50 protein-coding genes (2 of these 50 only partly in view) are annotated in these 57,270 nt (G+C 64.6%); 28 read left to right on the top strand and 22 right to left on the bottom strand.

The window, feature by feature from the left end:
* Positions 1–1,136, bottom strand: partial view of a hypothetical protein gene (locus tag DCG74_RS15860; RefSeq protein ID WP_172783899.1) — the 5' portion only. The gene continues 493 nt to the left of window position 1, outside the view; the window shows 1,136 of its 1,629 coding nt (coding positions 1–1,136); the start codon lies at positions 1,134–1,136; the stop codon falls past the left edge of the window.
* Between the two features lie 966 nt (positions 1,137–2,102).
* A complete protein-coding gene (locus DCG74_RS15855; RefSeq protein ID WP_172783898.1) occupies positions 2,103–2,414 on the bottom strand; it encodes a hypothetical protein in 312 nt (103 codons plus the stop codon).
* A 169-nt stretch (positions 2,415–2,583) separates the two neighbouring features.
* Between DCG74_RS15855 and DCG74_RS15850 the strand changes: the two genes are divergently transcribed.
* Complete coding sequence (locus DCG74_RS15850) at positions 2,584–3,627, top strand: medium chain dehydrogenase/reductase family protein (RefSeq protein ID WP_172783897.1); 1,044 nt, start codon at positions 2,584–2,586, stop codon at positions 3,625–3,627.
* 88 nt (positions 3,628–3,715) lie between these two features.
* Here the strand turns inward: DCG74_RS15850 and DCG74_RS15845 are convergent, their stop codons facing one another.
* Positions 3,716–4,717, bottom strand: coding sequence for an ABC transporter substrate-binding protein (locus DCG74_RS15845; RefSeq protein ID WP_172783896.1), 1,002 nt, complete (start codon positions 4,715–4,717; stop codon positions 3,716–3,718).
* Positions 4,718–5,139: 422 nt separating this feature from the next.
* Entirely contained in the window at positions 5,140–6,243 is a 1,104-nt protein-coding gene (cax, locus tag DCG74_RS15840; RefSeq protein WP_172783895.1) for a calcium/proton exchanger, read from the bottom strand.
* Between the two features lie 429 nt (positions 6,244–6,672).
* Between cax and DCG74_RS15835 the strand changes: the two genes are divergently transcribed.
* From DCG74_RS15835 to DCG74_RS15825, 3 genes are all read left to right on the top strand, one after another.
* Positions 6,673–7,104, top strand: a complete 432-nt coding sequence (locus tag DCG74_RS15835; protein ID WP_172783894.1) for a pyridoxamine 5'-phosphate oxidase family protein — start codon at positions 6,673–6,675, stop codon at positions 7,102–7,104.
* 11 nt (positions 7,105–7,115) lie between these two features.
* On the top strand, positions 7,116–7,391 hold the full coding sequence (locus DCG74_RS15830) for a hypothetical protein (RefSeq protein ID WP_172783893.1): 276 nt from the start codon (positions 7,116–7,118) through the stop codon (positions 7,389–7,391).
* 314 nt (positions 7,392–7,705) lie between these two features.
* Positions 7,706–9,094 carry an MFS transporter gene (locus tag DCG74_RS15825; protein ID WP_172783892.1) on the top strand — a complete coding sequence of 463 codons (1,389 nt, stop codon included), beginning with the start codon at positions 7,706–7,708 and terminating at the stop codon, positions 9,092–9,094.
* Positions 9,095–9,099: 5 nt separating this feature from the next.
* Here the strand turns inward: DCG74_RS15825 and DCG74_RS15820 are convergent, their stop codons facing one another.
* Positions 9,100–10,704, bottom strand: a complete 1,605-nt coding sequence (locus tag DCG74_RS15820) for a B12-binding domain-containing radical SAM protein (protein ID WP_172783891.1) — start codon at positions 10,702–10,704, stop codon at positions 9,100–9,102.
* 340 nt (positions 10,705–11,044) lie between these two features.
* On the opposite strand from DCG74_RS15820, the gene DCG74_RS15815 reads away from it, so the two are divergent.
* The 10 genes from DCG74_RS15815 (at position 11,045) to DCG74_RS15770 (ending at position 20,333) form a co-directional block, all read left to right on the top strand.
* Positions 11,045–11,494, top strand: a complete 450-nt coding sequence (locus DCG74_RS15815; RefSeq protein ID WP_172783890.1) for a (2Fe-2S)-binding protein — start codon at positions 11,045–11,047, stop codon at positions 11,492–11,494.
* Positions 11,495–11,506: 12 nt separating this feature from the next.
* Entirely contained in the window at positions 11,507–13,693 is a 2,187-nt protein-coding gene (locus tag DCG74_RS15810) for a xanthine dehydrogenase family protein molybdopterin-binding subunit (protein WP_172783889.1), read from the top strand.
* A gap of 104 nt (positions 13,694–13,797) precedes the next feature.
* Positions 13,798–15,066: an NAD(P)/FAD-dependent oxidoreductase gene (locus DCG74_RS15805; RefSeq protein ID WP_172783888.1), complete on the top strand. Its 1,269-nt coding sequence runs from the start codon at positions 13,798–13,800 to the stop codon at positions 15,064–15,066.
* Positions 15,067–15,190: 124 nt separating this feature from the next.
* Positions 15,191–15,607, top strand: coding sequence for a sulfur oxidation c-type cytochrome SoxX (soxX, locus tag DCG74_RS15800; protein ID WP_257187578.1), 417 nt, complete (start codon positions 15,191–15,193; stop codon positions 15,605–15,607).
* A gap of 4 nt (positions 15,608–15,611) precedes the next feature.
* Positions 15,612–16,079, top strand: a complete 468-nt coding sequence (locus tag DCG74_RS15795; RefSeq protein WP_172783887.1) for a SoxY-related AACIE arm protein — start codon at positions 15,612–15,614, stop codon at positions 16,077–16,079.
* Complete coding sequence (soxZ, locus tag DCG74_RS15790) at positions 16,079–16,396, top strand: thiosulfate oxidation carrier complex protein SoxZ (RefSeq protein WP_172783886.1); 318 nt, start codon at positions 16,079–16,081, stop codon at positions 16,394–16,396. The genes DCG74_RS15795 and soxZ overlap by 1 nt, the downstream gene beginning before the upstream one ends.
* Positions 16,393–17,172: a sulfur oxidation c-type cytochrome SoxA gene (gene soxA / locus DCG74_RS15785; RefSeq protein WP_172783885.1), complete on the top strand. Its 780-nt coding sequence runs from the start codon at positions 16,393–16,395 to the stop codon at positions 17,170–17,172. Before soxZ ends, soxA begins: the two co-directional genes overlap by 4 nt.
* Positions 17,173–17,251: 79 nt before the next feature.
* Positions 17,252–18,577, top strand: coding sequence for an ABC transporter substrate-binding protein (locus DCG74_RS15780; protein ID WP_172783884.1), 1,326 nt, complete (start codon positions 17,252–17,254; stop codon positions 18,575–18,577).
* Positions 18,574–19,512 carry a carbohydrate ABC transporter permease gene (locus DCG74_RS15775; protein WP_172783883.1) on the top strand — a complete coding sequence of 313 codons (939 nt, stop codon included), beginning with the start codon at positions 18,574–18,576 and terminating at the stop codon, positions 19,510–19,512. Before DCG74_RS15780 ends, DCG74_RS15775 begins: the two co-directional genes overlap by 4 nt.
* Positions 19,509–20,333: a carbohydrate ABC transporter permease gene (locus DCG74_RS15770; protein ID WP_172783882.1), complete on the top strand. Its 825-nt coding sequence runs from the start codon at positions 19,509–19,511 to the stop codon at positions 20,331–20,333. The genes DCG74_RS15775 and DCG74_RS15770 overlap by 4 nt, the downstream gene beginning before the upstream one ends.
* Positions 20,334–20,390: 57 nt before the next feature.
* Here DCG74_RS15770 and DCG74_RS15765 read toward each other — a convergent pair whose 3' ends face one another.
* The 3 genes from DCG74_RS15765 to DCG74_RS15755 form a co-directional block, all read right to left on the bottom strand.
* Positions 20,391–22,043: a regulator gene (locus DCG74_RS15765; RefSeq protein ID WP_172783881.1), complete on the bottom strand. Its 1,653-nt coding sequence runs from the start codon at positions 22,041–22,043 to the stop codon at positions 20,391–20,393.
* An 11-nt stretch (positions 22,044–22,054) separates the two neighbouring features.
* Positions 22,055–22,753 (bottom strand): cysteine hydrolase family protein, encoded by a 699-nt coding sequence (locus tag DCG74_RS15760; RefSeq protein WP_172783880.1) that lies wholly within the window; start codon positions 22,751–22,753, stop codon positions 22,055–22,057.
* A 317-nt stretch (positions 22,754–23,070) separates the two neighbouring features.
* Entirely contained in the window at positions 23,071–24,012 is a 942-nt protein-coding gene (locus DCG74_RS15755; protein WP_172783879.1) for a hypothetical protein, read from the bottom strand.
* Between the two features lie 165 nt (positions 24,013–24,177).
* Here DCG74_RS15755 and DCG74_RS15750 point away from each other — a divergent pair, with 165 nt between their 5' ends.
* Positions 24,178–27,654: an indolepyruvate ferredoxin oxidoreductase family protein gene (locus tag DCG74_RS15750; RefSeq protein ID WP_172783878.1), complete on the top strand. Its 3,477-nt coding sequence runs from the start codon at positions 24,178–24,180 to the stop codon at positions 27,652–27,654.
* Between the two features lie 178 nt (positions 27,655–27,832).
* On the opposite strand, the gene DCG74_RS15745 is transcribed toward DCG74_RS15750, so the two are convergent.
* The 3 genes from DCG74_RS15745 to DCG74_RS15735 all read right to left on the bottom strand — a co-directional run bounded on the left by DCG74_RS15745 (position 27,833) and on the right by DCG74_RS15735 (position 30,996).
* On the bottom strand, positions 27,833–28,852 hold the full coding sequence (locus DCG74_RS15745; protein WP_172783877.1) for a S1C family serine protease: 1,020 nt from the start codon (positions 28,850–28,852) through the stop codon (positions 27,833–27,835).
* 91 nt (positions 28,853–28,943) lie between these two features.
* The gene (locus DCG74_RS15740) at positions 28,944–29,390 is read right to left on the bottom strand and encodes a hypothetical protein (protein ID WP_172783876.1); all 447 of its coding nucleotides are present in this window, start codon (positions 29,388–29,390) and stop codon (positions 28,944–28,946) included.
* A 7-nt stretch (positions 29,391–29,397) separates the two neighbouring features.
* Entirely contained in the window at positions 29,398–30,996 is a 1,599-nt protein-coding gene (locus DCG74_RS15735; protein ID WP_172783875.1) for a GMC family oxidoreductase, read from the bottom strand.
* Positions 30,997–31,198: 202 nt separating this feature from the next.
* On the opposite strand from DCG74_RS15735, the gene DCG74_RS15730 reads away from it, so the two are divergent.
* A complete protein-coding gene (locus tag DCG74_RS15730) occupies positions 31,199–31,987 on the top strand; it encodes a thermonuclease family protein (RefSeq protein WP_172783874.1) in 789 nt (262 codons plus the stop codon).
* 229 nt (positions 31,988–32,216) lie between these two features.
* On the opposite strand, the gene cyoD is transcribed toward DCG74_RS15730, so the two are convergent.
* From cyoD to DCG74_RS15710, 4 genes are read right to left on the bottom strand one after another with little or no spacing between them, the layout of a single operon-like run.
* Positions 32,217–32,603 carry a cytochrome o ubiquinol oxidase subunit IV gene (cyoD, locus tag DCG74_RS15725; protein WP_172783873.1) on the bottom strand — a complete coding sequence of 129 codons (387 nt, stop codon included), beginning with the start codon at positions 32,601–32,603 and terminating at the stop codon, positions 32,217–32,219.
* Positions 32,600–33,241: a cytochrome (ubi)quinol oxidase subunit III gene (locus DCG74_RS15720; protein ID WP_172783872.1), complete on the bottom strand. Its 642-nt coding sequence runs from the start codon at positions 33,239–33,241 to the stop codon at positions 32,600–32,602. Before DCG74_RS15720 ends, cyoD begins: the two co-directional genes overlap by 4 nt.
* Positions 33,241–35,241, bottom strand: coding sequence for a cytochrome o ubiquinol oxidase subunit I (gene cyoB, locus DCG74_RS15715; RefSeq protein WP_172783871.1), 2,001 nt, complete (start codon positions 35,239–35,241; stop codon positions 33,241–33,243). Before cyoB ends, DCG74_RS15720 begins: the two co-directional genes overlap by 1 nt.
* Positions 35,231–36,037 (bottom strand): cytochrome ubiquinol oxidase subunit II, encoded by an 807-nt coding sequence (locus tag DCG74_RS15710; protein WP_257187577.1) that lies wholly within the window; start codon positions 36,035–36,037, stop codon positions 35,231–35,233. Before DCG74_RS15710 ends, cyoB begins: the two co-directional genes overlap by 11 nt.
* A gap of 270 nt (positions 36,038–36,307) precedes the next feature.
* Between DCG74_RS15710 and DCG74_RS15705 the strand changes: the two genes are divergently transcribed.
* A complete protein-coding gene (locus DCG74_RS15705) occupies positions 36,308–37,108 on the top strand; it encodes an SDR family NAD(P)-dependent oxidoreductase (RefSeq protein WP_172783869.1) in 801 nt (266 codons plus the stop codon).
* Positions 37,109–37,159: 51 nt separating this feature from the next.
* Here the strand turns inward: DCG74_RS15705 and DCG74_RS15700 are convergent, their stop codons facing one another.
* A complete protein-coding gene (locus DCG74_RS15700; protein WP_210268175.1) occupies positions 37,160–38,464 on the bottom strand; it encodes a sorbosone dehydrogenase family protein in 1,305 nt (434 codons plus the stop codon).
* 259 nt (positions 38,465–38,723) lie between these two features.
* On the opposite strand from DCG74_RS15700, the gene DCG74_RS15695 reads away from it, so the two are divergent.
* The 3 genes from DCG74_RS15695 (at position 38,724) to DCG74_RS15685 (ending at position 41,270) form a co-directional block, all read left to right on the top strand.
* Positions 38,724–39,914, top strand: coding sequence for a urate hydroxylase PuuD (locus tag DCG74_RS15695; protein ID WP_172783867.1), 1,191 nt, complete (start codon positions 38,724–38,726; stop codon positions 39,912–39,914).
* A gap of 145 nt (positions 39,915–40,059) precedes the next feature.
* On the top strand, positions 40,060–40,917 hold the full coding sequence (locus DCG74_RS15690; RefSeq protein WP_172783866.1) for a VOC family protein: 858 nt from the start codon (positions 40,060–40,062) through the stop codon (positions 40,915–40,917).
* Positions 40,918–40,994: 77 nt separating this feature from the next.
* Positions 40,995–41,270: a hypothetical protein gene (locus DCG74_RS15685; protein WP_172783865.1), complete on the top strand. Its 276-nt coding sequence runs from the start codon at positions 40,995–40,997 to the stop codon at positions 41,268–41,270.
* Here the strand turns inward: DCG74_RS15685 and DCG74_RS15680 are convergent.
* Positions 41,267–42,304: a L,D-transpeptidase family protein gene (locus tag DCG74_RS15680; RefSeq protein ID WP_246708739.1), complete on the bottom strand. Its 1,038-nt coding sequence runs from the start codon at positions 42,302–42,304 to the stop codon at positions 41,267–41,269. The two genes, DCG74_RS15685 and DCG74_RS15680, sit on opposite strands and share 4 nt — an antisense overlap.
* A gap of 177 nt (positions 42,305–42,481) precedes the next feature.
* On the opposite strand from DCG74_RS15680, the gene DCG74_RS15675 reads away from it, so the two are divergent.
* Complete coding sequence (locus tag DCG74_RS15675) at positions 42,482–43,444, top strand: lytic transglycosylase domain-containing protein (protein WP_172783864.1); 963 nt, start codon at positions 42,482–42,484, stop codon at positions 43,442–43,444.
* 42 nt (positions 43,445–43,486) lie between these two features.
* On the opposite strand, the gene DCG74_RS15670 is transcribed toward DCG74_RS15675, so the two are convergent.
* The gene (locus DCG74_RS15670; RefSeq protein ID WP_172783863.1) at positions 43,487–44,554 is read right to left on the bottom strand and encodes a DUF1236 domain-containing protein; all 1,068 of its coding nucleotides are present in this window, start codon (positions 44,552–44,554) and stop codon (positions 43,487–43,489) included.
* Between the two features lie 106 nt (positions 44,555–44,660).
* Between DCG74_RS15670 and DCG74_RS15665 the strand changes: the two genes are divergently transcribed.
* A complete protein-coding gene (locus DCG74_RS15665; protein WP_172783862.1) occupies positions 44,661–45,119 on the top strand; it encodes an NUDIX domain-containing protein in 459 nt (152 codons plus the stop codon).
* A 9-nt stretch (positions 45,120–45,128) separates the two neighbouring features.
* On the opposite strand, the gene DCG74_RS15660 is transcribed toward DCG74_RS15665, so the two are convergent.
* Complete coding sequence (locus DCG74_RS15660; protein ID WP_172783861.1) at positions 45,129–46,112, bottom strand: tripartite tricarboxylate transporter substrate binding protein; 984 nt, start codon at positions 46,110–46,112, stop codon at positions 45,129–45,131.
* Positions 46,113–46,538: 426 nt separating this feature from the next.
* On the opposite strand from DCG74_RS15660, the gene DCG74_RS15655 reads away from it, so the two are divergent.
* From DCG74_RS15655 to DCG74_RS15640, 4 genes are all read left to right on the top strand, one after another.
* Positions 46,539–47,144: a hypothetical protein gene (locus DCG74_RS15655; protein WP_172783860.1), complete on the top strand. Its 606-nt coding sequence runs from the start codon at positions 46,539–46,541 to the stop codon at positions 47,142–47,144.
* 640 nt (positions 47,145–47,784) lie between these two features.
* Positions 47,785–50,643, top strand: a complete 2,859-nt coding sequence (locus tag DCG74_RS15650) for a patatin-like phospholipase family protein (RefSeq protein WP_246708738.1) — start codon at positions 47,785–47,787, stop codon at positions 50,641–50,643.
* A 172-nt stretch (positions 50,644–50,815) separates the two neighbouring features.
* On the top strand, positions 50,816–52,330 hold the full coding sequence (locus DCG74_RS15645; RefSeq protein ID WP_172783858.1) for a CYTH and CHAD domain-containing protein: 1,515 nt from the start codon (positions 50,816–50,818) through the stop codon (positions 52,328–52,330).
* Positions 52,331–52,347: 17 nt separating this feature from the next.
* On the top strand, positions 52,348–52,716 hold the full coding sequence (locus DCG74_RS15640) for an avidin/streptavidin family protein (protein WP_172783857.1): 369 nt from the start codon (positions 52,348–52,350) through the stop codon (positions 52,714–52,716).
* Between the two features lie 319 nt (positions 52,717–53,035).
* Here the strand turns inward: DCG74_RS15640 and DCG74_RS15635 are convergent, their stop codons facing one another.
* The 3 genes from DCG74_RS15635 to DCG74_RS15625 all read right to left on the bottom strand — a co-directional run bounded on the left by DCG74_RS15635 (position 53,036) and on the right by DCG74_RS15625 (position 55,185).
* A complete protein-coding gene (locus tag DCG74_RS15635; protein ID WP_172783856.1) occupies positions 53,036–53,218 on the bottom strand; it encodes a hypothetical protein in 183 nt (60 codons plus the stop codon).
* Between the two features lie 170 nt (positions 53,219–53,388).
* Complete coding sequence (locus tag DCG74_RS15630) at positions 53,389–53,613, bottom strand: hypothetical protein (RefSeq protein WP_172783855.1); 225 nt, start codon at positions 53,611–53,613, stop codon at positions 53,389–53,391.
* Positions 53,614–53,754: 141 nt separating this feature from the next.
* Positions 53,755–55,185 (bottom strand): TAXI family TRAP transporter solute-binding subunit, encoded by a 1,431-nt coding sequence (locus tag DCG74_RS15625; RefSeq protein WP_172783854.1) that lies wholly within the window; start codon positions 55,183–55,185, stop codon positions 53,755–53,757.
* 236 nt (positions 55,186–55,421) lie between these two features.
* Between DCG74_RS15625 and DCG74_RS15620 the strand changes: the two genes are divergently transcribed.
* Entirely contained in the window at positions 55,422–56,663 is a 1,242-nt protein-coding gene (locus DCG74_RS15620; protein ID WP_172783853.1) for an MFS transporter, read from the top strand.
* Between the two features lie 67 nt (positions 56,664–56,730).
* On the top strand, positions 56,731–57,270 hold the beginning of the coding sequence (locus tag DCG74_RS15615) for a M20/M25/M40 family metallo-hydrolase (RefSeq protein ID WP_172783852.1). Its footprint extends 654 nt past the window's final position; only the first 540 of its 1,194 coding nucleotides appear in the window; the start codon lies at positions 56,731–56,733; the stop codon falls past the right edge of the window.

The raw sequence follows: 57,270 nt of genomic DNA, 5'->3' as shown, positions 1-57,270 counted from the left end.
TCGTTCGCCTCGCGCAGATGCTCGTTCAGGGTTTCGATGTCTCCGCGCATTTGCGCAAGTTTGCCCTCCAGCGCGGCAACGTGAGCCTGGGCCTCTTCGAAGGCACGGCGTTGGTGCTCGGCGTTCTCCGTTGCCGACCGCGCAGCGTCCTCCTGTTGTGCGAGGGCTGCGTTCTTGTCGCGCTCCCGCTGCAGGGACTGCCGCAATTCCGCGATCTCCCGTCCCGCCGCCTCGCTTTGCTCCGCCGCCGCATTGTCGGCCTGAGCCGATCCGCGAGCCATGCCGGCCAGCTCGCTCGCGAGCGCCGCGGCGCGTGACTGCGCCTCGTAGCGTTCTTGCTCGGCGCTTGCCGCTAGCGCCTGCGCGGCGCTCACTCGCTTCGCCTGGACAGCGCTCTTCTCCCGCTCCTGCTGCAGGGACTGCCGAAGTTCAGCGATCTCCCACGCCGCCGCATCCCTCTGCTGCGTGGCCGCCTCGTCCGCGTCGCGCGCCTGCGCGATACGGGCCTCGATTTCGCGGCGGGTTCCGGCAAGTTCGTCCGCGAAGGCGGCGCCGCGGGCCTGCTCCTGTTGAAGCGACTGCCGCAGCTCCTCCGCGGCAATTTCCGCCGCGTGCGTGCGCTGGACCGCCTCGTCAAGCTCGCTGCGCGCGCCGGCCAGCTCACCGGAGAGCGCGTCACTGCGCGGAGCGTCGGCGTCGAGCCGTTGTCGAGGTCCCGCCGTGCTTGCCGAGACCGCCTGCACCAGGACCTCGGACGTTTCGCTCTGAAGGAGTGCTAGCGATCCGGTCCCGATGTCCGGCCGCTGGTCGAGGCCGGCGGCGCTCCCGCCGTCAATGCGTGTCATTTCGAGAGTCGTTTGTGCCTTGAACGGGTCGAAAGCACCGAGCAGGGTCACCCCAATGAAGATGAGGGGGACCAGAACGACAGCCGCAACGAGCGAACTGCCCGATGTTGCCTCCTCCGGATCGACATCCTGGGTCTCAGGATCCAATGGGGTCGGTGAAAAGCCGATCGGCGAGCCGTCCTTGGCTACCCATCTGCCCGTCTCGAGCGACTCGTGACCGAGCTCCCCCGCCGCGTCTTCTATCCGGGTGTTTTCTCGATCCCTGGGTCCAGTATCGATTGATCGGCGCATGCATTACGCCTCTCTTGCGGCGCGGGGGACGTCCAAATTAAATATAATAATTAACTGAAATACATATAATTTCCACGATATTCAAGAGTCAAATTAAATATGCTCGCCGATGCCGCTACACGGCTCAATACATCGCATGGAATATAGGGCTGGCGCCCCGAATCTGCGTATCTGACCATGTTCTCGTCGCGTCTCGGCATCGAGGAGTGACCATGCGCATTGCATTGCCGTATTTGGGAATTGGCGTCTGTTTGTCTGTTGCTACCTGGTTGGCGCTTGGGCTTGTGCTCTAGCAGCGGTTTACCGCAAACGAGTTCGGAATCGACTTGGGACGGTCCCCCGAAATCACCGCTCCAACGGCGGTTTGACCTTTGGCTTGTCCGACCGCGTCGGCCACGTCTCCTCCCGCGCGTTGTCGACCCAATTCACACCTTGTGAATGAACCTGTGTTATAGTCATTAAGACTATAGGTTTGAGCCATTCTGTTTTGTCTGTTTTGTCGCCCAAGTCGGTCATTTCTTAAAGGTCACAGTTTGGGGCGCGTCATGAGTACTCATGGTCAGTGCGACCGTATTGCGATTCTGCGTCAACGTGTTTCGTCTCTCAGCTCTCAACTGGCAGAGCTTCAGAACCTTCGTATCCGCCTGGAAAAAGCTCAGGAAAGACGAATCCGCAGACGTTCAAAGGTCACAGCTACCTCGGCGAGGCGACGCCGATCTTGGCAGTAGGGGCGCCTCGACAGCCCAAGCCCGCGGGCGGCGGCGATCAGGCCGGCGAGAGCGAAGCGAACCCATCGACAACGTTCGCCGCCAAGCCTGATCGGCTTCGCAACGACTCTACCTATCCAACGCGCTGACCGAACTTCAACAAGGGGTCCGACTTCGGTGCCGGGCCAGCAGGTGACATCGGTCGTGCAGCAAGAGACCGCCCGAAGGCGGTCTCGTAGGCGCGAGCGAAGGCGCTCCTTCAAAGATCAACCTGGACGGCAATGTTGGAGCGCACCCAATCCGATTGCCCTGCCTTCAGCCGCTTGGCTTGAAATTCAACGAAAGCCGGATCGGCGCCCAGTGACGCCAAGGTGCGACCATAGGCTTCGACGCTATCAAAGCGGGCCACGAAGGCGTAGTTCCCGATCTCGCCACCGATCACCGACCAATAGCTGACATCGGCCCCGTGTTTCCTCCAGAGTGTCGCGCCCTCTTTTGCCAGCTGTAGGACCGTCGCAAGATCGCTACCGGGCCTTGGATGCGAAACGAACTGCATAATGACTGCAGGCATATTCCCCTCCAATGATGAATGATGGCGCCAGACAACCTGGTTTGGTCATTTGGCCCGAGGAGAATTCCAAGCGGTGCACGCTCAAGCTTGATCTGGATCAATCCACTGTTCAAGCCCGACTGCAGTCTGCCTCCCTTGCGCTGAATTGCGGCATTGCATGGAGATTGCCATGATGGAGCAGCGCAATCGAGTTGTTCAGGTCGGCAGCTTCGGTGATCCCGAGACGCTGGAGGTTGTCGACGGTCCCCTGCCGAACGCTGGCCGGGGCGAGGTGCGCGTTCGCGTGCTCGCATCGAGCCTCAACTACACCGAGGTGCTGATCAGGCGCCACCTATACCCGCAAACGATGCGCCTCCGGCCGCCGTTCGTGATGGGCTACGACGTCGTGGGAGCAATCGATCAGCTCGGCGAAAGCGTGCGCGACTTTCAGATCGGCGACCGCGTGGCCGACATGACGGTGGTAGGATCAAACGCCGAGTATCGCACGCTTCGGGCCAACGACCTGACCCGCGTGCCCTTGGGCGTGGACGCCGCTGAAGCGGCCGCTCTGATCTTGAGCTGGACCACCGCCTACCAGCTTCTGCACCGCGCGGCCAAGGTGCGGCGAGGCCAACGTGTGCTCGTTCATGGGGCCGCCGGCGCGGTCGGCCAGGCTCTGCTCGTGCTTGGGAGACTGGCCGGCCTCGAGCTGTGGGGCACCGTACGCGGCGAGCACATGGCGCTCGTCCGAAACCTGGGGGCAGCGCCGATCGACTACCAGCATGAGGACTTCACGCGGATTCTGCCGGGTGGATTCGATGTCATCGTCGACGGCGTCGGCGAAGACGGCTATCGCCGCTCATACGCGGCGCTCAAGCCCGGCGGCCTGCTCTGTGCCATCGGCTTTTCGGCGAGCGTGCAGGCACAGCGTCGGATGCTCCCTGTCATGATGGAGATCGCGCGACTGTACCTGTGGAGATTGTTGCCCGGTGGCAAGCGAGCCCGCTTCTACTCGGTCAATGCCATGCGGGCGCGACATCCCAGCTGGTTCAAGGAGGACCTGGAGCAACTGTTCGGGCTGCTGGCAAGTGGTGCCATTCGGCCGCGCATCGCCGAGCGGATCTCCTTCGAGGAGGTCGCCGATGCTCACCGTCGCCTCGAGGCTGGCGGTCTCGAAGGCAAGCTCGTGCTTTGCCCGGATCTCTCCTCGCGACGAAGCCAGCGCGCCGTCTGACACGACGGCACGGTGCACCCCACCGGCGCGACATCGAAGCCGCGCTCGCACGCGAACCCGCTTCGGTGCAGGAAGGCTGGTGGGCTGCTCATTCGATCACCTCGTCGGCGACCAGGAGAAAGTCTCGACCAATCGACAAGCCAAGCGTCCTGGCCGTTGCAAGATTTATGACCAGCTCGAACTTGGTCGGCTGCTGTATCGGCAATTCGGCCGGCTTTGCGCCTTTGAGAATTCTGGCCAGGTAGCTGGCGGTGGCACGCGACAAGTCAGGCAGGTTGACGCCGTAGGAAACCAGGCCCCCCAGGTCCACTGCCTCTCTGGCGGCGTAGATCGCCGGCAGGCGGTTCTTCTCGGCAAATGGCACAATCCGCGCGTACTGGCTGTACAGCATCGGGCTGGGAAACAGGACGAGGCCATCGGCGCGCGCCTTGGCCAAGTCCGCGAACGCGCCTTCGAGATCGGCAGGACCGTCCGCCGACACAAGCTGAAGCTTGGCTCCGAGAGATTGAGCGGCACTCTCGATTTCGTTCAGCATCCCCTTCATCGTGCGCTCACCGTATGCCCGGGGGTGCCACAGCACGACGACGCGCGAAAGACCTGGAACGATCACCTTGAGCAATTGAAGCCGTTTGGACAACAGCTCCGGGCCAAGAAATGTCGTCCCGGTAACATTGCCGCCCGGCCGCGCCAGGCTGGAAGCGAGTTCGTCCTCGACGGGATCGGCCATGCCGATGCCGACAATGGGAACGGTGGAAGTCGCTTTCCTGGCGGCGCGGACAGCCGGGGTAGCCAACGCAACGATTGCGTCGACCCGTTGCGCCACGAATTCCTGTGCGAGCTCGCTGAGCTTGTCGGCATCGCCGTCGGCGAATCTGCGGTGAAATGCGACATCCTTTCCTTCGGCATAGCCGAGCTCACGCAAGGCCGGGACAAACGCATCGAGCGTCTTCAGACTTGCGTCGGATTTGTCGCCACGGCCGAGCGAAAGGACGCCAATCTGGCGAAGCCTGGTCAATTGCTGAGCATGAGCTGCGAACGGCCACGTGGCAGCCACACCCCCGATGACAGTGATGAACTGGCGCCGTTTCATGGGGCCCTCGGCCAAAGCACGAAACATCGTACAGACAAAGGGCGACGCCATGGAAGTGCAATCGGGCCGGGGAAAGCCCGCTTCGGGCCCGGTGCCCAACACGATTGCCGTGCCGAAGAAGCGGCGCTTCGCCTCTGAATCCCACTTGCCCCTGTCAGGCGGACGCGTGCCTCGCCACGCCTCAAATGCTTGATCCAGATCAAGCCCGTCACGGCAGCGCCACACCGGAATAGGCCGGATGGCCGCGCAGTGGGGCTATCGCGGCTATGGCTATCGCGGCCTCGGTTATGGCTTGGCCGGCGCCGTCGGCGGCGGCGCGATCGCGCGAGGATTGAGAAGCGCTTTCGCTTCTTCGGAGAATGGCTCGCCGACAGCCGCCATTCTCCGGCCAACCAATTCAACCGGCGACGCGAAAGCCACCTTCATCCCTGGCCCGCCGGCGGGACCACGTACAGCGTCAGCGCGAACACCGCATAGATGAAGATCATCAGGGCGCCGACGAACCAGGCCGAGCGCCCGCTGGCCGTGATGAAGGCCGACGTCACCGTCGCGATCATCACCATGGTGACGGCCCCCGGCCAGAACTGCAGGTCCATCGGCTTCGGCCCCACCACATAGCTGAGCAGCACCAGCGCGGGTGCGACGAACAGCGCGATCTGGGAAGCGCTGCCGAGCGCGATGCTGACGGCCATGTCCAGCCGGTTCTTGCGCGCCGCGGCGAAGGCCACCGCAAATTCGGCGGCGGCGCCGACCAGCGAGACGACGATGAAGCCGACGAAGGCTGGGCTCATTCCGAAGGTTTCCGCCGCCTTCTGCACCGATTCCACGAAGATCTCGCTGACCAGCGCCACCAGCACGGTGACAACCAGCAGCGTGCCGACGGCTGTTCCGATCGGCCAGTGCGCCTCCTTGTCGTCCTCGCCATGATCGGCGCTGGCGAACAATTCCTTGTGGGTTCGAAGCGAGAACAACAGGCCGAGCCCGTAAGCGAGGATGAGCAGGATCGAAATGCCGAGGCTGAGCTTGTTGAGGATGCCCCCGCCCTGCGGCAGGTGGTCGAGTTCGGCAACCGCCGACGGCGCAAGCAGGGCAACGGTCGCCATCAGCAACAGGCCGGACGAAAGCCGCGCGCCGGCGCGGTTATACTCCTGCACGTGATAGCGCAGGCCGCCGAGCAGCAGGCAGGCGCCCAGCATGAACACCGCGTTGGTAACGATCGCACCCGCGATCGAGGCCTTCACCAGCATGTACTGGCCTGCGCGCAGCGCCGCGATGGCGATGATCAGCTCGGTCAAATTGCCGAGGGTTGCATTGAGCAATCCGCCCACGGCATCGCCTGTCTTCGCGGCGACCGCCTCGGTGGCGTGGCTGAGCAGCGCCGCCAGCGGCACGATGGCCAGCACCGACAGCACGAACAGCAGCGTGTGAGAATGCGGCGCCACCGCCTCGGCCACCAGCACGATGGGCACGAAGGCCAGCATCCAGAGCAAAGGGGTATTCCGGATTTCCCTGAGCAGGGTCTGCATGTGGGCCGCCCTTCCATCGATGCGCTGATAGGAGAGTCCGGCGCGTTCGCCGCACGAGTCTTGATCTGCCTCAACGAGAAGGGATTAGAGGCGCCACCGCATGGCCAGAGGCGATGCTCAGGCCCGAGGCACGACGAGGATCCGTCCCCAGGTCATCGGGCATCAGGATGGCAGGGCTCGCGCCAACTGCAGCGCGGATTGGACGCCGTCCTCCAGGATTTGCCGTGCCCTGGCGCGGTCGGACACCGCTCGCGCGAATTGCAGAATGCCCACCATGAGTCCGAAGATGGCCAATAGCGGTATCGCCGACACATGTTCGTGAGACCGGCTCGCGATTCACCAGCTGATATGTAGGCACGTACCCCATTCCATCCTTCTGGGAACACGGGCCTAATTCCGCAGTTGCTCCAGCTCACTGGAGAAAAATTCATGCCCAAGACATCGCTCGCCGAGATCGCCAAGGACATGGCCGGCATCGACATTGCCATTTTGTCGACCCACACCGAGAACGGCGAGATCGCCAACCGTCCCATGAGCAACAATGGCGACGTCGCCTATGACGGCACCTCGTACTACTTCACCTACGAACAGGCGCGGACGGTGTCGGATATCCAACGCAATCCGAAAGTGGCGCTCGGATTTTCGTCGGAAGCGGGCCTTTTCTCGAAGGGGACCTACGTGGCCGTCGAAGGGACTGCCGAACTGATCCGGGACAAGGCGGCCTTCCAGCAGCACTGGACGAGCGATCTCGACAGATGGTTCGAAGACGGGGTCGATACGCCGGGCATCGTCCTGATCAAGGTCAAGGCCAACCGCGTGACCTATTGGAAAGGTCGTGAAGAGGGTGAGGTCGAGCTCTGATCGACAGGATCGTGAGGCGGATTCTTGAGTGGTTCTTCCGGAGCCGCGAAACAGGCGCCATCACCATCGCTCAGTGGCCCAATCTCGTTCTATGGATCGTGATCGTTGCGGCCGTTCTGCTTTGGCTATGGCCGTCTGCCGGCAAGGCCAGCATCGGCTTGACGGTCGTCGTGAAAGGCGGACTCATCATGTGGGGCGCCGATGAGATCCTCCGCGGCGTGAACCCTTGGCGACGCTGCCTCGGCGCTGCCGTGGTGCTCTATGTGCTCGTGACGCTTTTGCCGTGAAGGCTGCTGTCCAGGCGCCGTCACGATAGCATCCTGCTAGTGTTTTGCCCGACGGGTCAACTTGATCGCGGCTGCGACCGCCGTTTGCGACACGGCGGGAAAATGCCTTGTCGATCAAAGGGCCTCCTACTGTGCATGGGGTTGTTTTTCGACTTTTTTGTTGTGGCCTCCCCCTGCGCACGCAGCGCGAGCCGCATCGCCTGACCTTCGCGCATACTCAGCATGCAAGCTTGCGCCTGTGGAAGCCGGCGCCTCCGTAGTACATGCCGAACATCCCACCATGGCTACGCCGCCGGAGCAGCGCGCCAACGAAAATGACGATCACGTTACCTGCCGCCGCGCGCGAGCCCGACCATCCCACCGCCGACGGCCTTCCGGCGACGCAGCGGCGCTGGGCGGTCGCGGCGATCTTCACTGCGCTCGCGATGGCCTCGCTCGACACCGCGATCGCCAACATCGCCCTGCCCTCCATCGCCGCCGACCTGCACGTCACGCCGGAGCAGTCGGTGTGGGTGGTCAACGTCTACCAGATCGCGCTGGTGGCGACGCTGCTGCCGCTGGGGGCGCTCGGCGAGATCGTCGGGCACCAGCGCATCTATCTCGGCGGCCTGATCCTGTTCACCATCGCCTCGCTGTTCTGCGCGGTGGCATGGTCGCTCGACAGCCTCCTGGTGGCGCGCACCCTGCAAGGCTTGGGGGCGAGCGGCATCATGAGCGTCAACACGGCGCTGGTGCGCTTCGTCTATCCCGGCCGCATGCTCGGCCGGGGTTTCGGTCACAACGCGCTCGTGGTCGCGACCGCCTTCACCTTCGGGCCCTCGATCGCCTCCGCCATCCTGGCGCTCGGACCGTGGCCGTGGCTGTTCGCCGTCAACATCCCGTTCGGCCTCGTCGCCATCGGCATAGGCTTTGCCATGCTGCCGAAGACCCCGCGCGCCGATCACGGCTTCGACTTGCTCGGCGCGATCCTGGCCACCGCCTGCCTCGGCCTGTTCATCACCGGCATCGGCAGCGCCGCGCACAATCTGTCGCCAATCGTTGTCGGCATCGAGTTGGTCACCGCCCTCGTGCTTGGCGTGATCCTGACCCGCCGCCATGCCGATCATCCCGCGCCGATGCTGCCGATCGACCTGTTCGCCAGGCCGATGTTCGCCCTGTCGGCGGCAACGGCCGTGTGCTCCTTCGCAGTCCAGGGCCTCGCCTTCGTCTCGCTGCCGTTCTATTTCGAGGACGTGCTCGGCCGCTCGCAGGTCGAGACCGGCTTCTTCATGACGCCGTGGCCGCTGGTGGTCGGCATCATGGCGCCGATCGCAGGCCGTCTCTCCGACCGCCATGCCGTCGGCCTGCTCGGCGGCATCGGTCTCGTGCTGCTCGGTCTCGGCATGGCGCTGCTGGCGGCACTGCCGGCCAATCCCGCGATCCCTGACATCATCTGGCGAATGGTGATCTGCGGCATGGGGTTCGGCTTCTTCCAGGCGCCAAACATGAAGGCGGTGATGGCAAGCGCGCCGGCTCACCGCAGCGGCAGCGCCTCCGGCATCGTCGCGACCGCGCGCCTGACGGGGCAGACGACCGGCGCGGCGCTTGCCGCCGCCTGCTTCGCGCTCGCAGGTCATGACGGCGCGACACTGGCGCTGGCGCTCGGCGCGGGCTTTGCCGCGCTCGGCAGCGTGATGAGCTTGCTGCGGCTCGCGGTGAAGTAAGCCGGTCAGGCCGCCGTCACGCCGACGGCCACGGGAGCGACGGTCTCGTTGTCCAGCGCGGCCAGGCGCTCGTCGATGGCCGCGACGACCTTGCGCGAGTACGGTCCGAGATGTGCATAGGCCGCGATCATCTGCACGGCGATGCGCGCCGACGACGTGTCGCGCTTGGCGCAGTTCATAAAGGTCTGCCAGAGCGGCGCCCGCGCCTCGGGAAGGGCGGAGACCACCTTGTGCACGGTCTCCATGGCGCCGAGCTTGGAGCGGATATCACCTTCGGCAAGCTCGGAACGCTGCCTGGACCGGTCGAGCAGCGTCATCAGGCGATCGACGCGTGCTGCGTAGGCGGCCGGGCTGTAGACGTGCTCCAGCACCCGCTTGTAGTCCGTCAGGATGTCGCGCAACGGGCGGACCGGATCGAAGTTGATGCCGGCCGTGCACTGATCGGCACCGATGGTCGGCGCCACGTCGTGGCCCGAATGCAGCCGGCCTTCGCGCTCCAGCCGGCGCGTGAGCTGCGTGTTCGGCAAGGCATAGAGCAGGCCGACCATGGCCACGGGGATAGCCGCCTCCTCGATGAACTCGATCATCGACTCCGCCATCGAGACCTTCTCGTTGTCGAAGCCGACGATGAAGCCCGCGGTGACGAGCATGCCAGCGGCGTAGATCTTGTGGATGCTCTCGGCGATGTTGCGCCGCGTGTTCTGCTTCTTGCGCATCGCGACCAGCGTCTCGGGGTCCGGACTTTCGATGCCGACGAAGATGCCGAAGAAATTGGCCGCACCCATCAGCTCCAGGAGCTCCGGATCGTCGGCGAGGTTGACGGAAGCTTCCGTGGAGAATTCGAACGGATAGCCGTGCGTGCGCTGCCATTCGGCGAGCTTCGGCAGGAATTGCCGCAGCGACTTCTTGTTGCCGATGAAATTGTCGTCGACGAAATCCAGATGGCCGCGATAGCCCATCTTGTAGATCGTCTCGAGCTCGACGAACATCTGCTCGATCGTCTTGGTCCGCGGCACGCGCCCGTAGAGCTCGATGATGTCGCAGAACTCGCAGGTGAAGGGACAGCCGCGCGAATATTGCACCCCGAGATAGAGATAGTCCTCGAACTTGAGCAGGTCGAAACGCGGCACCGGCGTCTTGGTGACGTCGGCCTGGAACTTCGGCGCAGTGAAGACGCCGGACCGCGCGCCGCTCTCCCAGGCCGCGATGAAATCGTCGATGACGCTCTCGGCCTCGCCGAGCACCCGGAAATCGGCCCGCTCGTAGATGTGGGGGCTCGAGGTCGGATCTGGTCCGCCGACCACGACCGGCTTGCCCACGGCGCGGCAGAGCTCGATCAGGCGCAACGTGTCGGCCTGCTGGGGCAACATACCGCCGGTGAACACGACGTCGGCCCAGGCGAGATCCTCCTCGCCGAAGGGCGCCGTGTTGCAATCGATCAGCCGGACCGTCCAGCTCTCGGGCAGCATCGCGGCAACGGTGATCAGGCCGAGGGGGGCGGCCGGGCGCTTGACACCCAGCACTTTGCAGGATTCGCCGAAGGTCCAGAAGGACTCTGCCGAGAACAGCGGGTAGAGCATCAGTACGTTGCAGGGACTCGGCACGTTCATGGAACTCCTTTTGCGTCGGCGCAGTGTACCAAAGCGCCCGCGACTTGCACCCCGGCAAAAGAGACAAACTGTCGCCGCTGCGCAAGCCGCGCAGGGCCCTGGAACCGGCCTTCGCAGCCGGACGTCGCCTCAAGCCACGGATTGACGCCCTCGGAATAAGGCGTCAACCCGAATCGATTGCGAAGGGATGAGCCAAAACGGCGTCCCGGTCCATACGCCAGAGCGACACGGCCATGCGTCCCCGCCACCCCTCGGACTGTTGATTTGAACCGTTCCAGTTTGCCGGACACATTGCGCCCCTGAGTTCAATCGGTGGATTGGGCCAATCAGGGGACTTGCGATGGCAAACCTAACAATCAACGGAAAAACCTTCACGCTCGACGTCGAGCCGGATACGCCGCTGCTCTGGGCGATCCGCGAGAATGCCGGCCTGACCGGCACTAAATATGGTTGCGGCATTGCACAATGCGGCGCCTGCACGGTTCACCTCGACGGCGTCGCGATGCGCTCCTGCGGGATCTCGGTCAGCGAGGCCGAGGGCAAGAAGATCACCACTATCGAGGGGCTCGCCTTGGGCAATGCGCTGCACAAGGTGCAGGAGGCCTGGATCGCCCAGGACGTGCCGCAATGCGGCTATTGCCAGAGCGGCATGATCATGGCGGTGGCCGCGCTCTTGAACGAGAAGCCGAAGCCGACCGACGCCGACATCGACGAGGCCATCACCAATATCTGCCGCTGCGGCACCTTCCAGCAGGTCCGCGAGGCGATCCACACGATCGCGAGCGCGTAAGGAAATCCTCACATGAACAAGCATATCTCGCCGCGGCTCAATCGCCGCGCCTTCGTCATTGGCACGGCCGCGGTCGGTGCGGGCCTCGCCATCGGCCTCGACCTCCCCTTCGGCGGCCCCGCCGTGGTCCGCGCGGCCGACGGCTCGCCCGAGATCGGCGCCTGGGTCGTGGTCAGGCCGGACGACACCGTGGTGATTCGCATCGCCCGCTCGGAGATGGGCCAGGGCTCGCTGACCGGCCTCGCCCAGTTGGTGGCCGAGGAGCTCGAATGCGACTGGACCAAGGTCACCACCGAATATCCGACGCCGGGCCAGAGCGTCGCCCGCAAGCGCGTGTGGGGTGATTTCTCCACCGGCGGCAGCCGCGGCATCCGCTCCTCGCAAGACTATGTCCGCAAGGGCGGCGCCACCGCGCGCGTGATGCTGATCCAGGCCGCAGCCGACGCCTGGAAAGTGCCGGCCTCCGAATGCAAGGCCGAGAACAGTGTCATCACCCATACGCCGTCGGGCCGGACCACGACCTACGGCAAGGTCGCCGAGGCTGCGGCGAAACTGACGCCGCCGGCGGACGTCAAGCTGAAGGATCCGAAAGACTGGAAGCTGATCGGCAAGGGCGTCAATCGGCTCGACACCGCCGACAAGACCACCGGCGCGATGGTCTACGGCATCGATGTCAAGCTGCCGGGCATGCTGAACGCCGCGATCAAGGATTGCCCCGTGTTCGGCGGCAAGCTGAAGAGCTTCGACGAAGCCAAGATCGCCGGCATGAAAGGCGTCAAGAAGGTCGTCAAGGTCGGCGACACCGCGGTCGCCGTCGTCGCCGACACCTGGTGGCACGCCAAGACCGCGCTCGAGGCGCTGCCGATCGTCTGGGACGAAGGCGACAACGCAAAGGTTTCCAGCGAGTCGATCGCGAAATGGCTGGCGGAGGGGCTCGACAATTCGCAGCCGGCCTATGTCGGCAACAAGAACGGCGACGCCAAGGCTGCGATTGCCGGTGCCGCCAAGAAGGTCGAGGCTGTCTACGCCTATCCCTACCAGAACCACGCCACCATGGAGCCGATGAACGCCACCGCGCTCTACACCGCGGACAAATGCGAGGTCTGGTGCGGCACGCAGAACGGCGAGGCGGCGTTTGCAGCGGTGCTGGAAGCGTCCGGCCTGCCGGCCGAAAAGTGTGACGTGCACAAGGTGATGCCAGGCGGCGGCTTCGGCCGGCGCGGCCAGACCGACTATGTCCGCCAGGCCGTCATGATCGCCAAGCAAATGCCGGGCACGCCGATCAAGCTGTTGTGGTCGCGCGAAGAGGACATGGCGCACGGCAGGTATCACCCCATCACCCAGTGCAAGATGACCGGCGCGTTCGATGCCAACAACAATTTGATCGCCCTACACTACCGCCTGTCCGGGCAATCTATCCTGTTCTCGCTCCGCCCCGAAGCGTTGCAGAACGGGATGGATCCCGCGGCATTCCAGGGCGTCGCCCAATCCGGCGAAGCCGCGATCGGCTATTCGGTGCCGAACCTTCTGGTCGAGCATGCGATGCGCAACCCGCACGTCCCGCCCGGCTTCTGGCGCGGCGTCAACGTCAATCACAACGCGATCTACATGGAATGCTTCATGGACGAGCTCGCCCAGGCCGCAGGCCAGGACCCGCTCGAATTCCGCCGCAAGCTGATGGGCAACCACCCCAAGCACCTTGCGGTGCTCAACGCGGTTGCCGAGAAGATCGGCTGGACCACGCCGGCGCCGCAAGGCGTCTATCGCGGCATCGCGCAGGTCATGGGCTACGGCAGCTATGTCGCCGGCGCCGCCGAGATCTCGGTGACCGACGGCAGCAAGATCAAGGTGCATCGCATCGTCGCCTCCACCGACCCCGGCTACGTCGTCAATCCGGCGCAGGTGGAGCGACAGGTCGCCGGCTCCTTCGTCTATGGCCTCTCCGCGCTGTTCTACGGCGGCTGCACGGTGAAGGACGGCAAGATCGAGCAGACCAACTTCGACACCTACAATTCGATGCGCATCAACGAGATGCCGAAGGTGGAGACGGTGATGGTGCCGAGCGGCGGATTCTGGGGCGGCGTCGGCGAGCCGACCATCGGCGTCGCGGCCCCGGCGGTGCTGAATGCGTACTTTGCCGCGACCGGCAAGCGCATCCGCCAGGTGCCGCTGCGCGACCAGAACATCACCTTCGCGTAAAGCATGATCAGGAAAAGTGTGGAGCGGTTTTCCGAAAAGGTCATGCTCAAACGACAAATCGCGGCGGCCATACCGGCCGCCGCAGCATTTTCCGGACAGGTCTCATGAATGCGCCGGTGACGCGGCGGAATGCCGTTCTCGGCATCGCCGTCGCGGCCACATCGCTCGCCGCACCTTCGATCCTGCGCGCGCAATCGGCGGGGCGCGTCGTCGTGGTCGGCGGCGGCTTTGGCGGCGCGGCTTGCGCCCGCGCGCTCAAGCGCGCCGATGCAAAATTGCAGGTCACCCTGATCGAGCTGAACAAGACCTACGTCTCCTGCCCCTTCAGCAACGAGGTGATCGCGGGCCTGCGCGAGATCGAGGCGCAGCAGTTCGGCTATGACAAGCTTGCCGCCGGGGGGATCAGCATCGTCACCCAGGCTGCGGCGGGCATCGACACGCAAACGAGCCGTGTGACGACGGGCGATGGCACCACGGTTGGCTATGATCGCCTCGTGCTCTCGCCCGGCATCGACTTCCATCTCGAAGCCCTGCCCGGCTACGACGAGGCCGCGTCGGAGACGATGCCGCACGCCTGGAAAGCGGGCGCTCAGACTCTTTTGCTGCGCCGGCAATTGGAAGCGATGGGGGACGGCGGCACGGTCGCCATTGCAATCCCGGCCAATCCTTCCCGGTGCCCGCCAGCGCCTTACGAGCGCGCGAGCCTGATCGCGCATTACCTGACGTCGAGAAAGCCGCGCTCGAAAGTTCTGATCCTCGACGCCAAGGACGCGTTCTCGCAGCAGCGGCTGTTCGAGAAGGCGTGGAAGGAGCTCTATGGCGACATGATCGAGCGCGTCGCACTGTCGCAAGGCGGCCGCGTCACCTCGGTCGATCCGACGACGCGAACCATCGTCACCGAGTTCGGCAACTACACCCCTGATGTCGCCAACGTCATCCCGCCGCAGCGCGCGGGGCGCATCGCCGGCGTCGCAGGCGTTGTGGACGCGACGGGCTGGTGCCCGATCGATCCCGTCACGTTCGAGTCAAAACTCGTTCCGAACGTCCACGTCGTTGGCGATGCCTGCCTCGGCGGCGGCATTCCCAAATCGGCGTCCGCTGCGAGCGCGCAAGGCAAGGCTTGCGCTAGCGCGATCGTGAATCTCCTCGCCGGCCGCGCGCCGGACACGCCACGCCTGACCGGCGTCTGTTACAACGTCGTCGCGCCAGGCTACGGCTTCTCGCTCGCCGGCCACTACCAGCCGCGCGGCGACATCTTTGCCGAGGTCGAGGGCGGCACCAGCCCGGTCGATGCACCGCGCGAATTGCGCGCCCGCGAGGCCACGGAAGCGGAGCGCTGGTTTGAGACCATCACGGCGGACACCTTTGGCTAGGGCCATGATGGAAAGAGCCCTCACCCGGCGCTGCGCGCCGATCTCTCCCGCAAGCGGGAGAGGTAAGTGGAGCTCGCGGCGACCTCAGCCATCCTATCCGGTAGCTGCGATCGCCGCGCTCATCGTGGCAAGCCTCGCCCTCGCCTTGCCGACCCAAGCCGAAGAGCTCGTGCCCTACACAATCGTCGGCGACGGCATTCCCGACTCGCTCACAGGCTCACCCGGCGATGCTGCGCGCGGGCGCGCGCTGGTGCTCGCACGCACGACGACCTGCATCCTCTGCCATTCCGGCCCATTCCCGGAAACGCGGTTCCAGGGCGACCTCGCGCCTGATCTCGGCGGTGCCGGGAACCGGTGGTCCGTGAGCCAGTTGCGGCTCCGACTGGTCGATGCCTCCCGCTTCAATCCGGAGACCATCATGCCGTCCTATTATCGTAACGACGGCCTCTTTCGGATCGGACGCAATTTTGCCGGGAAGCCAATCTTGTCGGCTGCGGAGATCGAAGACATCGTCTCATTTCTTGCAACGCTTCGGGACTAGTTTCATGCCAACCACGCGACGACAATTCTTGAACCTCGCCGGAGGCGTGACAATCGCCGGGACGATTCCAATCGTAACGCTGCGCCCGATTCAAGCGACGCCGGCGATGCTCAACACCGCGATCCGCAACGTCGTCGGCGAAGCACAGCTTCGCAGCGGCCGGGTCAAGCTCGACATTCCGCCGCTGGTCGAGAACGGCAACACGGTGCCGATGACGGTCAGCGTGACGAGCCCGATGACGGCGGACGACTACATCAAGAGCATCCACGTCTTCAACGAAAAGAACCCGCAGCCGAACATCGGCAATTTCTATTTTGGCCCATCTTCCGGCCGAGCCCAGGTCTCGACCCGGATCCGGCTCGCCGACACCCAGAAGGTCGTCGCGATCGCGCGCCTGTCAGACGACACGTTCTGGCAGGTTGCCGCCGAAATCGTCGTGACGCTGGCGGCATGCACCGAGGAGCTGAACTGATGTCCGCTCTCATCAACGTTCCCTCGAAAGCCAAACGCGGCGAGATCATCGAGATTCGCACGCTGACCTCGCACATCATGGAAACAGGCTTCCGCCATACCGCGGACGGCAAGCTCGTGCCGCGCGACATCATCACGAGCTTCGTCTGCCGCTACAACGGCGCCGAGATCTTTCGCGCCGACCTGTTTCCGGCGATCGCGGCGAACCCATATTTGTCGTTCTTTACGGTCGCCAAGGAGAGCGGCAAGTTCGAGTTCGAGTGGATCGGCGACAACGGCTATTCGTCCACCGCATCGGCATCGATCACGGTCGAATGAGCTCTTGGCGTGCGATAGCGGCGGCGATATTGCTCGCCACGGGCCCCGCCCTGCTCGCCGGAGAGATCCCGTCGGATTCGCGCCGCTCCGGCTATTCGTTCATGGGTCCGGACACGCGCGCGATGCAGGATGACGACACCGCCAATCCCGGCATGTTGTTCGTGCTCGACGGCGAGCAGCTGTGGAAGAAGACGATCGGCACCGCCGACAAGGCCTGCGCGGACTGTCATGGCGATGCGCGCAGCAGCATGAAGGGCGTCGCGGCGCGCTACCCCGCCTTCGACAAGGCGCTGGGGCGCCCAATCACGCTCGATCAGCGGATCAATCTCTGCCGCGCCAATCACCAGCAGGCGACGCCGCTGCCCTACGAGAGCCGCGACCTGCTCGCATTGTCCGCCTTCGTCGGCCACGAGTCACGCGGCATTCCGATCACCGCAGGCGACGATCCGCAGCTCAAGCCATTCGTCGACCAGGGCCGCGACCTCTTCATGCAGCGCGAAGGCCAACTCAACCTTGCCTGCACCAATTGCCATGACGACAATTTCGACAAGCGCCTCGCCGGCGCCCCGATCACGCAAGCGCAGCCGACCGGCTATCCGCTCTACCGCCTGGAGTGGCAGACGCTGGGGTCGATCGAGCGCCGGTTGCGCAGCTGCATGAGCGGGGTCCGCGCCCAGGCCTATGATTACGGCTCACCCGAGCTGGTCGCGCTCGAACTTTACCTGATGTCGCGGGCCCGTGGCCTGCCGATGGAAACGCCGGCCGTACGTCCCTGATGGCAGATTAGGACTAGGCAGGCGTGGTACGGCCGCTAGTATCCGTCCCAAAGAATATGAATCAAAGGGAGGATCTACATTGGCCAATTACGACATCTCGCGCCGTAGCCTGCTCAAGGGCACCGCCGCGGCCGGCGCGCTCAGCCTGACCGGCCTGCCCGCCCGCGCCGAGGTCAACTGGAAGAAATACGCCGGGACCAAGCTGGAGGTGATCCTCGCCAAGGGTCCGCGCGGCGACAACCTGCAAAAGAACATCAAGGAGTTCACCGAGCTCACCGGCATCCAGGTCGAGTCCGAGCAGATCCCCGAGCAACAGCAGCGCCAGAAGGTCGTGATCGAGCTCACCTCGGGACGGCCGAGCTTCGATGTCGTGCATCTCAGCTATCACGTGCAAAAGCGGCAGTTCGAGAAAGCCGGCTGGCTCGCCGACATCACGCCGTTCATGAAGGACCCGACGCTGACCGCGCCGGATCTCGTCGAAAGCGATTTCTCGGCCGCGGGGCTGCAATACGCCAAGAACGACAAGGGCCAGATGCTCTCCTTGCCGTGGTCGGTCGATTACTTCATCCTCTACTACAACAAGGAGCTGTTCGCGAAAAAGGGCGTCGCGGTGCCCAAGACCTTCGACGAGATGATCGCGGCTGCCGAAAAGCTCACCGACCCCAAGGAAGGCACCTTCGGCTTCGTCGGACGAGGCCTGCGCAATGCCAATATGACGTTGTGGACGAACTTCTTCCTCAATTGCGGCGGCGAATTCCTCGACGCCAAAGGCAACATCCTGACCGACGGTCCGGAAGCAATCGAGGCAACAAAAATCTACCAGACGCTGCTGACGAAGGTCGCTCCGCCCGGCGTCGTCGGCTTTAACTGGATGGAGTCGATGGCGTCTTTCACGCAAGGCCGCTCGGCAATGTGGATCGACGGCGTTGGCTGGGCGCCGCCGCTGGAGGATCCGGCCGCCTCGCGTGTCGCCGGCAAGGTCGGCTACACCGTCGTGCCGGCCGGACCGAAGGGGCAATTTTCGGCCACCTATGGCGACGGCATCGGCATTGCTGCGGCGAGCAAGAACAAGGAAGCCGCCTATCTGCTCTGCCAATGGGTGGTCTCCAAGAAGCAGGGCGCGCGGCTGCTGCAGGCCGGTGGCGGCGTGCCGTTCCGCAACTCGATCCTGAACGATCCCGAGATCCAGAGCGGCGTGAAGATGCCCAAGGAATGGCTGCAATCGGTGATCGATTCCGCCAAGATCAGCAAGCTCGGCCTGCCCGTGATCATCCCGGTCGCCGAATTCCGCGATCTTGTCGGCGCCGCAATTACCTCGACCATCACAGGTACCGACCCCGCCGCAGAGCTGAAAAAGGCTCACGAGCAGTTCCGGCCGATCCTGGAGCGTAGCGAAAAAGCGTGAGTGCGTTGACACAATCGACTCCGGCCGCGGCTTCGACCGAGGCCGCGCCGGAGAAGGAGCTGCGGCCGCCATCCTACTGGCCGTTCGTGGTGCCGGCGCTGGTCGTCGTGCTCGCCATCATTATCTTCCCGTGGGTCTTCACCATCTGGATGAGCCTGAACGAATGGAAGGTCGGCTCGCCCACCACCTTCGTCGGATTCTCCAACTATCTGCGGCTGACCAGCGATCCGCGGTTTCTCGAGGCGGTCGGCCACACGCTGGTCTACACCGTGCTGTCGGTGGTGCTGCCGCTGATCCTCGGCACACTCTCTGCCGTGGTGTTTCACCAGAACTTCGCCGGCCGCGGATTTCTGCGCGGCATCTTCATCATGCCGATGATGGCGACGCCCGTTGCGATCGCACTGGTCTGGACCATGATGTTCCACCCGCAGCTCGGTGTGCTCAATTACCTGCTGTCGCTGGTCGGGATTCCTGCGCAGCTCTGGGTCTTTCATCCCGCGACCGTGATTCCCTCGCTGGTGCTGGTCGAGACCTGGCAGTGGACGCCGCTGGTGATGCTGATCGTGCTCGGCGGCCTCGCCGCGATCCCGACCGAGCCTTACGAGAGCGCGCAGATCGACGGCGCCAGCTTCTGGCAGGTGTTCCGCTTCATCACCCTGCCGCTGATCATGCCGTTCCTGTTCATCGCCGGCATGATCCGCATGATCGACGCGGTGAAGAGCTTCGACATCATCTTCGCGATCACGCAAGGTGGACCGGGCTCGGCATCGGAGACGATCAACATTTATCTCTACAGCGTCGCCTTCACCTATTACGACCTCGGCTACGGCTCGGCCATCGCGGTCGTGTTCTTCCTGCTGATCGTCCTGCTCGCGGCGGTGATGCTCTACGCCCGCCAGCGCATGCTGTGGACCGAGATCGCGAGCGGCGCATGACACCCCGTCAGATCATCGGCAAAATCGGTCTGTGGCTGTCCGTGCTCGTCATCGTCTCGCCGGCCATCCTGTTCTTCCTCTGGATGCTCTCGCTGTCACTCAAGTTCGAGGTCGACAATGCGGCCTACCCGCCGGTGTTCTTTCCGGATCGCATCGCCTGGAAGAACTATGCCGACGTGCTCGCCTCCAACCGCTTCCTGACCTATTTCATCAACAGTCTGATCGTCACCGGCAGCTCGACCGCGCTGGCGCTGCTGGTCGGCGTCCCCGCCGGCTACGGCATCGCGCGCATGGCCGCGCATAAATCCGCGATCGTGATCCTGATCGCCCGCATCACACCCGGCCTATCCTATTTGATCCCGCTGTTCCTGCTGTTCCAGTGGCTCGGCCTGCTCGGCACGCTGGTGCCGCAGATCATCATCCATCTCGTCGTCACCGTGCCGATCGTGATCTGGATCATGATCGGCTATTTCGAGACGACGCCGATGGAGCTGGAGGAAGCCGCCCTGATCGATGGCGCCGGCCGCTGGCAGGTCTTCCGCCACGTTGCGCTGCCGATTGCCAAGCCCGGCATCGCGGTCGCTTTCATTCTCGCCGTGATCTTCTCCTGGAACAACTTTGTGTTCGGCATCGTGCTGGCCGGGCGCGAGACCCGCACCCTGCCAGTTGCGGTCTATAACATGATCTCGTTCGACCAGCTCAGCTGGGGACCGCTGGCCGCCGCCGCGCTGATCGTGACCTTCCCGGTGCTGCTGCTCACCGTGCTGGCGCAGCGGCAGATCGTGGCTGGGCTGACTGCGGGGGCCGTGAAGGGCGGATGAAAAATGAAGCGGCCGGACGCCTCCTCGGCGCCCGGCCGCTCTTGTTGCGATTTCGCCTTATTCCGCCGGCGCTGCCGACATCTCAGGATGCGCGGCGTAGTGCTCGCTGGCGCCGAGCTTGCTGGCGGCGAACAGGCCGGCGGCCACCACGGCGTAGGCCAGCGCGACCGCCGGCGTCACGCCAAAGCCGCCGCCAATACCGACGGCCTCGCCGTGCATGAAGCCGAAGTAAGTCAGCACCGCACCGACGAGCGCGAACGCCGAGGCCTTCTCGAAATCGCGCTCGATAATGAAGACGCCGATCGCACCTAAGATGAGGCCGCCGAGAATGGAGCCGCCGCCCATCACCTCGAGGCCGTGATAGAACACGCCCTGCTGCGGCAGCGCGGCAATCGCGGCCGCCTTGACCGCGTCCGCCTTGTCGGCGGCGAGCCCGCCAACCGATGCCGCGGCCATCATGGTCGAGCCCAGCATGGTGTCGATCTGGAGCTTGGCCCAGGCGGCCAAATGCGGCGTCAGCGCCAGCACGATCGCGGGCGCATGCTTGACCGGCGTGGTCTGGAACGCCTGCGCGCCGATCAGCATGCCGATGTAGAGCAGGATCGGCGAGATCGCGACGACGGGCACCAGCGCCAGCAGCACCGAGATGATGCCGAACCAGGACAGCACCACCACCATGATGCCGGTCGCCGCCGAATAGCCGATGCGGCCGCCCATCGCCTTCCATCCGGGATGGCCGATATAGACGGCGTTGATGAAGGGATTGCCCATCAGGCAGCCGATCAGGCTGACGACGCCGTCGGCGGTGAGCACGCGCGTGGTCGGATAGTCGTCGCCGGCCGCTTCCGCGCTCTCGACATTGTCCATGGCCTCGACGAGGTCGTAGATGCCGAACGGAATGGCGGTGACCAGGATGATGCCGAGGAACTCGAAGCCGGAGAAGACGTAGCCTACCGCCGGGATCGGCACCGAGAAGCCGAAATTGGCAAAGGCCGCGCCGACACCCGCGATGCTCAGGCCGCCGAGGCCGAGCCCGAACAGGTTCGAGCCCCAGGCGATGATCATGCCGGCCGCGATGGCGATGAGGCCCGCGGGAATGCCGCGCCAGTATTTCACGCCGCCGAACCAGCTCAGCAGGATGATGGCGAAGCAGACGAGGCCGATCTGCGGCGTCATGTACATCTCGAGCGCCGGCCGCATCGAGATGAAGGTGACGGAAACGCCGGCGAGCGTGCCGAGCAGCGCCGCGCGGGGCGTGATCTTGCGGATGAACGGCGCGATAAAGCCGCCGATCATCAGGATAAAGCTCTGGAAGAACACCCAGACGAGACCCGCCGACCAGCCCTTGAGCGGATCGCCGGTCTTGAGCGTGATCGGCAGCATGATCACGAAGGTGACAATGAACATGTGCGGCACGCTGACGCCCGACGGCAGCGCGCAGACGTCCTTGCGGCCGGTCTTCTGGGCGAGGCGATAGGCGAGATAGGCGTAATAGAAGGTGGACAGGCACATCATCAGCCCCAGCGCGGGCAGGATGCGGCCGAACACGAGGCTATCGGGCATCTTCAGCACGAAGCGCAACAGGCCCGTGAGCACCAGCATGTTGACGAGGATGTTGGTGCCGAAGCCGAAAAACGCGTTCCAGTCGCCCGATGTCCATAGCGCCGGCTTGAATCCAGACTTGCCAGCCGTCCCCGTCAATGTGCTCATGATAGTACCCCCTATGTGGTCGAAATCTTCATCGCCTCCAAAACTGCGGCTGAATCCGCGACCCAGCCGAAGATGCCGCCCTGGGCCTTGATCATCTTCAGGCCTATCTCGTGAAACTCGGGGAAGTAGGACGCACAGCCATCGGCGATGACGACGCAGCGATAGCCGCGGTCATTAGCCTCGCGCACCGTGGTGTTGACGCACACTTCCGTGGTGACGCCGCACACGAGCAAATTCTCGATGCCGTATTTCTCCAGGACCTCGCCGAGCTCGGTCGCGTAGAATGCCCCCTTGCCGGGCTTGTCGATCACGATTTCGCTGTCGAGCGGATAGAGCTCGGGAATGATGTCGTGGCCGGCCTCGCCGCGAATGAGGATGCGCCCCATCGGACCGGGATCGCCGATGCGAAGGCTCGGCGCGCCGCGCTCGACCTTCGCCGGCGGCGCGTCGGAGAGATCGGGCAGATGGCCCTCGCGCGTGTGGATGACCAACATGCCGCTGTCGCGCGCCGCCGTCAGCACCGCGCCGATCGGCTTCACCGCGCGCGCGAGCTGGCTGACGTCGTTGCCCAGCGTCTCGCCGAAGCCGCCGGGCTCCATGAAATCCCGCTGCATGTCGATGATGAGAAGCGCGGTGGCGGGCCAGTCGAGCGTGATCGGCTCGGGCTCGGCGCTGACGACGCCCTTTGTCGGCTTGGCTGAGTTCAACATGACGGCCCCGCGAGAACTCTCCTGGCCGGGAGTTCTGCAAGCGCCGTGCCATTGTGTACAATTGCGGTCCGGAGCACCGCGCGAGGAAATTTTCTGCGCTATCAGAATGTTATCGGAAGAGCCCGCGCCTGCTCATTCGCTGTGCGACGGCTTTGCGACGTGCATTTGCTTAAAGGATAAGCGGGCCACGACTCTCGTTCCGCCGTCATTCCGGGGCGACGCGTCAGCGTCGAGCCCGGAATCCATCGGGCCGCGGTACGCGAGGTGAAATGGATTCCGGGTTCGCGCTACGCGCGCCCCGGAATGACGAGCAGAGGCTACCGCCCTGCCCCATACAGCCGCCGATACTCCTCCTCATACGGCGCATAAGAGTCCTTCAGCGTTGCCGCGTTGAGCAGCATGGTTGCGACCATCGTGCCCGCTTTGTCGAACACGCGCGTCTTGACCCAGGCGCTTTCGGTGCGGCGGCTGGCCGAGAGCGCGACCACCTCGCGCTCGACTTCGTATTCTTCGTCGACGAAGAGTGGGCCCTTCAGCAGGCGGATCTCCTGGTCGGCGAACAGACCGACGGCCGGGCCCTTGGCCGGCAGCGGATCGTCCTTGGAGCGGTACTGGAACAGCACGCTCAGCATCTCCATCGGGATGATCGGCTTGCCCCACGGATTGTCCGCGCCCGAATAGTACGGCGAGCGCTCGGTGATGACGGCGAGCTTCTGCCGAAGCGAGAACGGATAGAGGTCGCCCATGTTCTGGTCGAACGCCATGCGCACCGTTTGCCGCTTGCCGGTCACACCGACTTGCACGTCGCGAAGGATCACCGGGTCGCCGAGCGGCTTAAGCTCGCGCAGACGCAGACCAAGAGCCGTTGGGCTGTCGACGATGGAAGCCGTGCCGCGCAGCACCTCGGTGCCGTCCCGCTTGACCATTTGAATTTGACACTCCGGTTGTTCAGCCGAAGAAGCCATCAGGATCGCCTGCACCTCTTCACCCTCGTAGCAGACGCTGCGATAGTGGGCAGAAAGGCAAGCTCTTTCGAACCAGACCTGCCCCCATTGCCGCTCGCAAAGCGGGGCAAACTGGCTGAAATGCGTCGGGCCCTCGATCGTCCCGCCCTTGAAGCCGAGCTTCTGCGCGGTGGCGTCGTCATGGATCGAGGCATGCGCATCGTAGGTTTGCGCCTGCAGCATCTGTCGCGGCCGGCGCCACGGCCCGACCAAGGCGCCGCCGGTCTGAGTGATCTCGGTGTCGAACGCCATCATGTTTTCCTCCGCGTGCAAGCCATGACTAGCAGGAGCGCCACGGATGCGGCCAGCGATATTGACTTCGCGGGCCCATCCTTTTGACTGTCACAATTCGCATCGCGCAGCCGCACTCCCTCCCGCAGCGCAAACCCCACGCCGAGCCAAGAGACGAGGACTTCCGAAATGACGCTGTTGCAGGTCGAGCTGGACGACAAATACCGGCTCGCATCGAAGCGGATCTTCCTGTCCGGCACGCAGGCCCTGGTCCGCCTGCCCATGTTGCAGCGCGAACGCGACCGGCTTCAGGGCCTCAACACCGGCGGCTTCATCTCGGGCTATCGCGGTTCCCCGCTCGGCATGTACGACCACGCGCTGTGGCGCGCGAAGTCGCACCTTCAGCAGCACGACATTGCCTTCGTGCCCGGCCTCAACGAGGATCTCGCGGCCACCGCCGTCTGGGGCAGCCAGCAGGTCGGCCTGTTTCCCGGCGCCAAGGTCGATGGCGTGTTCGGCATCTGGTACGGCAAGGGCCCGGGCGTGGACCGCTCGGTGGATGCGCTCAAGCATGCCAATGCCGCCGGCACCTCGCGCAATGGCGGCGTGCTCGCGCTCGCCGGCGACGACCATGGCTGCCAGTCCTCGACGCTGGCGCATCAGAGCGAGCAGGTGTTCGCGGCGGCGCTGATCCCCGTCATCAATCCGGCGACACTGCAGGACTATCTCGACCTCGGCCTCTACGGCTTTGCGCTGTCGCGCTTCTCCGGCTGCTGGGTCGGCTTCAAGGCGATCAGCGAGACCGTCGAGAGCTCGGCCTCGATCGACAGCGACCCGGAGCGCATCAGGATCGCGCTTCCCGACGATTTCGAGATGCCGCCCGGCGGCCTCAACATCCGCTGGCCCGATCCGCCGCTTGAGGCGGAGAAGCGCCTATTCGGGCCGAAGATGGCCGCCGTGCAGGCCTTCGCCCGCGCCAACCAGCTCGACCGCATCGTGCTCGATTCCAAGCCCGCACGGCTCGGCATCGTCGCGACCGGCAAGGCCTATCTCGATCTGCGCCAGGCGCTCGCCGATCTGGGCATCACCGACAAGGACGCGCAGGACCTGGGCTTGCGCATCTACAAGGTCGCACTGACCTGGCCCCTGGAGGAAAGCGGCGCGAAGCGCTTCGCCGAGGGCCTGCAGGACGTGCTGGTGGTCGAGGAGAAGCGCGGCTTCATCGAAGACCAGCTGATGCGCATCCTCTACAACGTCGATGCGTCGAAGCGCCCGACCGTGACGGGCAAGCGCGACGAGCGCGGCGCACCGCTGTTGCCGAGCGAGGGCGAGCTGACGCCGACCATCGTCGCTGGCGCGCTGGTGGCGCGCTTGCGCAAGCTCGGCCATCACAGCCCGGTGCTGGAGCAGCGCCTGGCCCGGCTCGAGGCCTTCGACAATCCGGTCACGACGAGCACGCCGATCAAGCTCGCGCGCACGCCGTTCTTCTGCTCGGGCTGCCCGCACAACACCTCGACGCGCGTGCCCGAGGGCAGCCGCGCCATGGCCGGCATCGGCTGCCACGGCATGGCCCTGAGCATGCCGACCCGCCGCACCGATCTGATCTCGCATATGGGCGCCGAGGGCGTGAACTGGATCGGCCAATCGCCCTTCACCACCGAGACGCACATTTTTCAGAATCTCGGCGACGGCACCTACACCCATTCCGGCCTGCTGGCGCTGCGCGCCGCCTCCGCGGCCGGCATCAACATCACCTACAAGATCCTCTACAACGACGCCGTCGCCATGACCGGCGGCCAGCCGGCCGAAGGCGCCTTCAACGTCGCGCAGATCGCCCATCAGGTCTGGGCCGAAGGCGTCAAGCGGCTCGCGATCGTCTCGGACGATCCGAGCAAGTATCCGCAAGGCAATTACTTCCCGCAAGGCGCGACCATCCACCACCGCCGCGAGCTCGACGCCGTGCAGCGCGAGCTGCGCGATATCAAGGGCCTCACGGTCATCATCTACGACCAGACCTGCGCCGCCGAGAAGCGCCGTCGCCGCAAGCGCGGGCTCTATCCCGATCCCGCCAAGCGCGCCTTCATCAACGAGCTGGTCTGCGAAGGCTGCGGCGATTGCTCGCAGGCCTCCAACTGCGTCTCGGTGCAGCCGCTGGAAACCGAATTCGGCCGCAAGCGCCAGATCGACCAGTCGAACTGCAACAAGGACTTTTCCTGCGTCGAGGGCTTTTGCCCGAGCTTCGTCACCATCCATGGCGGTTCGTTGAAGCGGATGAAGACGTCGGCTGTGGATTCAGGCCAGCTGTTCGCCGATCTGCCGCTGCCGCCGGCGCGTGAGCTGGACGGCCCCTACAACATCCTGGTCACCGGCATCGGCGGCACCGGCGTCATCACCATCGGTGCCCTCCTCGGCATGGCCGCCCATGTCGACGGCCGCGGCTGCTCGGCGCTCGACTTCACCGGCCTGTCGCAGAAGAACGGCGCGGTGATGAGCCATGTGCGCATCGCACGGAGGCCGGAAGATATTTCCGCGGTCCGCATCACCACGGGCGGCGCCGACGTCATCCTCGGCTGCGACATGATCGTCTCGGCCGGCACGACGGCGCTGAGCCGGGCCGAGCGCGGCGTGACCAAGGCCTACATCAACGCCGATCTGCAGCCGACCGCGAGCTTCGTGCAAAACCCCGATCTCGACTTCGAGATGGGCGCGATGCAGACCGTGCTGCGCGACGCCATCGGCGACAACAACCTCGACATTATCGACGCCACAGGCATTGCCGCGGCGCTGATGGGCGATTCCATCGCGACCAATCCCTTCATGCTCGGCTTCGCGTTCCAGAAGGGCGCGATCCCGCTGTCGCTGGAGGCCCTGCTCCGCGCCATCGAGATCAACGGCGCCGCGATCGAGATGAACAAGCTCGCCTTCACCTGGGGTCGCCTCGCCGCCCATGACATGTCGCGCGTGCGCAGCGTGCTCCAGTTCAAGGCTCGCGCGTCCGCGCCGACCAAATCGCTCGACGACATCATCGCGACGCGCGCGGAATTCCTGACCTCCTATCAGGACAAGGCCTATGCCGACCGCTACCTTGCAGCCCTCGCCAAGGTGCGCAAGGCGGAGAGCGCGGTTTCGCCCGCGTCAACCGAGCTCACCGAAGCGGTTGCCAAGAACCTGTTCAAGCTGATGTCCTACAAGGACGAATACGAGGTCGCCCGGCTCTACACCGACGGCAGCTTCGCCAAGAAAGTGTCGGAGAAATTCGACGGCGATTTCACGCTGAAGTATCATTTGGCACCGCCGATCTTCGCCAAGCGCGACAAGGTGACCGGACATCTGCAGAAGCAGGAGTTCGGCAGCTGGATGATCCACGCCTTCCGCGTGCTGGCAAAACTCAAATTCCTGCGCGGCGGCGCGTTCGACCCGTTCGGCCGCACCGAGGAGAGACGGACGGAGCGGAAGCTGATCGAGGACTATTTTGCCATGATAGATCGTTGGATCGCCGGGCTGAGGGCGGAGCAGATCCCGCTGCTGGCGCGGCTCGCGCGCGTGCCGGAGACCATCCGCGGCTTCGGGCATGTCAAGGAAGCCAGTATCAAGCTGGCGGCCGCCGAGACGGCGCGGCTGGAAGCAGAGCTCGAGAACAGCCGCTTTGCGGCGGCGGCGGAGTAGCGGTTAAAGGCGCACAGCTCTCGCCACCGTCATTGCGAGGAGCCCTCGCGACGAAGCAATCCAGAGTCTTTCCGCGGAGACAGTCTGGATTGCTTCGCTTCGCTCGCAATGACGAGATCGTGGACACGTGCTCGCCACACCTTCTGCATCATCGCTGGACCGGGCGATTCAGTACAGTTCAGCGCGCCGGCTTGCGCTCTACGGGATCGATATCGATCGTCCGCAGGCGGCCGAGCCGCAGCACGTCCATGGCGAGTCGGCGACCGATCCGGTCGCGGTCGAGCACGCGGATCAGGTCGTCGACCCCGTTGATCTCGACGCCGTCGAGCCTGATCACGACGTCGCCGGGCAACAGGCCTGCCTTGGCTGCCGGGCCGTCCGGCTCGATCTGCATCAGAAGCGCGCCCATCTTGTTCTCGACGCCGGCCAGCACCGCGTGCCGCCGCGGGACCGGTGCGGTCTGCCCGGCGACACCGATATAGGCGCGACGGACATAGCCGTGGCGGATGATCTCCGACAGCACGAATTGCGCGGTGTTGCTGGCAACCGCAAAGCAGATGCCCTGCGCGCCGTTGATGATCGCCGTGTTGATGCCGATCACCTCGGCATGCGACGACACCAGCGGCCCACCGGAATTGCCGGGATTGAGCGCGGCATCGGTCTGGATCACGTCCTCGATGGTGCGCCCGCTCACCGAGCGGATCGAGCGCCCGAGCGCCGAGACCACGCCGGCCGTCACGGTGGATTCGAAGCCGAGCGGATTGCCGATCGCGATCACGAGCTGGCCACGCCGCAACGTCTTGGAATTGCCGAGCGCGGCATAGGGCAGATCGCGCACGCCGTTGGCGCGCAGCAGCGCAAGATCGGTGTCGGGATCAACGCCGAGCACCTGGGCGTCGCCAACATGGCCCTCGACGTCGCGCAGCCGGATCTCCTTCGACGTGCCGACCACATGGCTGTTGGTGAGGACGAGTCCGTCCGGCGAGATCACGATGCCCGAGCCGAGCCCGCCGCGCTCGCGTCTATCAGGCACTTTCGGCCCGGTCTCGACCCGCACGACCGCAGGGCCGACCCGGTCGGTGACGTCGATCACGGCATTGGAATAGGCGTCGAGCAGCGCCCGGTCATCGACCGGGGCGGCCGCCGTCGTTCGCGATGACGGTGCGTCATCGGCGATATCTGAGGTGAAATCCAACATGGCAAGAGTCCTTGGGGCTCACACAAATGGTGGCCTGTTCCCGCCGGCGCAAGTGGCCTGCCTGGGGCGCAGGGCCGGACTGCCCAGATGGCTAGGGCGCCCGCCGCAGCGCGCCGCCTCTTGCCTTGACCGGATCGAGCAGCGACCAGTCGCCGTCCGGAAGCACATGTCCCTTGGGGAATGGCGCGCGCAGCTCGAGCCCCAGCGAGCCCAGCACGCGGTCATCGCGGTAATAGCATTGCAGCACGACACGGACGAGCGTTGCGGCGGCAACGCCGTTATTGCGAAACTCCTGCGCCACCGCATCGCGCCTGGCGGCATCAAGCTCGGCGAGCGGCGCTCCGGCGAGCCGCGCCAGATGATCCAGTGCCGCCGCCACCAACTTGGTGTCGCGGCCGAGCGTTGCCAGCATGTCGGCCTGGATCGCTGGATCGTCGGCGCCCGGCACCTTGTACTCCTCGCTGGCAGGAATGATCATCGCGGCGATGGCGCGGAGATCGTCGCGTTGCCTGCGTGTCAGTTGGTTGTCTGCGGACATCACAACCTCAATCAAACAAATTGGCGAGACGCTGCTTCATCTGGTCGGCGATGTACAGCGCGAGGGCCTGGATGGTGGAGGTCGGGTTCACGCCGCCGGAGGTGACGAAGATGCTGCCGTCGACGATGAAGAGGTTCTTCACGTCGTGCGAGCGGCCCCATTCGTTGACGACGGAGCGCTCGGGGTCGGTGCCCATCCGCGCCGTGCCGAGCAGATGCCAGCCGCCCCAGGGGATCGGCGAGTTGACGCAGATGTCGGTCGCGCCGGCCGTTTCGAGAAACTCCCGGCCGCGCGCCAGCGCATGCTCCATCATCTTCCGGCTGTTCTCGCTGATCGTGTAGTCGATCTTCGGCGCGGGTATGCCGTGACTGTCCTTCAGCACCGGATCGAGCGTGACGCGATTGTGCTCCTCGGGCAGATCCTCGCAGATTGCGGAGAAACCAAGCCGGTGGCCGTTGAGCTTGCGGAAGACGCGGTGATGATCCTCGCCCCAGGGCAAAATGCCCTTCTGCTCGCTGACGACGGCCTCGAACACCGGCCCGGCTCCGCGCACGAACTGGACGCCGTAGCCGCGCACGAAGCCGCGCGACAGGTCGGTGTCATACCATTGCTTGCTCCACAGGCAGGTCGGCGGCGCGCGGTTAGAGTCGGTCGGCTCCTTCACATAGCCATAGATCTGCGCATAGGGATGGAACATCAGGTTCTTGCCGACGAGGCCGGAAGAATTGGCAAGCCCGTTCGGAAAGCGGCTGGACGCCGAGTTCAGCAGCAGCCGCGGCGTGCCGACGCCGTTGCAGGCGATGATGACGACATGCGCAGGCTGAAACTGCTCGACGCCGTCCTTGTCATAATAGACCACGCCCGAGGCCATGCCGTTCTCGTCGGTGGTGATCTCGCGCACCCGGCAATGGGTGCGCAGCTCGACGCCGGCGCGGATCGCATGCGGCCAATAGGTGATGTCGGTCGAGGATTTTGCGCCTTGCGCGCAAGCCGGCGTGCAATGGCCGAGATTGATGCAGCGCGCCCGCCCCTCATAGTCCATCGTCGCGACCGTGGTGTCCGACGGCCACCAATGCCAGCCGAGCTTGTTCATGGTCTTGGCGATGATGGCGCCGGACAGGCCGAGCGGCTGCTGCGGCATTGGCGGATGCGTCAGCGGCGAGAGCGGATCGCCTGACAGGCCCGACGTCCCCATCATGCGGTCGTTCTCTTCGAAGAACGGGGTCAGCGCGTCGTAATCGATCGGCCAGTCGTCGGCGACGCCGTCCAGCGTCTGCACCTTGAAATCGGAGGGATGCAGCCGCGGCCAGTGCGCGGTGTACATCACGGTCGAGCCGCCGACCGCGTTGTAGTTTACCACCTTGATCGGAGAGTTGTCGTCGTTGATCGGATAGTCCTCGGGCCGGCCACGGACATTCGGGCTCGACGACCATTCGCCGTAGAACTTGGCCTCCCAGTCGCGGCCCGTGCTGGGATATTCCGCCGGGTTCATCCAGCCGCCCTGCTCCAGGCAGAGGATGTGCATCTTGGTCTCGGCCAGCGACCACGCCACCGCCGCGCCCGAAGCGCCGGCGCCGATGATCAGGACGTCCACGGGGTCTTTCATCGCAACCTTGTCCTCCCCCCTCGCCGCTTACCGGGCGATTCGGCCTTTCGCGCGTCGCGAGGGCCGGTAAACGATAGGGGCAGAGCGACGGCGGAGTAAAGCTGCGGGGCGGGAATGTCGCACTTCGCGCGGCGCAGACCATTGGTCTCGCCACATCCGGATGCTAGGAACGGGGCGCACGAGCCATCGATAGCGAGACCGTATGTCCTTCCAGAAATTCTTTGCCGCCGCCCGCGCTTTTGCGCTCGTTTCGTTTCTCGCCTTGTCCGGATTTCTGGCCTCGTCCGGACCGGTTTCCGCGCTGACCGGCGCCGCGACGGTCCGGGACGGCAACTCCATCCAGGTCGGAGACGTCACCTACCGGCTCGACGGCGTCGACGCGCCGGAGCTGGACCAGGTCTGCATCGATGATCACGCCGATACCTGGACCTGCGGCATCGAGGCCCGCGATCAGCTGGCCAAGCTGGTCAACAAGCGGACGGTGCGCTGCGACGATGTCGGACCCGAGAAGAGTTTTGGCAAGCGCCACCGCGCCATCTGCACGGCCGAGGGCGACAAGGCCAGCTTGAACGAGCAGCTGATCAAGCTCGGCTTTGCCCTCGCACGCGAGCCGATCAAGGCCAACGTGAAGCCGGCGGCCAACGAGGCCAAGACGGCGGCGGCCGGGATCTGGAAGGGCTGCTTTGTTGCGCCGCAAGATTTCCGCAGCGGCAAGAAGGACGGCGCACTGCTGGGCGCCGCCTGCCGGCCCGACCGCGACAAGGAGATCCGCGCCGTGCTGTTTCCGGAGGAGCTGACCATGCCACCCAGCTGCAGCATCAAGGGCAAGCTCGCGGTGCGCGCCCGCGTCACCGGCAATATCGGCATCTATCATCTGCGCGGCTGCCCGAGCTACCCGGCGACCACCAAGCCGGACCGCTGGTTCTGCTCCGAGGACGACGCCCAGGCCGCCGGCTTTCGGAAGGCCTACAATTGCCGTCGGCCGAAGTGAACATTTCCTTCACGCACGCGTGAGTGGTAGTCCGAGACCGTATTGATCCGGAATTGAACTTCATCGGGAGTTGCGGCACTTATCAAAGTGCGCACGCGCTTTGCGCGAGCGTTTCCTTGGCAGACGATCCTCATCGGATTGTCTTTGCTCGGGCGTTTCCTCCCTAGACTTGGGCCGCTTGTCACCACAAGCGGCTCTTCCTTTTTGTGCGGGATTCGTGCGGGGTCTGTCACTGCGTCCGCATGATCTGGTCCATCGGCGGCATATTGGCGTTGAGATGCGCCATGATCCAGACCGTCCCGCCCACCACCAGGAACACCACCAGCAGCCCGAAGGCGAGCGCCAGCACGTTGTTGGTGTTGTCGGGGCCGGTGGTGATGTGCAGGAAGAATACGAGGTGCACGCCCATCTGCGCGATCGCAAGCACGATCAGCGCGACGGGAATCGAAGGCTGCCAGACCAGGTCGGTGCCGGCGATGAAGAACGACGTCGCCGTGAGCAACAGCGCCAGAACAAGACCGACGACATAACCCAGGATCCGCTCACCGACGCTATGCTGCTCTTCCTCGCCCGGTGCGAGGTCGCGCCCGGCCGGAATATGCGTCTGATCGCTCATGGAGCACCCCCAAGCAGGTAGACGACGGAGAACACCCCGACCCAGATGATGTCGAGTGCGTGCCAGAACAGCGCAAAGCACATCATCCGCCGCAGCACGTCGGCGCGAAAGCCTTTCGCGAAGACCTGGGCCATCATGGTGAGCAGCCAGAGCACGCCGGCGGAGACGTGCAGGCCGTGGCATCCAACCAGCGAGAAGAACGCGGTCAGGAACGCACTGCGTGACGGGCCGTAGCCACGGCCGACAAGGTCGGCGAATTCGCGGAACTCGATCACCAGGAAGATGAGGCCGAGCACGCAGGTCACGCTCATGCCGAGATAGAACCAGAACCGGTTGCGCACGTCGGCGGCGATGCTGGCCATGCCGCAGGTGAAGCTCGACAGCAGCAGGCAGACCGTCTCGATCGCGACGTTCCTCTGCTCGAAGATCTCCGCGCCCTTGGGGCCGCCGGCGGTCTGGCCTGATAGCACCGCATAGGCCGCAAAGAAGCAGGAGAACATCACGATGTCGGAGAGCAGGAAGACCCAAAAGCCGTAGGCGGTCACGATCCGCTTCGGCGCGGGCCCGGGATGCTCGATGACGACGCCGATGTGATGGGGATCGGCGTGCGCATGGCCGACGGTTGCTGTCATCGCCATCACACCGCTCCCGCCATGCTGACGAGGCTGCGCCGTTCCTCGATATTGACGCGGTCGATCGCGGCGACCTCCGCGGCCGGAATGACGTACTCGTCATGGTCGCGCCAGGCGAACACGACGAAGGTCGCGAACGCGCCGATCCCCCCCAGGATCACCATCCACCAGATGTGCCAGATCAGGGCGAAGCCCATGATGGTGGCGAAGAACGCGCAGACGAAGCCGGTAGGAGAATTGCGCGGCATCTCGATGTCCTGATATTCGGGCACGTCATGCTCGAACGATTGCTGCCGGGCGTGCACCTTCATGTCCCAATAGGCGTCTTCACCGCGAACATCGGGATGGAAGGCGAAGTTGAACACCGGCGGCGGCGACGAGGTCGCCCATTCCAGCGAGCGACCGTCCCAGGGATCGCCGGTGCGGTCGCGCAGCGCCTCGCGATTGCGGATGCTGACCACGAGCTGCACGATCTGGCAGATCACACCCATCGTCAGCACGGCCATGCCGAGTGCAGCGATGATCATCCAGGGCCGCCAGGCCGCGACGTCATAGTGCTGCATGCGCCGGGTCATGCCGAGCATGCCGACGATATAGAGCGGCATGAAGGTGACGTAGAAGCCCGTGAAGGTGAACCAGAACGCCGCCTTGCCCCAGCGCTCGTCGAGGCGGAAACCGAACGCCTTCGGAAACCAGTATTCGAAGCCGGCGAAGGCGCCGAACAGCACGCCGCCGATGATGACGTTGTGGAAATGCGCGACCAGGAACATGCTGTTGTGGAGCATGAAGTCCGCCGGCGGCACCGCGACCAGGACGCCCGTCAATCCGCCGATGATGAAGGTGACCATGAAGCCGACCGACCACAACATCGGTGTCGCAAAGCGGATGCGGCCGCCATACATCGTGAACAGCCAGTTATAGATCTTCACGCCGGTCGGCACCGCGATGATCATGCTGGCGATGCCGAAGATGGCGTTGACGTTCGGCCCTGCCCCCATCGTGAAGAAATGGTGCAGCCAGACCATGAAGGAGATGACGCAGATCGCCATGGTCGCAAGCACCATGGAGCGGTAGCCGAACAGCGCCTTGCCGGAGAAGGTCGAGACCACCTCGGAGAAGATGCCGAAGGCCGGCAGCACCAAAATATAGACCTCGGGATGGCCCCAGGCCCAGATCAGGTTCATGAACATCATGACGTTGCCGCCGGCCTCGTTGGTGAAGAAGTGGAAGCCGAGATAGCGGTCGAGCAGCAGCATCGCGAGCGTCGCGGTGAGGATCGGGAACGCCGCGACGATGAGGAGGTTCGAGGCCAGCGTGGTCCAGCAGAACATCGGCATGCGCAGGTAGTTCATGCCCCTGGTACGCAGCTTCAGCACGGTGGTGACGAGATTGATGCCGGCCACCAGCGTGCCGACGCCGGAGATCTGCAGCGACCAGGCGTAATAATCGACGCCGACGCCGGGCGAGTAGGACAATTCCGACAGCGGCGGAAAGGCGAGCCAGCCGGTGCGCGCGAACTCGCCGACCACGAGCGAGATATTGACCAATAGCGCGCCGGTCGCCGTCAGCCAGAAGCCGACCGAATTGAGCGTCGGGAAGGCGACGTCGCGCACGCCGAGCTGGAGCGGCACGACGAGGTTCATCAGCCCGATCACGAACGGCATCGCCACGAAGAAGATCATGATGGTGCCGTGCGCTGAGAAGATCTGGTTGTAGTGCTCCGGCGGCAGATAGCCCTGCGACTGATAGGCCACCGCTTGCTGGATCCGCATCATGATGGCGTCGCTGCCGCCGCGCAGCAGCATCACCGATGCCAGCAGGATGTACATGACGCCGATGCGCTTGTGATCGACGCTGGTGATCCATTCGTGCCAGAGATAGGGCAGATGTCCCTTGACGGCGACCCAGGCCAGCACGCCGAAGATGGCGACCAGCACCACCGCGCCGGCGACGAGCGGAATCGGCTGGTCGAACGGGATGGCCGACCAATCGAGCTTACCGAGCATCATGGCCTCCACTGTGCGACCGGCCTGCTTCGGACGCGAGCTCCGGCCCGGGCCCGGGCGGAATGTGCTGGGTCGCGATCAGATCGAACAGGCGCGGGTCTTCGAGGCGGTAGGTCGGCCGGCCCCGCTCGACACCCTGCTGCATCAGCTTCTTGTAGCTGTCCTCGTTCAGCACCGCATCCGACTTCGCCGTATTCGCCACCCAGTCCGGAAAGGCGAGCGGCGAGATCACGTGGACGTCGAACATCATGTCCGGGAAACCGTCGCCGGAGAAATGTGCCGACAGGCCCTGAAGCTTGCCTTCGTTGTCGGCGCGCAGGTTCAGCTTCGTCACCATGCCGTTCATGGTGTAGATCATGCTGCCGAGCTGCGGGATGAAGAACGTGTTCATCACGCTCGAAGATGTCAGCTGGAAATTCAGCTCGGCGCCGGTCGGCACCGTCAGCGTGTTGACGGTGGCGATGCGCTGGTCCGGATAGATGAAGAGCCATTTCCAATCGAGCGAGACGGCCTGGATCCGCACCGGGCTGCCGGTGCCGGGCACGGGCGCTGCGGGATCGAGCTGGTGCGAGCCGATCCAGGCGACGCCGCCGAGCAGGATCACCGTGAGCGCCGGGATTGCCCACACCACCATCTCGACGCGGCCGGAATAGACGAACTCCGGCTGATAGCGCGCCCTCGGATTCGAGGCGCGAAACCAGAACGCAAAAGCCAGGATCGCGAAAATGGTCGGCACCACGATCACGAGCATGATGAAGACGGAATCGACCAGGATGGTGCTGTTGGCGGCAGCCACGGGCCCTTGTGGGTCGAGCAGATTCATCGGCAAGCCACTGGTGGTTGGGAAGCCCCTGGACTGAGCCTAGCGCGGGAAAGGCTCCGCAACAAACGCTGCGAGGTCGGAACGGTTCCGGGACTGCAACGGCCAGCCATGCGCGATGGGCCGGCCGCCACATGCAATTCCGTGTGATGTCAATGACATGAAGGCGGAAAGCGCGCTCTTCTCTCCCAGGAGCGCGATTGCTAATCTGCACGAAAATAATGACGAAGACGGGAGTGAACCGAGATGCGCTTAAAGGACAAGGTCGCGATCGTCGTCGGGGCCGGGCAAAGCCCCGGCGAAGGCATGGGCAACGGCCGGGCGACTGCGCTCACCTTCGCGCGCGAGGACGCCAAGGTTTTGTGCGTCGACCACAATCTGGAATCGGCGCAGGAAACAGTGGCGATGATCGCCGCGAAAGGCGGCACGGCCGCGGCCTTCAAGGCGGACGTGACCAAAGCTGAGGACATCAAGGCGATGGTTGCGGATGCGCAATCGCGCTGGGGGCGTATCGACGTGCTGCACAACAATGTCGGCGTCAGCCTCGCCGGCGGCGATGCCGAGCTGCTGCAATTGACCGAGGAGGCGTTCGATCGCGTCGTTGCCATCAATCTGAAGAGCTGCATCCTGGCGGCGAAAGAGGTGATCCCGATCATGCGCGCGCAGAGAAGCGGCGCCATCATCAACATCTCGTCGATGGCGGCAATCACGACCTATCCTTACGTCGCCTACAAGGCGACGAAGTCGGCGATGATCGCCTTCACCGAACAGCTCGCCTACCAGAACGCCGAATACGGCATCCGCGCCAACGTCATCCTGCCCGGCCTGATGAACACGCCGATGGCCGTCGATACCCGCGCCCGCGAATGGCGGAAGACCCGCGCCGAAGTCGAAGCCGAACGCGACAGCAAGGTGCCGCTGCGCAGGAAGATGGGCACGGGCTGGGACGTCGCCAACGCCGCGCTGTTCCTGGCGAGCGATGAGGCGAATTTCATTACGGGTGTGACGCTGCCGGTTGATGGGGGTGCCAGCGTGAGGCGGGGGTAGGTCGTTCTTCTCCCTCTCCTCGCACGCGGGGAGAGGCAAAGAGTAAGGCGCTCATCGCGAATATGTCACCCGCCAGATCGTGCCGTTGCCATCTTCCGAGACCAGCAGCGATCCATCCTTCGCCACGGCGACGCCCACCGGGCGCCCCCACACCTCGCTGTCGTTCACGACGAACCCCGTGACGAAATCCTCGTACTCGCCGGTCGGCTTGCCGTCCTTCATGCGGATGCGGATCACCTTGTAGCCGGTGCGTTTCGACCTGTTCCAGGAGCCGTGCTCGGCAGCGAAGGCGTCGCCCTGGTATTCGGGCGGAAACTGCGTGCTTTGGTAGAACGTCATGCCGAGCGAGGCCGAGTGCGGCTGGATCAGCACATCAGGCACCGTCACCTTGTCCTTGAGATCCGGCCGCGCGCCGGCGTGGCGCGGGTCTTCATTGTTGCCGATATAGAACCACGGCCAACCGTAGAACGCGCCCTCCTTCACGCTGGTGACGTAATCGGGCACGAGATCGTCGCCGAGGCCGTCGCGCTCGTTGGTCGAGCACCAGGGCAGCCCGGTCTGCGGCTGGATCGCGAGGCCCACGCAGTTGCGGATACCGGTGGCATAGATCTTTCGCTCCTTGCCGTCGGGATTGAAGGCCAGCACCGCGGCACGTTCGAGCTCGCTGGCCCATGTGGCGCCGAGCGGCTGCGTCTTCGACCACGCGTCCATCCCGCCCGGCGGTGTGCCCATGCCCTCGGCGACATTGCTGAGAGAGCCCACCGACACCAGCATACGCTTGTTGTCGGGCGTGAAGACGATATCGCGCGTGGAATGCCCGCCGTCATGCGGCAGGCTCGCAACAATCGTCTCCGCCTTGCCGCGCGCCTTGAGATCGCCGGCCTGGTAGGGAAAGCGGACGACGCTGTCGGTGTTGGCGATGTAGACCCATTGCGGATTGTCGCCATTGGGAAAGAACGCGATGCCGAATGGCTGCCGCAGGCCGCTGGCGAACACCTCGTTGGTCGCGGCCTTGCCACCCTCACCCGCGCGCAGCACGCGGATGGTCCCGGCTCGTGTTTCCGCGACGAACACATCGCCATTCGGTGCCACGCGGATGATACGCGGCGCGCGCAGGCCTTCGGCGAACAGCTCGATCTTGAAGCCGGCCGGAACCTGGAGCTCGGCTTCCGGCGGACGCGGCACAACGCGCGACGAGCTCGCAACCGATCGCGTGGCGCCAGGCCTGACCAGATCCTGCGGCCGGATCAGCCTGACCGTGCCGGGCTTGTCAGCGCGCCAATCACCATAGGCGTCCTTGCCTTGCAACACTGGCTCGGCCTGCGCGCCGGCCACAACCAGCAGCGCTGCGAGCATCGCCACGAACGTTATCCTGTCGCTCACGTCGTCCTCCGCCTTGCCCGTGTCGTGCGTCAACGCCGATCAACCGAAAAAGGTCTGCGGCGAGTTTGGCGCCTGCCGAATCCCACGTCAGTTCATGCCCGCACGATGTGCATCAGCCGCAGCCCATCATACTGGAAAACGCGGTTGAACGGTGCGACACATTGTGGGGGCGGCGAGCGCCGGTTACGGTCATGGAGGCTGCGGCATCCAGGTCGCGTCGGATGGGGAGATCATGTGGGGATCCATCATATCGGAATGGGCGAGCCTGCTGCTGCGCTGGCTGCACGTGGTGGCCGCGATCGCCTGGATCGGCAGTTCCTTCTATTTCATCGCGCTCGACCTCAGCCTGAAGCCGAAGGCCGACCTGCCTGACGGCGTGCAGGGCGAGGCCTGGCAGGTCCATGGCGGCGGCTTCTATAGGATCATGAAATACCTGGTCGCGCCCAGCCAGATGCCGAACGAGCTGACCTGGTTCAAATGGGAAGCCTACACCACCTGGCTGTCCGGCTTCGCGCTGATGGTGGTGGTCTATTATCTCGAGGCCGACCTGTTCCTGGTCGACAAGTCGATCCTCGATCTCACGCCATTCCAGGCCGGGCTGTTCAGCTTCTGCAGCCTCGCGCTGGCGTGGCTGCTCTATGAGGCCGCCTGCCGCACCGGGCTCGCGCAGCGCGAGCTGCCCTTCGCCATCGGCGGCTATCTGTTCCTGGTCGCGCTCACCTACGCCTTCACCCATGTGCTGAGCGGCCGCGGCGCCTTCAACCAGATCGGCGCGATCATCGGCACCATCATGGTGGCCAATGTCTTCACGCTGATCATCCCGAACCAGAAGAAGATCGTGGCCAGCCTGATCGCCGGACAGGCGCCCGACCCGAAGCTCGGCAAGGCCAGCAAGGAGCGCTCGGTCCACAACAATTACCTGACGCTCCCCGTTGTCGTGCTGATGATCAGCAACCACTATCCCCTGCTCTACGCCACGCGCTTCAACTGGATCATCGTCGCGATCATCCTGGCGCTCGGGCCGGTGATCCGCCACTTCTTCAACGAGCGCCATGCCGGCCGCCAATCGCCGTGGTGGGTGTGGGGCGTAGCCGCTGCCGGCGTGATTGCGATCCTCCTCCTTTCCGCCGCCGGCCCGCGCGAGGTGAAGACGGGCGCATTGTCGGCGCCGGTCACGGTCGCCAATGTCGAGGAGATCGTGATGTCCCGCTGCAGCATGTGCCATGCAGCCGAACCGGTCTGGGCCGGCATCGTCACCGCGCCGAAGGGCATTTTGCTCGACACGCCCGAGCACATCCATCGCAACATCCGCCTGATCGGGCGGGTCGCGGCCTGGTCGAATGCGATGCCGCCTGGCAACATCACGGAAATGACCGGCGAGGAGCGCGCCGTCCTCGCGGCCTATATCGAGCAGGCGCGCTGAGGCGCGGCGGACGCGGATGCGTTGCGCGGAATGAAATTCCGCTTCTCCCGCCGAATTGAAAATGACTTGGCCGCCTATCCGGCGTAGACATGGCCGGCAGCCGCGGGCGCGGCGCAAAGTCAGCTTGCAATCGGGGATGAGAACAGTGGCCCTCAAGAACGTCATCGGTACCGATCACGCCGTCGTCATGGTGAAGGACCTCGACAAGGCCGCCGAGAATTATCGGCAACTGGGCTTCACCGTGTCCCCGCGCGGCACCCACAGCGTTCATATGGGCACAGGCAACTACACCATCATGTTCGACCCCGACTATATGGAGCTGCTCGGCGTGCTCGCCCCGACCGAGCTCAATGTTCCCGCGCGCGCCTTCCTGGACAAGCGCGGCGAAGGGATCGAGCGCATCGCTTTCACCGCGGTCGATAGCGCGGCCGGCGCCGAGGAGATCCGCGCACGGGGACTGGAGCCGATCGGCCCGACCGATTTCGAACGCCCTGTCACGCTGCCTGATGGTACGATCTCGGCGGCGAAATTCCGCACCTTCATGTGGCCGACGGCGGAAGCGCCGGGCGGCGTGCGCATCTTCGCCTGCCAGCACAAGACCCGCGAGACCGTGTGGATTCCCGAGCTGATGACCCACGCCAATGCGGCCAAGCGGATCAAGCAGACGCTGATCGCAACGCCAGAGCCCGCCAAGGAGGCCGCGCATCTCGCCCGCCTGATCGACCGCGAAGCCAAGACCGACGCGGACGGCGCGGTCAGCGTGCCCTCCGGCGGCGATCGCGCCGACTTCGTCTATCTGACGCTGGACCAGCTCGCCAAGCGCTATCCCGGCGTGCCGCTGACCGGCCTCTCCGAGCGCGGCGGCGCCGCGCTGGTGCTGGTGAGCGGCGATCTCGCGGCGACCGAGATGGCGCTGGGGTCGGCCGCCGTGCGGAGCGGAGCTGCGATCTGCGTGCCGCCGGCCAAGGCCAACGGCACCCTGCTCGCCTTCGTTGCCGGCTGATTTGAACCAATTCTTTAACGGGTGTTTACCCGGCGGCTGTAGGCTTCGCGGCCATCCAAGCCACCGGGGCCAACCGCATGTTCAAAGAGGGATCGCCGATCGCCTATGACGCGCCGGCCGAACTGAAGAAATGGCCGTCGCTGAAAGGCCAGAGGCAGAAGGATCGCGGTCCGCCCTATCTCGTCTACAACGGCACGCTCGCAGAATGCGTCCGCGAGCTCATGGGCAAGCCGATCAAGGGCATCTCGCTCTATGACATCATGACGACGCCGCAGGCCGCCTTCGACCAGACCGTGCTGTCGCCCGGCGACGCGGCGGAGATCGCGATGCGCAAGGATTTTCCCAAGGACTAATTCGCGGCACGCTTCGCAGCTGGCGTGCCCTGCCGCCTCGATGAGGATTCCGTCGGCGCATCGAGGAAGACGACTTGTGTACCGCGCTTCACGTTCTCGCCGAGCACACGCGCGTCCCAATTGGTCAGGCGGACGCAGCCGTGCGACGCCGACTTGCTGACCTTGTCCGGCTCCGCCGTTCCGTGGATGCCGTAGCCCTGCGCCGACAGGCCGATCCAGTATGCTCCCACGGGATTGTTGGGCCCCGGCTGGATGTCGAACGGCCTGTTGGACTTGACGCTCTTGAACTTGTACTCGGGATTGTAATGGTAGGTCGGCTGCGCGTTGGTGCCGGTGACCTTCAGCGTTCCGGTCGGCGTCGGGCGATCCGGACTGCCGACTGACGCCGGATAGAACGCCAGCAGAGCGCCGCTGGCATCGAACGCTTTCAAGGTCCCGTGCGTCTTGTCGACTTCGAGCCGGGCGATGCGCGACAGCTCGCGCCGTGCCGGAACGTTGGCAACGACGATCGTCGCTCCTGCCTTGTCGAACGCCTTGCCCGGATTGAGCGCCCTGAGCAGATCCGCACTCATGTGAAATTTCTCGGCAAGTCCTTCGAGAGGGGTGGTGTAGCTCAGCGCCTTCAGCGATTTCATGTCGTCGAGCTTACTAGGCAATTTCTCCAGGAACGGCCCTTTCACATCGGCGTCCGTGATCTTGTAGTCGACGAGAATGGGGCCCTCGCTCGCTGCGGTCAGCTTGTCCCAGAGCTCCGGCGCGACTCCCTTGTCGGATGCGATGCCGTTCTGCTCCGCGAACGCCTTGAGCGCCTTCTGCGCGTTCTCGCCGAACTTGCCGTCAATCTCGCCGGGCGAGAATTGCGCGCGATCGAGCAGCACCTGAAGTTTCACCACGGCTGCATTCAGCTTGTCGGTGGCCGGCGGCTTCGCAGGACGCGCAGCTTCGTTCACCGCAGCCGGATCGAGATTGCCTGCGAGCGCCGGGCCGACGAGCCACAGCGAAATCACCGCGCCAAGCATCCATCGCATCGTCATCGCACATCCCACTCGCAAGCGGCCCGCAAACCCGCGGAAGGTTTCTCTTCGGGAACACCGTACTAACACCGAAGGAACCGAGGAGACCGCAGCTTTGCCGCAATCGGACGGTTAAGAACTTCCTATCGCCGGCGCAGCGCTGGCCGTTCATCCCACAGTTCGAGGTTGTCCCCGCAAATGCGATTTGTCGTCGCGGCTTGCGCCGCGTTTCTGCTTCTGATGTGCGACCTCGATCCGTCGGCGTCCCGGCAAGCATCACGTTTCGACACTACTGTTCTCCAGAACAATCATGCCTCGTCACTTGTTCCAGTGGTCGAACTCTTCGTCGCCAGCGTGCAGGCGATCGAGCTTGCCAACGCGCACGCGGCCTATGAGCAGGTGATCGAGCCACCACGCGCGGTCGAGCCGGCGGTGCAGGCCGAGCCCTCGCCAACCGAACGATTTTGTCACGCGCTGCGCGCGGCCGCCGAATCCAGCGGCATTCCAGTGCCGTTCTTCGCACGCCTGATCTGGCAGGAGAGCCGCTTCAAGTCCAACGAGGTCAGCCACGCCGGCGCGCAGGGCGTCGCCCAGTTCATGCCGGGGACGGCGGCCGAGGTCGGGCTCGACGATCCCTTCGATCCGATGAAGGCGCTGCCGGCGTCGGCGAAATTCCTGCGCAAGCTGCGCGACGATTTCGGCAATCTCGGCCTTGCTGCCGCCGCCTACAATGCCGGTCCCGGCCGCATCCAGAAATGGCTTGCCAGGGAGAGCGAGCTGCCGCGCGAAACGCGCGACTATGTCCGGATCATCACCGGCACCAAAGCCGAAGACTGGATCGAACGCTCGGAGGCGCTCGCGATCAGGATCGACCTGCCGCGCGAAGCGCCATGCGAGGGCATCGGCAGCCTTTCGAAGGCCAAGGACGTCGCCTGGGTTCCGGTGAACCTGACGCCTTCGGTTGCGGGCATCATTCGCAAGGCCGAGCAACTCGCGACGCGCCTGACGACGAACCGCGCGCGCAAGCAATTCGCAACCCTGCTGCGGAAGAATGCCGCGGGTCCCGGCAGGGCACGCAGCATGATAGCGGCACGCGCGGCCGGAAAGAGCGCGAAGGCGCGCGCCGTTCGCATCGCATCGCGCGAACGGACGTCAGGCTAGCGATCGGAGCCGCTCGCTTGCGCGGCTCCGATCTCCATTGAGCTAATCGATCTCCTCGATAACCCGACGTTCGCGCGGCTCAATGACGTAGGTCCGGCTGTCGCGATGGATATAGCGATATTCGCGCAAGCCCGGCGCATCGCGGTAGACCGTGGTCGGGAATTCCTCGACCTCGACGGTCTCCGGGACCCGATCACCGATGCGCATCTCCGTGCGTGCGGTGCTGCCGGTGGTCCGCGCCTCGCTGCGTCCTTCGGTGCGGGTCTTCGCATGCTTGCGGATCACCTCGCGATCGCGATCCGAGAACTTGCTGGCGCTACGCTCGCGCGTGGTCGTCGTCGTTGTCGCCGTGGACTGGCCTGAGTACGGCAACACCGTCACGATCTTGTAGGTCGCCGGATCGACCACGACGATCTGATCTTTCACCAGCGCAAAGCTGTAGCCGCGATATTGCGGCACGATCTCGACCACGTCCGGCGGAAGTGTCGAGAGGTGCACGTCGCGCGGAACCACCGTGCCGACATTCAGCGAGAAATTGACGCTGGTCAGCGGCCGCACGTTGAGGTGCGAGATTGACGCGCTGATCCTGGTCTCCTGCTGCTTGCTGATATTGACGTCGGTCTGGGCGGCAGCCTGATTGCTCGTCGGCGCAGTCGGTGCCTGCTGGGCCTGGTTGGTTCCAGATGCGGCAGGTGCCTGCTGGGCCTGATTGTTGGCCGGCGGCGGATTGGACCGGTCCTGCGCCTGGTTGGTGTTCGCAGGAGGCGGGTTGGCGCTCTGCTGCGTTGCAGGCTGGTTGCCGGCTGCATTGGAATTTGCCGCACCGCTCTGTGACTGCGCGGTCGAGCCCGTATTGGCGGTGCCGGAGCCGGACGATTGTGGGTTGGCCTGCGTGGTCTGGGCTGGCGTTCCCGACGTCGTTGATTGCTGCGGTTGCGACGTGGTCTGCTGCTTGTCGGCCGCGCTCGACGGCGAGGTCGCGGATGGCGCGGTGGTATTCGACTGGGACTGCGGCGTCTGCTGAGACGGCGGATTCGTGCTGGGCGATTGCGCAAACGCGGCGCTCGCCAGCACCACCCCCAAGGCGGTGGTTGCCAACAGGCGGATCATGGTTCACTCCCTTTCAACTAATGAAACTGGGCTACTAACCTGCGTTAAAACGAGCAGTTCCAGTTTTTCCCGAAGGAAGGCCGCGCTCTTTTCTGCGGAACCTGCAATGCCAGCGAAGAGTGCCGGGATCATCGCCTATCGCGAGCGTGGGAACATCGAGGTGCTCCTCGTCCATCCCGGCGGGCCGTTCTGGCACAACAAGGATCTCGGCGCATGGTCGATCCCGAAGGGCGAGTATGCGGACGGAGACGACGCAGAGCTCGCCGCGCGACGGGAGTTCGCCGAAGAGCTGGGACTCGAGCTGTCCGTGCCGCTGACCCCGCTTGGCGAGGTCAGGCAGCGCGGGGGCAAGCGCGTCACCGCCTTCGCGGCCGAGCTCGATCTCGACGTGCGCAGCATTCGCAGCAACACGTTCGAGATGGAATGGCCGCCGCGCAGCGGCAAGCGGCAGGCCTTTCCGGAAGTCGACCGCGCCGAATGGTTCACGCTCGAGGCGGCGCAGGAGAAGATCAACGCGGGACAACGTCCGCTGCTCGACCGGCTTACGCTGCTGATCGGCGGCTAGCGCGCCGCCTCACTCCGCCTTGATGTTCGCGGCCGCGACCACCTCGGCGAGCTCCTTGGTCTCCTTGGCGATCTTCGCAGCGTAGTCGGCCGGGCTGAGCACGCTGACGACGCCTTGCGAGCCGAGCTTCTCCTCGGCCAAGGGGTCCTTGGCGGCGGCGACGATCTCCCGGTGCAGGGTTTCCAGGATTGGCGCCGGCGTCGCCTTGGGCATGAAGAAGCCGACCCAGAACGAGATGTCGAAGCCGGGGTAGCCGGCCTCCGCCACGGTCGGCACATCGGGCAGCGCCGGCAGCCGCTCGGCCGAGGACACCGCCAGCGCGCGCAGCTTGCCGGCCTTGACCAGCGGCACGGCGGAGAGCGGATCGAACACCGCCAGCACCTCCTGCGCGAGAATGCCGACCTCGGCGGCCGAGCCGCCGCGATAGGGCACGTGGATCAGCTTGATGCCGGCCTTTTGGCTGAGCAGCTCCATGGCGAGATGGGCGAGATTGCCGTTACCGCCGGAGCCGTAGGCGAGCGCGCCGGGCGCGGCCTTGGCCGCAGCGACTAGATCGGCGACCGACTTGACGTTCGCCGTCTTGGGATTCTCGGGGTTGACGACGAGGACGAGCGGCGCCGACACCACCGTGGTGAGCGGCGCAAAGTCCACTTGCGGATCGTAGCGGATATCCTTGAACAGCGTCTTGTTCAGCGTGATCGTCGACGAGTTGCAGGCGAGCATGGTGTAGCCGTCCGCATCCGCGCGCGCGACGCCCTCGGCGGCAATCATGCCGTTGGCGCCGGCGCGGTTCTCGACCACGAAGGGCTGGCCGAGCTTGTTGCTGAGCCGATCGCCGATGATGCGCGCGACGACGTCGACAGGCCCGCCCGCGCTGAAGCCGACCATGATCTTGACCGGCCGCGACGGATATTTCTGCGCGAGAGCCTCTGTCGCCAGCGCCAAGGCGCAAAGTCCTGCGATGACTGCCAGCAGGCGGGCCGTTCGTTGCATTCGTTCTCTCCCAGACCTCTTGGCGCCGCTTGTGCATGCTTCTTGGTGCGACGCCTTGGAGTCATGAATAGCGGCCGTGCGGGATTTCGCAATCGCGTTTGGCTGCCGGCATTCCGTGGCACGGCACATGCGCGCCGCTTCCAAAACAAAAATGCGAAAACAACCCCATGCACAGTAGACCGCCCCTGTCAGAACAAGGACTTGCGGGCGGTGGACGAATTTTTCGGTTTCACGAAATAAATTCTGAGGCGTCGGGCAAAACAGTGGCATACTGGCATCATCGCAACAGTCGCGAGCGTCATGGCCCGCCAGGCCGAAGCCGTCCGACGCGGTTGCGCCTAAACCCTTCATCGACATTTCAAAATTCGCATTCGCGCGCAGCAGCGAACGGCCGTTCGCGCCTGCGCCGCCAGAAGGACACAGCACATGACGACAGCTCTCTCACGTCCCATCACTTCGCCGCTCGCGGCATCCGATCGCAGCGCCCCCGCCGCGAACCCGCGCGTCAAACTCTACAAGCGGCGCATTGCGATCAGCCATCCCGACCCGCAAGCCGGCGAGCAGCTGCTGGTCGAGGCGCTCGGCGCCGCCGACCGCGACGCGATGCACGGCATATTGAGGCAATTGGTCAAAGCCAGCGCGGTCGGGCAGAAGCCCGACGAAGCCAACCTCGCCTTCATGATCTCGACGATCAGGAGCATCGCGCCGAAGGATTCCGTCGAGGCCATGCTGGTGTCGCAGATGGTGTCGGTGCATATGGCGGCGATGCGCTGTGCCTGCCGGCTGGCCTGCACCGACGATCTCGCGCAGCAGGAGGGCATCGCCCGCGCGTTGACCCGGCTCTCCCGCACCTTCGCCGCTCAGGTCGAAGCGCTGAATCGCCATCGCAACAGCGACGAGCGCGCAATCACGGTGCAGAACCTGTCGGTGCAGGACGGCGGACGGGCGATCGTGGGCAACGTCACGCAGCATGCGGGCGTGCTCGTTGCGGAGACAGGCCAAAGCGACGCAAGGCAGGGGCCGAGCCGATGACCGGCGCCCACGCCCGCAACACGGCACCGATGCAGTCGAGCCCTCGCTGCTGCGCGAGGACTCGCTACGGCGGCCCGTGCCGCGCCCCGGCCAGGCGGGGGAAGCAGCGATGTCGCATGCACGGTGGGGCAAGGCGATCAGGGGCGCCGAGAGGAAACCGGAACGCACAGAAGCACGGCCTGTTCACGCGAGCGGCCAAAGCCGAGTCGGGACAGCAGCGACTGCTGCTCGAAGAGGCGCAAAGACTGCTGGAGGAGCTGAAGTGATGCCGCTGTCACGAGCGGGGCCGGCTGCCATCCTCCGGTCCTGACGCGCGTGCTGACGGCCTCACCCCTTAACAATTTACGCGTGTTTGTGAATTACTTCACACGCCCGTTATTCCCGTTATCGCTAGCTTGGACCGATATCGGAAAAACAGCGGGAGGGTGTCATGGGCGCATTGAATCTTGCGCAGGTCCTCTGGGAGGAACGACGGGCGCTCCGCGGAGATCCTCTGGAATTCCCGCCAAAGACCGAGAACGATGCGGCAGCCAGCGCCCCGCCAGTCCCGGCACCGCCAGCGTCTGAGCCCTCTTCAATACTACCCTTCGACCTAACGATTACAAATCGGCTCGCCTCCTCCGAAATCCCGCCAGGGCCATTGCCGCCGCAGACCGAGCAGGTCCCCGATCAGCTCCTAGAAATCTATCGGACCTTCAACGCAGACGAGCGATGGGCGCTGTGCCTGTCCGGTGGCGGAATCCGCAGCGCGGCGTTTGCGCTCGGTATCCTGCAAAGGATTGCCGCGCTGGAGGTCACGTCGAAACGCAAGAACGAGAAGGCCGGCTCGGCCCTGAAGCAGTTCGAGTATCTGTCGACAGTATCGGGAGGCGGTTATATCGGCAGTTGGCTGTCGGCCTGGCTGTATCAGGAGCGCCAGCGCGAGAAGGGGCGCCAGGCTCTGATTGTCCCCCCACTCTGCGGAACCGCCGGTCCAAGCGTCCCGGCGGATAAGGTGGTTCCAGCACTCACCATGCGCGAGAGCCGCGGTCCGCTCGGAGACCACGAGGAAGCCGAGCCGATTTCCAACCTTCGGCGCAACTCGCACTTCCTCTCTCCAAGCTTCTCGTCGCTTTCTCCCGACCTGTGGAGCGATGTCGCCAGCGTCCTGCGCAATCTGTTCCTGAACTGGATCCTGCTCGTCCCTCCGATGATCCTTGCGGTGCTCGTCACCAAGGCGCTCTACTTTGCGCTTATCGACGCCCACAGCATCACGGAAAGGTCGATATGGTTTCTGGTCGTGATGGCCATACCAACGCTGTGCTTGTTGGTTTCCCTGTCCTTCTCCGTCGCAAACCGCCCGGCGCGCGGCTGGATCAACGTCTCGCAGCCCCGCTTTCTCCTGTGCGATCTCGCTCCCTTCCTTGTCGGAGCCGCACTGCTGGTGCTCGTGCTGCAGAGCCCGTATGGTCTGAAGACTCTCACGGATGTGCTTCGCGTCAGCGGCTTCGAATTTGTCGAGAAATTCAACGACCAGCATCCGGCCGCGGCGGTGCTGATCCGCGGAACGATCCTTGGCATGATCTTTTTCCTGGCGTCCTGGGCGCTGGCGCCCCTGTGGACGATCATCTTCGGGAGATCGTCCCGGCCGCCGCCCGAGTCGCGCCCCAAGCATCCGTGGATGGAGTTGATCGCCTGGGCTGTCGCCGGCGCGGCTTTCGGTCTGCTGAGTGCCGTGGGACTGATTTTGCTCTGGAGCATCAACCCCTCCGACTCCGCCGCCACGGCGGCGGGTTTTGCCTGCGTATTCGGGCTACCCTGGATCGTGCTGGCGCGCATCGTCGCCGACGTGACCTATATTTCGTTTGCCGAGTTCCTGTCCGAAGTGGATGTCGGGCTGGAATTTCAGGCGCGGTCGAGCGGGCTCTTCACGCTGGCCTATCTCGGCTGGCTCGTGTGGTTCGGGCTCGTGCTCGGCGCGCCACCGGCTGCAAGATGGATCGAGACCCAGATTGGCAGTGCAACCGTGCCCTCGCTCGCAGCCGGAGGAGGTCTTTCCGGCCTGCTCTCCATCCTCCTCGGAGCGAGTTCGAAGACCAAGACCGCCGCCGAGCAGATTTCAGGCTTGCGCCAATATCTCGGACTCAACACGATCGCGGCCGTTGCCGCGGCGATCTTCGCGGCCGTCCTGGTCGCTCTGCTGTCCATCGGCTGGGACGCAGCTTTCAGATCGCTTGCCTCCGGCGCAGACGGTCACATGCCCTGGACCATGGTGTTCCTGGCGGGCATCTTGCTCGGCGCGCTGATCTACGCGGCCGCACATGTCCTCAGCATCAACCGATACTCACTCCACGGCCTCTACCGGAATCGGCTGGTTCGCGCCTTTCTGGGCGCGTCGCGCAACGAGAAGGAGCGTGACAAGACGAAGAACGCCTTTACGGATTTCGACGGCCGGGACAGCCCGCTCCTGCACGAGCTTTGGGAGCATGGCGTCGCGCCGACAGGGGCCAAATGGAAGCCGTTCCACGTCATCAGCGGGGCGCTCAACCTCGTGTCATCCAAGAACCTGGCATGGCAGGAACGGATGGCCGCGCCCTTCACGTTCTCGCCGCTCCATTGCGGCAGCGGCAGCGCGGTCTTTTCGGACGGTGCATACCGAACGACCTACGCCACGGCCCACCAGCCGCAGCCTTACGGTGGAAAGCTGACGCTCGGGACCGCGATGGCGATTTCCGGCGCGGCCGTGAGCCCGAGCATGGGTTACAACTCCTCGCCGGGCGTCGCCTTCCTGATGGCGCTGTTCAATGTGCGGCTCGGCTGGTGGCTCGCCAATCCGCGCGGCGACAATCCCTACTATTCGGAGGTCAAGCCAACAAACGCGCTCCGACCGTTCTTCATGGAGATGTTCGGACTGACCAGCGAGACCGAGCGCTGGGTCTACCTCACCGACGGCGGGCACTTCGAAAATCTAGGCCTCTACGAGATGGTCCGCCGGCGCTGCCGCGTGATCGTGGTCAGCGACGCCGGCTGCGACCCCGATTATTCCTTCGAGGACCTCGGCAATGCGCTGCGCAAGATCTGGATCGATCTCGGAGTACGCATCGACCTGGACGGGCTTGACCTCCTGAAGAAGCGCTTCAAGGAACGTCCAACCCCCGCCGAGCAAGCGCCCTACTGGGCGATCGGCGACATTCTCTATCGTGAGGCCGATGGCGGCGACTCGCAGAACGGACTGCTCCTGTATTTCAAGTCGGGCCTGCACGGCACGGAGCCCATGGGTGTGTTGAGCTATGCGATAGCCCACGCGACCTTTCCGCACGAGACCACGCTGAACCAGTTCTTCTCGGAATCGCAATTCGAGAGCTATCGAGCACTCGGCTACGAGATCGCAGAACGTGCATTCGAGTGCGGCGAAGGTCTTTCGGTCGACGCGAAGACCGGGGCGCCCCCGACATTCCTCTCGATTGTCGAGAAGCTGAAAGCATCGCCACCTTCGCCACCGCCCCCGCCGCCGCAATGAACTGACCGGATTCATTCTAGCCTGCGCCTCAATCGATTCGCGGCAAGTTCCGTGGATTTCCATAACCGGCGGACGCGGCAATTGGCCGACGCGCATCACCATCCGAAATGCGCGTTGCACACGGAACTTCTCGCGGTGGCGCCACTTTGAATGGGCAACGGAAGCGTGCCCGATGAATGCCGAAACGGAACTCAAATTCCGCCTTGCGCCACGAAAGCTGTCATCCGTCCTGCGCGATGGCGCGTTAAACGGACAGCGCGGCGACCGGTCGGAGCAGGATCTGGTGTCGACCTATTACGACACCAGCAAGCAGAAGCTCAGGCGACATGGTCTCACGCTCCGCATCCGCAAGGTCGGCGACCGCTATGTGCAGACCGTGAAGGCCGGCGGCGCCGGAACCGTGACGCGCGGCGAATGGGAGCATGAGGTCGCAGGCGCAAGGCCCGACTTCAAGCAGATCAAGAACACGCCTCTTGCGAATCTCGCGTCCAAGAAACTTCCGCGCAAGCTGCGGGCGGTGTTTCGGACCGAGGTCCACCGCACGACTGAAGCAAGGCGGGTGCGACGGAGCCAGATCGAGCTCGCCGTCGACCGCGGCCGCATCGGCGCCGGACGGCGTTCCCGGCCGGTGGCTGAGCTCGAACTGGAATTGAAGTCCGGACAGGCCGTCGACCTGTTCCGGCTGGCGCGCAATCTCGAACGCAGAACGGGCGCGGAGCTCGATCTGCGCTCGAAAGCCGAGCGAGGCTTTGAACTCGTGACGGGAAACGGCGCGGGCGCGCAGCATGCCGAGCCGATCGAGCTGACACACGAGCTGTCGCCGCGCAATGCCTTCAGCGTGATCGCGCATTCGACGCTGCGTCAGATCACGGCGAATGCCGATCCGGTGCGGGACATGGATTCGAAAGGCGTCCACCAGATGCGCGTCGGCCTGCGACGCTTACGGGCCGCGATCTCGCTGTTCTCCGACATCCTGCCGCGCGCCAGCACGGAGCGGATCAAGATCGAGCTCAAATGGCTCACGGGCGAGCTGGCGCCGGCACGCGAGATCGACGTCTTTCTCAATGAAAGCATTCGGCCGATCGCCGATCAGGGCGTGCCGAAACGCGGCGCTCGCGCGATCGCCAAGAAGTTTTCCGCGGAGCGGAGGGCCGCCTTCGCGCGCGCCCGCCAGGCCGTCGAATCACCCCGCTACCGCCGCCTGCTGATCGGCGTGCTCGAGTGGATCGAGACCGGACAGTCCCGCGCCGATGACGATCGGTCGATTGCTGCTTACGCCGCCTCGGTGCTGGACCGCCGGATCAGGAAGGCGCGCAAGCAGGGCAAGCATCTGGACGATCTCGATCCGATGCAACGCCACAAGTTGCGGATCAGGATCAAGAAGATCCGTTATGCCGTCGACTTCTTCGTGAGCCTCTACAGTGATCGCGACCAGGGGCAGCTCGCAAGCCTCTCCGGCCGGCTGAAGGCGATTCAATCCGCGTTGGGATCGCTCAACGACTTCATGACGCATCGCGAGCTGGCGACGGAGACGGCGTTGTCGGCGCCGCCGGCGAACCGGCGCGCCCAGGCTTTCGCATCTGGGTTCATCGTCGGCCAGGAGCGAGAGGCGGCGCGCAGCCTGATGAAGGACGCCGCCGGGGAGCTGCATCGATTGCACCGGCTGCGCGTCGCGCCGGGCAAGTGACCGTGGGAGAAACCGGAATGTCGTGGGTCGGCAGCTGGCGAAATCAGTTCGGCTCCGTCCTTCGCATCATCAGCGAGACGGAGGGGCGCATCGAAGGCACCTTCGAGACGGCGCTCGAAGATAGCGGCTTCTATGGACAAACGGTGCAGGTCACCGGGTTTCACAGGGGCAATTGCATCGGCCTTGTCGCCGTGGGCTCCTCTGCGACAGGCGACCGCGTCGTTTCGTACACGGGGCTGTTGCGGCATGGAAAGATGGAGACCGCCTGGTTCGTCGTCGCCGACCAGGCGCTGAGTGCCGCCAGGGAGGGCGAGCCTGCCAGGCTCGAGCCGTTGAACTGGTGGCGCGCCGTGACGACCAACGTCGATAGTTTCGAACGGATCTAGCGCCGCCCCCGCCTGATGGAGCTTCAAGCCAGAAAGACCGGTGCCGCAGCCATGGAGCTAGAGCGGAATGGCTTTAGGTCAAATCGATTGCCGCGGGCTCGGTGCAACCTCTCTCGCTTGCGCTGGCGGGAAAGGTCGCGCCGAAGGCGCGGGTGAGGGCTTTCTCCTCTCGGGGGCTATCCCACTGCGGAAACACCCTCTCCCGAGCCCTCTCCGCATCCGCCTTCGCCAAGGCTTCGGCGGACAAGAGCGGGAGAGGGAGTGCACTTACGTTGTAGCAATCAAACGTTGTAGCAATCAAACCTGATCTCATCACGCTCTAAGGCCGTTTGATCGCCGGATCCACAGGGACGATCTGCAGCCCAGCTGCGTTCAGCGCTTCAGTGATCTGCTTCGCCAGCAGCTTGGCTTCTTCAGTTCCGATTTGAGCGTCGGGAAGGTCCTTGAAGACCGCGCAGACCGTCGTCGCTATGATGGTATTGACCTGGTGCGGATCAACCATTTTGGTGCACGCGAGATTGCTTCACCGGATCGGTGGTGCGTCGGGCTGCAGGACCACAGCGCTCATCGCAAGCCAAAGAACGAAAGAATGGCCGCGATCACAACGACGAGCCCTATGAGGTAGATCAGACCGTTCATCGCAATTCTCCTTTTCGACGTGATGGCTCGGATTCATTCGAGGGTCGTCGTCGCGTCCCTGGCATTACACTGCTGAGCGGCCAGTTTCTCGAGCTCCACTTCCTTCTCGATGGCCGTCAGAGAATTGCCGATCTTGTCGACGATCCTGACCAGATCGGCATTGGTGATGCGAAGGCGCCTGCGTACCGACTTGACCTGACCGGCGTTCGCAAGATCGAGCGTTGTGCGAATGGGCCGCGGTGGTCTCGAGGACAGCATGATCAGGTCTCCTTACCGAGGTAAGAGAGACGATGTCTTTTTTGTTCCTATATCCGCCGACGGAAGCGCTCGATGACGAAGACGAGTATGCCGAGGCAATTACTGCAACCGTCGCGCGCAGTACGGAGGCGCCACGACGCTTTATGCCCGCGGCGTAACGCCGTGGCTCCCTACCGCGCCCCGAACCGTTTCGAGGGTGGTACGTTGCAGTGCGGTTCGCCTCTCGGCAATGGCATTGCTCAAGAGGTCGAGCACCAGTCCGAATGCCGCGAGCTCCTCTTGCTCGATCGCGCCGTCATCATAGCATTCGAGCGTCTCGGCGATGATAATATCGGCCTCGCGCTGCAATGCCACAAGCTCCTGATTGGATTCCGCGGTCCTCGCGCTGGAAACCATGGCCAGGATTCTGTTGCGATGGCTGGTATTGTCGTCCCTTTCGTCGCGGTTCAAATAGCGCCGCAACCAAGCGGCAGCGGAGCCGATTCCAGAGAGAAGCAGGAGCCCGAACCAGAAAAAGTCGCCATACCGGTCGAGAAACGTGCGTTCGTTGCCGTCGATGACGGCCGCCGCGCCCCGGTGGACCTGCAGCTCAGCCTCCTTCTCGAGGTCGGGCTTGGTGATGTGTGCAGCGCCAGGGACCTGCCTCGCGATCGCCTGGCGAACGGCAAAGAGCTGACGGAAAAACGCGGCGACCGTCGCTTCGGGCAGGCTCTTTCTCGCCACGATCAGATGGCTGACGCTGAGAGTTTCAACCTTGTCACCTGGCCAAGCCGGATCCGCATTGAAGATGCTGGGTGGAATCTCCTCCGATTCATACCGGGGATGCTTGATGGCGATCGCTTCCGATGCCTCGATGGCGAGAAACTTCGGCTCGCCGCGCGTCCGCGCCGTTGCGGCAACGGCATCGGAGGTGATCTTGCTGTCGAGGGGCCCGACCGCCATGAAGGCATCGAGGGTGAGATCGCGCGCGAGCTCATCGATCTGGTCAGTGCCGAACTGCGCCACGGCGACCTTGTCGGGCTGCACTCCGGCGGCGCTCAGGATGACGCGCAGCAGCGCGGGATTCACCGGCGTCCGCCCGATCACCCCGACACGGCGCCCTGAGAGATCGGCGACCTCCTTGATCTTCGGCGACGGCTTTCTTTTCGAACTCTTGCCCGCAAGCCCGGACGGTGCCCAGAGCACGACGAAGTTCTTGCGTACGACCGCGACGGTCTGCGCCTCGGCCGGCATGTCCAGGTCGCCGCGGCCGACGGCAAGATCGGCCTTGCCAGACCCAAGCAGGGCGAGAGCTTCCATCGCTCCGTCGACCTTGATCGGACGCAGCCTGACAGTTCGGCTTTCGCTGCCGAACGCATCGGCCATCGCCTGAATGACCTTGTAATCGTCGCTGCCAGGCGGCCCGACGGCGATCCGGAGAATCTCCGGCCGCAACGCGTAATAGAGTGCACCCGCTGCGACGCCGAAGACGAGAAATCCAACGGCGAGAAGCAACAGTAGAAAATTGCTCCTTCGCCGCTCCCGGCGGGCCGCGTCGCTGGTCGTCTGACTTGTACTCTCGGACGAGGACATTGCCGCTGCCACCGCATGTCATGGCGCTTCCTGGTCTGCAGGATACCACGTTTTGCCGGCATAACGTCTTGGCGCTGGTTCAGGTTCACGACCGCCGCGACATGGATGAGCCTGCCAAGCGACTGGTCGCGACTGGAGAAGCCACATTCCGGCATGAGGGGGTCGCACTGCCGCCATTGGCGCCCGCCCCCGCGATCATGTAACCCCACCCAAAACCTTCTCGGGACGGGACGCTCATGACCACGGCCGCCAACGACGCGGGCACAGCCACCCGCGCGCTGATCTTCGCGCTGGTCGCGCTCGCCTGCGGCCACATGCTGTCGACCCTGCTGCGCACCATTCCGGCGGTGAGCCTCGACCTGATGGCGGCGGATTTCCACATCGAGCCGCAGGCGCTGGCGAGCCTCACGTCGGTCTATCACTTCGCCTTTGCGGCTTCGCAGATCCCGGTCGGCGCGGCGATGGACCGATTTGGCGTGCGGCCGGTGTCGCTCGGCCTGCTGGCGGGAACCGTGTTCGGCGCGGTGGCCTCGGGATTTGCGACGGGGCCTGAGAGCTTCGCCGTCGGGCAGCTGCTGCTCGGCGTCGCCACCTCGGGCATGCTGATGTGCCCGATGACGCTCGCCGCCAAGCAATTGTCGGCGGCGCGGTTCGGATTGTGGTCCGGCGCCATCCTCTCGATCGGCAATATCGGCATGCTGCTGTCGGCGAGCCCGCTCGCTTTCGTGATCGACACTTACGGCTGGCGCGCCGGTTTCTGGCTCTCCGCGATCGGCGGCATCCTCGTCGCGCTCGCGGTGTTCGTGCTGGTGCCGCACCAGCCGGCCGAGCACAAGGACGATTCCTCGCCGCTGTCGCAGATGATCGATGTGGTCAGGCTCGGCCTGTCGCGGCCGCTGCGCGGCGTGATCGCGCTGGCGATGGTGTCGCTGGCGAGCTCGCTGGTGCTGCGCGGCCTGTGGGGCGGGCCCTGGCTGATGGAGATCAAGGGACTGACGCGGGTCGAGGCCGGCAACCAGCTCGGCGCCTTCACGCTGGCGATGATCGCAGGCCCGCTGCTGGTCGGCATGATCGACCGCAGGCTCGGCCACCGCCGTGAGCTGGTCGCCGGCACGCATGCGATCGCGGCGCTGCTGCTCGCGCTGATGGCGCTCGGTGCCCCGCACTTTGCCGTTGCATGGCTGTTCGGCGTGACCGTCATGCCGCCGTCCTACGATCTGGCATTGTTCGTGCTCATCGGGCTCTTCACCTCGGCGCAGCCGCTGCTGTTCGGCATGTCCAGGCAGCTCGTCGACGCGCAGGTCGCAGGGAAAGCACTTGCGGCCGTCAATCTCGCCTTCTTTCTCGGCACCGCGCTGATGCAGTCCGTCACCGGCGCGGTGGCCGCGCTCGCGGGGCTGCCGGCGGTGCTGCTGTTCATGGCGGCGGCGCTGGCGCTCGGCGTGCTGATTTTCCTGATCTACACACAGCGCGTCTGAGCCCTTGCGAAATGCGAAAGCGCAGGGGATGCTGCGCCGCCATCCGCATCAAGGGGAATTCGAGTCCATGCCTGTCGACACCAAAGCCGCCACCGATCGTCTCATGCGCTTCCTCACTGTAGAGGGCGTCACCGGACAGGAGGCGGCGATCGGGCGGGAGCTCACGGCCGCGCTGAAGGAGGCCGGCGTGCCGGCGAAGGCGATCCGGCTCGACGACGCCAACACGCGCATTCCTGTGCCGACCGAGACCGGCAACCTGATCGTCGACCTGCCCGGCCGCGGCGCGCTGCACAACCAGCCGCGGATCATGTTCATGACCCACATGGACACCGTGCCGCTGTGCGCCGGCGCCAAGCCGAAGAAGTCCGGGCGCAAGATCGTCAACGAGGCCAGGACCGCGCTCGGCGGCGACAATCGCTGCGGCTGCGGCGTGCTGGTGACGCTGGCGGCCGAGCTCGCCAAGCAGAAGCTCGATCATCCGCCGATCACGCTTCTGTTCTGCGTGCGCGAGGAGAGCGGGCTCTATGGCGCGCGTCACGTCAAGCTCGACGAGCTCGGCTCGCCGGTGATGGCGTTCAACTATGACGGCGGCTCGGCCTCCAACGTC

This window comes from Bradyrhizobium sp. WBAH42 (assembly GCF_024585265.1).
Classification (GTDB): domain Bacteria; phylum Pseudomonadota; class Alphaproteobacteria; order Rhizobiales; family Xanthobacteraceae; genus Bradyrhizobium.
The sequence above is the reverse complement of the archived record's forward strand: the minus strand, read 5'-3'. Positions and strand labels throughout refer to the sequence as shown.

Excerpts from the sequence above, each read along its gene's own strand:
- DCG74_RS15835 (WP_172783894.1), top strand. The coding sequence starts at position 6,673 with ATGCCCAAGACATCGCTCGCCGAGATCGCCAAGGACATGGCCGGCATC.
- DCG74_RS15795 (WP_172783887.1), top strand. The coding sequence starts at position 15,612 with ATGCCAACCACGCGACGACAATTCTTGAACCTCGCCGGAGGCGTGACA.
- DCG74_RS15680 (WP_246708739.1), bottom strand. The coding sequence starts at position 42,304 with ATGACGATGCGATGGATGCTTGGCGCGGTGATTTCGCTGTGGCTCGTC.
- DCG74_RS15820 (WP_172783891.1), bottom strand. The coding sequence starts at position 10,704 with ATGAACGTGCCGAGTCCCTGCAACGTACTGATGCTCTACCCGCTGTTC.
- DCG74_RS15655 (WP_172783860.1), top strand. The coding sequence starts at position 46,539 with ATGACGACAGCTCTCTCACGTCCCATCACTTCGCCGCTCGCGGCATCC.
- DCG74_RS15770 (WP_172783882.1), top strand. The coding sequence starts at position 19,509 with ATGACACCCCGTCAGATCATCGGCAAAATCGGTCTGTGGCTGTCCGTG.
- DCG74_RS15620 (WP_172783853.1), top strand. The coding sequence starts at position 55,422 with ATGACCACGGCCGCCAACGACGCGGGCACAGCCACCCGCGCGCTGATC.
- DCG74_RS15765 (WP_172783881.1), bottom strand. The coding sequence starts at position 22,043 with ATGAGCACATTGACGGGGACGGCTGGCAAGTCTGGATTCAAGCCGGCG.
- DCG74_RS15755 (WP_172783879.1), bottom strand. The coding sequence starts at position 24,012 with ATGATGGCGTTCGACACCGAGATCACTCAGACCGGCGGCGCCTTGGTC.
- DCG74_RS15810 (WP_172783889.1), top strand. The coding sequence starts at position 11,507 with ATGAACAAGCATATCTCGCCGCGGCTCAATCGCCGCGCCTTCGTCATT.
- DCG74_RS15720 (WP_172783872.1), bottom strand. The coding sequence starts at position 33,241 with ATGGCGATGACAGCAACCGTCGGCCATGCGCACGCCGATCCCCATCAC.
- DCG74_RS15630 (WP_172783855.1), bottom strand. The coding sequence starts at position 53,613 with ATGCTGTCCTCGAGACCACCGCGGCCCATTCGCACAACGCTCGATCTT.
- DCG74_RS15845 (WP_172783896.1), bottom strand. The coding sequence starts at position 4,717 with ATGAAACGGCGCCAGTTCATCACTGTCATCGGGGGTGTGGCTGCCACG.
- DCG74_RS15735 (WP_172783875.1), bottom strand. The coding sequence starts at position 30,996 with ATGAAAGACCCCGTGGACGTCCTGATCATCGGCGCCGGCGCTTCGGGC.
- DCG74_RS15760 (WP_172783880.1), bottom strand. The coding sequence starts at position 22,753 with ATGTTGAACTCAGCCAAGCCGACAAAGGGCGTCGTCAGCGCCGAGCCC.
- DCG74_RS15805 (WP_172783888.1), top strand. The coding sequence starts at position 13,798 with ATGAATGCGCCGGTGACGCGGCGGAATGCCGTTCTCGGCATCGCCGTC.
- DCG74_RS15740 (WP_172783876.1), bottom strand. The coding sequence starts at position 29,390 with ATGTCCGCAGACAACCAACTGACACGCAGGCAACGCGACGATCTCCGC.
- DCG74_RS15625 (WP_172783854.1), bottom strand. The coding sequence starts at position 55,185 with ATGTCCTCGTCCGAGAGTACAAGTCAGACGACCAGCGACGCGGCCCGC.
- DCG74_RS15670 (WP_172783863.1), bottom strand. The coding sequence starts at position 44,554 with ATGATCCGCCTGTTGGCAACCACCGCCTTGGGGGTGGTGCTGGCGAGC.
- cyoD (WP_172783873.1), bottom strand. The coding sequence starts at position 32,603 with ATGAGCGATCAGACGCATATTCCGGCCGGGCGCGACCTCGCACCGGGC.
- DCG74_RS15695 (WP_172783867.1), top strand. The coding sequence starts at position 38,724 with ATGTGGGGATCCATCATATCGGAATGGGCGAGCCTGCTGCTGCGCTGG.
- DCG74_RS15705 (WP_172783869.1), top strand. The coding sequence starts at position 36,308 with ATGCGCTTAAAGGACAAGGTCGCGATCGTCGTCGGGGCCGGGCAAAGC.
- DCG74_RS15665 (WP_172783862.1), top strand. The coding sequence starts at position 44,661 with ATGCCAGCGAAGAGTGCCGGGATCATCGCCTATCGCGAGCGTGGGAAC.
- cax (WP_172783895.1), bottom strand. The coding sequence starts at position 6,243 with ATGCAGACCCTGCTCAGGGAAATCCGGAATACCCCTTTGCTCTGGATG.
- DCG74_RS15635 (WP_172783856.1), bottom strand. The coding sequence starts at position 53,218 with ATGGTTGATCCGCACCAGGTCAATACCATCATAGCGACGACGGTCTGC.
- DCG74_RS15700 (WP_210268175.1), bottom strand. The coding sequence starts at position 38,464 with ATGCTCGCAGCGCTGCTGGTTGTGGCCGGCGCGCAGGCCGAGCCAGTG.
- DCG74_RS15825 (WP_172783892.1), top strand. The coding sequence starts at position 7,706 with ATGACGATCACGTTACCTGCCGCCGCGCGCGAGCCCGACCATCCCACC.
- DCG74_RS15660 (WP_172783861.1), bottom strand. The coding sequence starts at position 46,112 with ATGCAACGAACGGCCCGCCTGCTGGCAGTCATCGCAGGACTTTGCGCC.
- DCG74_RS15640 (WP_172783857.1), top strand. The coding sequence starts at position 52,348 with ATGTCGTGGGTCGGCAGCTGGCGAAATCAGTTCGGCTCCGTCCTTCGC.
- soxZ (WP_172783886.1), top strand. The coding sequence starts at position 16,079 with ATGTCCGCTCTCATCAACGTTCCCTCGAAAGCCAAACGCGGCGAGATC.
- DCG74_RS15685 (WP_172783865.1), top strand. The coding sequence starts at position 40,995 with ATGTTCAAAGAGGGATCGCCGATCGCCTATGACGCGCCGGCCGAACTG.
- cyoB (WP_172783871.1), bottom strand. The coding sequence starts at position 35,241 with ATGCTCGGTAAGCTCGATTGGTCGGCCATCCCGTTCGACCAGCCGATT.
- DCG74_RS15745 (WP_172783877.1), bottom strand. The coding sequence starts at position 28,852 with ATGTTGGATTTCACCTCAGATATCGCCGATGACGCACCGTCATCGCGA.
- DCG74_RS15645 (WP_172783858.1), top strand. The coding sequence starts at position 50,816 with ATGAATGCCGAAACGGAACTCAAATTCCGCCTTGCGCCACGAAAGCTG.
- soxA (WP_172783885.1), top strand. The coding sequence starts at position 16,393 with ATGAGCTCTTGGCGTGCGATAGCGGCGGCGATATTGCTCGCCACGGGC.
- DCG74_RS15855 (WP_172783898.1), bottom strand. The coding sequence starts at position 2,414 with ATGCCTGCAGTCATTATGCAGTTCGTTTCGCATCCAAGGCCCGGTAGC.
- DCG74_RS15730 (WP_172783874.1), top strand. The coding sequence starts at position 31,199 with ATGTCCTTCCAGAAATTCTTTGCCGCCGCCCGCGCTTTTGCGCTCGTT.
- DCG74_RS15815 (WP_172783890.1), top strand. The coding sequence starts at position 11,045 with ATGGCAAACCTAACAATCAACGGAAAAACCTTCACGCTCGACGTCGAG.
- DCG74_RS15750 (WP_172783878.1), top strand. The coding sequence starts at position 24,178 with ATGACGCTGTTGCAGGTCGAGCTGGACGACAAATACCGGCTCGCATCG.
- DCG74_RS15675 (WP_172783864.1), top strand. The coding sequence starts at position 42,482 with ATGCGATTTGTCGTCGCGGCTTGCGCCGCGTTTCTGCTTCTGATGTGC.
- DCG74_RS15850 (WP_172783897.1), top strand. The coding sequence starts at position 2,584 with ATGATGGAGCAGCGCAATCGAGTTGTTCAGGTCGGCAGCTTCGGTGAT.